Origin of the sequence: Paenibacillus sp. CF095 (assembly GCF_900101225.1) — a bacterium.
Lineage (GTDB): Bacteria > Bacillota > Bacilli > Paenibacillales > Paenibacillaceae > Paenibacillus.
Genome location: NZ_FMZN01000002.1, coordinates 57,672 through 115,342, shown reverse-complemented (window position 1 = coordinate 115,342; position 57,671 = coordinate 57,672). Strand labels below are relative to the sequence as shown.

At 46.3% G+C, this 57,671-nt stretch carries 44 protein-coding genes and 1 pseudogene (2 of these 45 cut by a window edge); 10 read left to right on the top strand and 35 right to left on the bottom strand.

From position 1 onward, the window contains the following. Window positions 1-346 carry the 3' portion of a helix-turn-helix domain-containing protein gene (locus BLS69_RS19850; RefSeq protein ID WP_091035351.1) on the top strand. The gene continues 2 nt to the left of window position 1, outside the view, so the window shows 346 of its 348 coding nt (coding positions 3-348); only part of the start codon is in view: it crosses the left edge, with 1 base visible at window position 1; its stop codon occupies window positions 344-346. Window positions 347-420: 74 nt separating this feature from the next. Here BLS69_RS19850 and BLS69_RS19845 read toward each other — a convergent pair whose 3' ends face one another. The 5 genes from BLS69_RS19845 to BLS69_RS19825 form a co-directional block, all read right to left on the bottom strand. Next, entirely contained in the window at window positions 421-2,115 is a 1,695-nt protein-coding gene (locus tag BLS69_RS19845) for a histidine kinase N-terminal 7TM domain-containing diguanylate cyclase (protein WP_091035348.1), read from the bottom strand. Between the two features lie 335 nt (window positions 2,116-2,450). After that, window positions 2,451-3,221 (bottom strand): AAC(3) family N-acetyltransferase, encoded by a 771-nt coding sequence (locus BLS69_RS19840; protein ID WP_091035345.1) that lies wholly within the window; start codon window positions 3,219-3,221, stop codon window positions 2,451-2,453. A gap of 148 nt (window positions 3,222-3,369) precedes the next feature. After that, window positions 3,370-4,788 carry an L-arabinose isomerase gene (gene araA, locus BLS69_RS19835; protein ID WP_091035342.1) on the bottom strand — a complete coding sequence of 473 codons (1,419 nt, stop codon included), beginning with the start codon at window positions 4,786-4,788 and terminating at the stop codon, window positions 3,370-3,372. A gap of 271 nt (window positions 4,789-5,059) precedes the next feature. Continuing rightward, window positions 5,060-5,755, bottom strand: coding sequence for an L-ribulose-5-phosphate 4-epimerase (locus tag BLS69_RS19830; RefSeq protein WP_047840995.1), 696 nt, complete (start codon window positions 5,753-5,755; stop codon window positions 5,060-5,062). A gap of 175 nt (window positions 5,756-5,930) precedes the next feature. Beyond that, window positions 5,931-7,556: a xylulokinase gene (locus BLS69_RS19825; protein WP_091035340.1), complete on the bottom strand. Its 1,626-nt coding sequence runs from the start codon at window positions 7,554-7,556 to the stop codon at window positions 5,931-5,933. Between the two features lie 440 nt (window positions 7,557-7,996). Here BLS69_RS19825 and BLS69_RS19820 point away from each other — a divergent pair, with 440 nt between their 5' ends. Further along, window positions 7,997-9,088: a GntR family transcriptional regulator gene (locus BLS69_RS19820; RefSeq protein ID WP_091036490.1), complete on the top strand. Its 1,092-nt coding sequence runs from the start codon at window positions 7,997-7,999 to the stop codon at window positions 9,086-9,088. A gap of 163 nt (window positions 9,089-9,251) precedes the next feature. Here BLS69_RS19820 and BLS69_RS19815 read toward each other — a convergent pair whose 3' ends face one another. The 6 genes from BLS69_RS19815 to BLS69_RS19790 form a co-directional block, all read right to left on the bottom strand. Beyond that, the gene (locus BLS69_RS19815) at window positions 9,252-10,013 is read right to left on the bottom strand and encodes a leucine-rich repeat domain-containing protein (RefSeq protein WP_091035337.1); all 762 of its coding nucleotides are present in this window, start codon (window positions 10,011-10,013) and stop codon (window positions 9,252-9,254) included. Window positions 10,014-10,039: 26 nt separating this feature from the next. After that, on the bottom strand, window positions 10,040-11,983 hold the full coding sequence (locus tag BLS69_RS19810; protein ID WP_091035334.1) for a DUF6242 domain-containing protein: 1,944 nt from the start codon (window positions 11,981-11,983) through the stop codon (window positions 10,040-10,042). A gap of 368 nt (window positions 11,984-12,351) precedes the next feature. Next, window positions 12,352-13,491 carry a 5-methyltetrahydropteroyltriglutamate--homocysteine S-methyltransferase gene (locus BLS69_RS19805; protein ID WP_091035332.1) on the bottom strand — a complete coding sequence of 380 codons (1,140 nt, stop codon included), beginning with the start codon at window positions 13,489-13,491 and terminating at the stop codon, window positions 12,352-12,354. A 192-nt stretch (window positions 13,492-13,683) separates the two neighbouring features. Next, window positions 13,684-15,537, bottom strand: coding sequence for a hypothetical protein (locus BLS69_RS19800; protein WP_091035329.1), 1,854 nt, complete (start codon window positions 15,535-15,537; stop codon window positions 13,684-13,686). Window positions 15,538-15,548: 11 nt separating this feature from the next. Beyond that, window positions 15,549-17,840, bottom strand: coding sequence for a glycosyltransferase family 2 protein (locus tag BLS69_RS19795; protein WP_176872883.1), 2,292 nt, complete (start codon window positions 17,838-17,840; stop codon window positions 15,549-15,551). Next, the gene (locus BLS69_RS19790; protein WP_091035324.1) at window positions 17,840-18,934 is read right to left on the bottom strand and encodes a bifunctional glycosyltransferase family 2/GtrA family protein; all 1,095 of its coding nucleotides are present in this window, start codon (window positions 18,932-18,934) and stop codon (window positions 17,840-17,842) included. Before BLS69_RS19790 ends, BLS69_RS19795 begins: the two co-directional genes overlap by 1 nt. Before the next feature lie 455 nt (window positions 18,935-19,389). Between BLS69_RS19790 and BLS69_RS19785 the strand changes: the two genes are divergently transcribed. Then, window positions 19,390-20,112 carry a YheC/YheD family protein gene (locus tag BLS69_RS19785; RefSeq protein WP_091035321.1) on the top strand — a complete coding sequence of 241 codons (723 nt, stop codon included), beginning with the start codon at window positions 19,390-19,392 and terminating at the stop codon, window positions 20,110-20,112. Window positions 20,113-20,196: 84 nt separating this feature from the next. Here the strand turns inward: BLS69_RS19785 and BLS69_RS19780 are convergent, their stop codons facing one another. The 7 genes from BLS69_RS19780 to BLS69_RS19750 form a co-directional block, all read right to left on the bottom strand. Next, complete coding sequence (locus tag BLS69_RS19780) at window positions 20,197-20,538, bottom strand: hypothetical protein (RefSeq protein ID WP_047841001.1); 342 nt, start codon at window positions 20,536-20,538, stop codon at window positions 20,197-20,199. A 255-nt stretch (window positions 20,539-20,793) separates the two neighbouring features. Further along, entirely contained in the window at window positions 20,794-21,354 is a 561-nt protein-coding gene (locus BLS69_RS19775; RefSeq protein WP_091035318.1) for a DUF4303 domain-containing protein, read from the bottom strand. Between the two features lie 28 nt (window positions 21,355-21,382). Continuing rightward, window positions 21,383-21,661 (bottom strand): hypothetical protein, encoded by a 279-nt coding sequence (locus BLS69_RS19770; protein ID WP_091035315.1) that lies wholly within the window; start codon window positions 21,659-21,661, stop codon window positions 21,383-21,385. A gap of 12 nt (window positions 21,662-21,673) precedes the next feature. Then, window positions 21,674-22,291 carry a hypothetical protein gene (locus BLS69_RS19765; protein WP_091035313.1) on the bottom strand — a complete coding sequence of 206 codons (618 nt, stop codon included), beginning with the start codon at window positions 22,289-22,291 and terminating at the stop codon, window positions 21,674-21,676. Window positions 22,292-22,695: 404 nt separating this feature from the next. Then, on the bottom strand, window positions 22,696-23,241 hold the full coding sequence (locus tag BLS69_RS19760; RefSeq protein ID WP_091035311.1) for a 50S ribosomal protein L25: 546 nt from the start codon (window positions 23,239-23,241) through the stop codon (window positions 22,696-22,698). A 365-nt stretch (window positions 23,242-23,606) separates the two neighbouring features. Continuing rightward, window positions 23,607-25,730, bottom strand: a complete 2,124-nt coding sequence (locus BLS69_RS19755) for a 5'-nucleotidase C-terminal domain-containing protein (RefSeq protein ID WP_091035307.1) — start codon at window positions 25,728-25,730, stop codon at window positions 23,607-23,609. Window positions 25,731-26,091: 361 nt separating this feature from the next. Then, window positions 26,092-28,467: an Ig-like domain-containing protein gene (locus BLS69_RS19750; protein ID WP_091035304.1), complete on the bottom strand. Its 2,376-nt coding sequence runs from the start codon at window positions 28,465-28,467 to the stop codon at window positions 26,092-26,094. 481 nt (window positions 28,468-28,948) lie between these two features. On the opposite strand from BLS69_RS19750, the gene BLS69_RS19745 reads away from it, so the two are divergent. Continuing rightward, a complete protein-coding gene (locus BLS69_RS19745) occupies window positions 28,949-29,575 on the top strand; it encodes a hypothetical protein (RefSeq protein ID WP_091035301.1) in 627 nt (208 codons plus the stop codon). Between the two features lie 213 nt (window positions 29,576-29,788). Here BLS69_RS19745 and BLS69_RS19740 read toward each other — a convergent pair whose 3' ends face one another. Then, complete coding sequence (locus BLS69_RS19740; RefSeq protein ID WP_091035298.1) at window positions 29,789-36,079, bottom strand: Ig-like domain-containing protein; 6,291 nt, start codon at window positions 36,077-36,079, stop codon at window positions 29,789-29,791. A 406-nt stretch (window positions 36,080-36,485) separates the two neighbouring features. On the opposite strand from BLS69_RS19740, the gene BLS69_RS19735 reads away from it, so the two are divergent. Further along, on the top strand, window positions 36,486-37,451 hold the full coding sequence (locus BLS69_RS19735) for a YndJ family transporter (protein WP_091035296.1): 966 nt from the start codon (window positions 36,486-36,488) through the stop codon (window positions 37,449-37,451). 91 nt (window positions 37,452-37,542) lie between these two features. Then, window positions 37,543-37,995 carry a HEAT repeat domain-containing protein gene (locus BLS69_RS19730; RefSeq protein WP_091035293.1) on the top strand — a complete coding sequence of 151 codons (453 nt, stop codon included), beginning with the start codon at window positions 37,543-37,545 and terminating at the stop codon, window positions 37,993-37,995. A 160-nt stretch (window positions 37,996-38,155) separates the two neighbouring features. On the opposite strand, the gene BLS69_RS19725 is transcribed toward BLS69_RS19730, so the two are convergent. After that, window positions 38,156-39,646: an aldehyde dehydrogenase family protein gene (locus tag BLS69_RS19725; protein ID WP_091035290.1), complete on the bottom strand. Its 1,491-nt coding sequence runs from the start codon at window positions 39,644-39,646 to the stop codon at window positions 38,156-38,158. Between the two features lie 28 nt (window positions 39,647-39,674). After that, on the bottom strand, window positions 39,675-40,760 hold the full coding sequence (locus BLS69_RS19720; protein ID WP_091035287.1) for a 5-methyltetrahydropteroyltriglutamate--homocysteine S-methyltransferase: 1,086 nt from the start codon (window positions 40,758-40,760) through the stop codon (window positions 39,675-39,677). Window positions 40,761-41,034: 274 nt separating this feature from the next. On the opposite strand from BLS69_RS19720, the gene BLS69_RS19715 reads away from it, so the two are divergent. After that, on the top strand, window positions 41,035-42,984 hold the full coding sequence (locus tag BLS69_RS19715) for a DUF1565 domain-containing protein (RefSeq protein WP_091035284.1): 1,950 nt from the start codon (window positions 41,035-41,037) through the stop codon (window positions 42,982-42,984). A gap of 37 nt (window positions 42,985-43,021) precedes the next feature. Here the strand turns inward: BLS69_RS19715 and BLS69_RS32635 are convergent. Then, a pseudogene (locus BLS69_RS32635) lies at window positions 43,022-43,210 on the bottom strand (NADPH-dependent FMN reductase); the annotation flags it as partial. A 242-nt stretch (window positions 43,211-43,452) separates the two neighbouring features. On the opposite strand from BLS69_RS32635, the gene BLS69_RS32630 reads away from it, so the two are divergent. Next, window positions 43,453-43,719, top strand: coding sequence for a CPBP family intramembrane glutamic endopeptidase (locus BLS69_RS32630; protein ID WP_256332363.1), 267 nt, complete (start codon window positions 43,453-43,455; stop codon window positions 43,717-43,719). Window positions 43,720-43,734: 15 nt separating this feature from the next. Further along, window positions 43,735-43,911 carry a hypothetical protein gene (locus BLS69_RS32625; protein ID WP_240768217.1) on the top strand — a complete coding sequence of 59 codons (177 nt, stop codon included), beginning with the start codon at window positions 43,735-43,737 and terminating at the stop codon, window positions 43,909-43,911. 129 nt (window positions 43,912-44,040) lie between these two features. Here BLS69_RS32625 and BLS69_RS19700 read toward each other — a convergent pair whose 3' ends face one another. From BLS69_RS19700 to BLS69_RS19670, 7 genes are all read right to left on the bottom strand, one after another. Continuing rightward, a complete protein-coding gene (locus BLS69_RS19700) occupies window positions 44,041-44,667 on the bottom strand; it encodes a DUF2306 domain-containing protein (protein ID WP_091035280.1) in 627 nt (208 codons plus the stop codon). A 195-nt stretch (window positions 44,668-44,862) separates the two neighbouring features. Beyond that, a complete protein-coding gene (locus BLS69_RS19695; protein WP_091035278.1) occupies window positions 44,863-45,822 on the bottom strand; it encodes an SDR family oxidoreductase in 960 nt (319 codons plus the stop codon). Window positions 45,823-46,003: 181 nt separating this feature from the next. Then, the gene (locus tag BLS69_RS19690) at window positions 46,004-47,020 is read right to left on the bottom strand and encodes an AraC family transcriptional regulator (RefSeq protein ID WP_256332362.1); all 1,017 of its coding nucleotides are present in this window, start codon (window positions 47,018-47,020) and stop codon (window positions 46,004-46,006) included. 142 nt (window positions 47,021-47,162) lie between these two features. Further along, on the bottom strand, window positions 47,163-47,642 hold the full coding sequence (gene rlmH, locus BLS69_RS19685; RefSeq protein ID WP_017691463.1) for a 23S rRNA (pseudouridine(1915)-N(3))-methyltransferase RlmH: 480 nt from the start codon (window positions 47,640-47,642) through the stop codon (window positions 47,163-47,165). 501 nt (window positions 47,643-48,143) lie between these two features. After that, window positions 48,144-48,311, bottom strand: a complete 168-nt coding sequence (locus BLS69_RS19680) for a CxxH/CxxC protein (RefSeq protein ID WP_017691462.1) — start codon at window positions 48,309-48,311, stop codon at window positions 48,144-48,146. 339 nt (window positions 48,312-48,650) lie between these two features. Beyond that, window positions 48,651-49,172 (bottom strand): hypothetical protein, encoded by a 522-nt coding sequence (locus BLS69_RS32620; protein ID WP_256332361.1) that lies wholly within the window; start codon window positions 49,170-49,172, stop codon window positions 48,651-48,653. Between the two features lie 299 nt (window positions 49,173-49,471). Continuing rightward, window positions 49,472-50,749 (bottom strand): S1C family serine protease, encoded by a 1,278-nt coding sequence (locus BLS69_RS19670; protein WP_091035276.1) that lies wholly within the window; start codon window positions 50,747-50,749, stop codon window positions 49,472-49,474. A gap of 762 nt (window positions 50,750-51,511) precedes the next feature. On the opposite strand from BLS69_RS19670, the gene BLS69_RS19665 reads away from it, so the two are divergent. Continuing rightward, window positions 51,512-51,724 carry a hypothetical protein gene (locus BLS69_RS19665; protein WP_036611899.1) on the top strand — a complete coding sequence of 71 codons (213 nt, stop codon included), beginning with the start codon at window positions 51,512-51,514 and terminating at the stop codon, window positions 51,722-51,724. Here BLS69_RS19665 and BLS69_RS19660 read toward each other — a convergent pair. The 6 genes from BLS69_RS19660 to BLS69_RS19635 form a co-directional block, all read right to left on the bottom strand. Next, on the bottom strand, window positions 51,693-52,499 hold the full coding sequence (locus BLS69_RS19660) for an MBL fold metallo-hydrolase (protein ID WP_091035273.1): 807 nt from the start codon (window positions 52,497-52,499) through the stop codon (window positions 51,693-51,695). The two genes, BLS69_RS19665 and BLS69_RS19660, sit on opposite strands and share 32 nt — an antisense overlap. Before the next feature lie 6 nt (window positions 52,500-52,505). Further along, on the bottom strand, window positions 52,506-53,249 hold the full coding sequence (gene yycI / locus BLS69_RS19655) for a two-component system regulatory protein YycI (protein WP_091035270.1): 744 nt from the start codon (window positions 53,247-53,249) through the stop codon (window positions 52,506-52,508). Window positions 53,250-53,533: 284 nt separating this feature from the next. Beyond that, a complete protein-coding gene (locus BLS69_RS19650; RefSeq protein ID WP_091035267.1) occupies window positions 53,534-54,814 on the bottom strand; it encodes a YycH family regulatory protein in 1,281 nt (426 codons plus the stop codon). After that, window positions 54,798-56,648, bottom strand: coding sequence for a cell wall metabolism sensor histidine kinase WalK (walK, locus tag BLS69_RS19645; protein ID WP_036671863.1), 1,851 nt, complete (start codon window positions 56,646-56,648; stop codon window positions 54,798-54,800). Before walK ends, BLS69_RS19650 begins: the two co-directional genes overlap by 17 nt. Further along, window positions 56,648-57,370 carry a response regulator YycF gene (yycF, locus tag BLS69_RS19640; protein ID WP_074092884.1) on the bottom strand — a complete coding sequence of 241 codons (723 nt, stop codon included), beginning with the start codon at window positions 57,368-57,370 and terminating at the stop codon, window positions 56,648-56,650. Before yycF ends, walK begins: the two co-directional genes overlap by 1 nt. 247 nt (window positions 57,371-57,617) lie before the next feature. Then, window positions 57,618-57,671, bottom strand: partial view of a peptidoglycan DD-metalloendopeptidase family protein gene (locus BLS69_RS19635; RefSeq protein ID WP_091035266.1) — the end only. Its footprint extends 1,479 nt past the window's final position; 54 of the gene's 1,533 nt are visible here — the last part of the coding sequence; its start codon lies off the right edge, out of view; it ends in the stop codon at window positions 57,618-57,620.

Sequence of the window (57,671 nt, the reverse complement as noted above, 5' to 3'; positions counted from 1 at the left end):
GAGTTTACCAGAGGACGTAGGAAATCGAATACGTGAGTTAAGGAAGGCAAAAGGCTGGACTCAGGAACAACTGGCGGAAGCAGCAGGTCTTCATTACAGCTATATTGGTGGGGTTGAACGGGGAGATCGTAACATTTCTTTGGAGACTCTTGAGAAAATAATGAATGGATTGCAGGTCACTGCTGAAGAAATCTTTAAATTTAAAGAAGACTCTGAGTACAAAAGAGCCTTGGATGAACATATAACTCTAATAAGCGGCAAAAGTACAAATATAATCGTATCATTGACCAAAATTAGCAAAGAAGTTTTAAATGCTATCGAAAAAACACATAAAAATTCCGATTAAATATATCTGGATCAACATCATGCACTAACACCAAAAGAGTGGAGTACACCCCCACTCTTTTCTTTCTTCCCTTTTCAAACAACTCCACGCTCAAACTCCGCAAACTCCACTCTGTTCCGTCCATTCTGCTTCGCCTGATACAGTGCCTTATCCACCGCAGCGAATAGCTGCGTCAAATACCCCTCCGGATTGTCCGGTACATGCACAACTTCAAAATCCTCAAAGGATAGAATCCCAATACTAATCGTAATGGACACCTGCATAATCTCGTGATCCACCATGATGTGGTTGGACTCCACAGCTGTTCTTACGCGCTCTGCGATTTGGTTCGCCAAGTCATGCTCCGTATGCGGAAGGTAGATCATGAACTCTTCCCCGCCATAACGCGTCAGGATATCGGTGCTGCGAATCGATTGTTTGACAGCTTCCGCCGTGCGAACGAGCACTTCATCCCCGATGACATGCCCATAGCGATCATTGATCGCTTTGAAGTAGTCGATATCAAGCAGCAGGAGTGAGAATGGTGTTTTGTATTGAATATTGGTAATGACCTCGTGGTTAAGATGTTGGGTCAGATAACGGCGGTTGTAACAGTTGGTTAAACTGTCCGTCAGCGCGAGTTCCTCCAGTTTGCGATTGGCCTCGGATAACTCCTGACGTATCAAGTCCAGCGCCTGATTGCGCTCCTGAAGCGTTACGTTCTGGCGATTCATCTCTTTTACATAGAAACGCTCCTGCGAGACATCCTGGAACGTGAGAATATGACCGATCGGCACAAGAGCCGAATCCACAATCGGAGAAGATTGCAAGATATAATGCCGAATGTTGTTATCCCGCTCCACGATCACTTCAATCTGAGAGAGGGTATTTTCTTTTTTCTTATAATGATTCACGAACTCCCGACAGCTGCCCACAACATGAACAGACTCCAGAAAGGCTTCCATATCAAAAGAATCCCCCACATGCAGATCCATAAAGGATCGAGAGGCTTTGTTCGCTTCAACAATGACTTCATTCTCATCCAGTACCAGGATGCCATATGGAATGGTATTGATTACGTCCTCATGCGCGATGGAGACCAGATCGAACACATTGTATCTTTTGATCACATAGACAAAGAAAAGGTCCGACAGAAAGATCCCCAGTGAAGTCATGCCAGGAATGATCGGCAACCAGCGGGCTAGAACGACATTTAGAATCGCATCAATCGTTGCAAACACAGCCAAGACAAAGATACCCCATAGGGTAATCCTCACCTGTTTTTTGATCATGGCAGACGTCTGCGATGAATACACCGCCCGGAACAGAACGACGAGGGACGCCAAGAAATAGCTCACCAGAATAACCATCACAACCCAGAACCAAGGCCCGTAAGCCCGCTCGATGTACCCACCCTCCAGTGGGATGACGAACTCATTCCATGGGTTTGCGACTACACCTATAGCCCCGATCACCGCTGGGACAAATAGCAGGAACGTTCCTTTTGCAATCAACCGCTCCGCGTAACCGGTAATAAAGATTGTCAGTAGAAGCCACCCGCTCCCAAGCAGGGAGACCGCGACGAAAGATAACGTCACATAGAACAATTGCAGACCGGAATCGTCCGTGAGCGTACTCGCAAATTGGCAGAAAGGCCAGAGCATCATCAACCCGTGAAACAAAAAGTACACCTTATGTAAGTTCGTAATTCTAACCGTAGCAAACACATATACACCTACACCGAACAATAGGACAAATAAAAAGAGATCATACCATACTAATGGGTTCACGAATCTTCTCCTTCTTAGATGCTACAATGACAACGTGGTTGTTCATGATTCTATGTGATACTTATATATAACTTCAATAAACACCTATACAATTCTGCTACGCCATACTTATTGGTTAATTTAACCATATCTTATCACACCACCATAAGGGTGAGTAGCCCATACACTGGAAGTCCGACCAACCTCTGATCGAAATGCTGATCTATTTCTGATTATTTGTGAATGCTTTTGAAGGTTTGGAGTGCAAAACAGGAGAGTACATCATCTGCTCGGGAGGTATTAGACATCATCAAGTGATCGATATTGAGCCATCCGTCTACCGGACGGCCCTTGTATCATTCGTTTACTGCATCCAGAGGGAGGTTGTCCGTGAATAGATCGGGGTTATCCTTCAGCATTTCCGTAATTACCTCTGCTGTCTTAGTCGCATCACACACTCTAACAACCGCATCACCGAGCTTTCCTTTACGCATCGCACCTTCGCGAACCAATACCTCGTCTACTTTCCAGAAATGCTCTGACCATGGCAACCCACAATGCCTGCGGGATGGTACTGAAATCTGGCTTCCATCTGGTAAAACCGTATAAAGCATCTCATGCTCGTCCGTCATTCTGCCAGGGATGTCCACCCACTCTTCGACCCCATGGATAAATGTATTCCGCTTCAAGTCAACGCCTACTAACAAGATCGTCGCTTTTCGATCGAGCAGTTTCCCCCATGCTGAACCTCTCGCACACGGTGTATCGAAGAGATGATCATCCTTCGTAAATGCCTCTGCATCCCTTCCGAGTGCTGCTACCGAGTGCGTAGGGTGCCACGAACGAACCACGCCCGGACGTTTACGGAAAAGCTCAGGCAGAATGCCTACGCAGCATACAGAAGTTTCCACGTGGAACACTGGGTTATCCGCATTAATGGTAGACCACGTATGCGTGGGAAGCACCAACAATCCCTCTTTCATATAGTCGCTAAAGGCATCCAACACCGTATCTGCTCCACCTTCAACCTCGCCAATACTTTTCATTGAAGAGTGAATGAGCAATGTGCCTTGCCTATCCATACCAAGCTGCTCAAGTTGCTGCATCAAGCTTTCTTTTGTATACATGTCTTTCCTCCTTCATTTCTTATCCCTTTTCGATGAAAAAGCAAATCCTTGCTCAGCTTCTCAGCATAACAAACAAAGGGCCGAGGGTTAACCCCCGGCCACAGAGAAAGAATTTGTATGAGTTCAGGCAGTAGCTACCACTCAACTTTTACTTAATAATAACGTACTCCAGATTCACCAGCTTCGCATACGTCACGATCTGATCTGTCGTCAGGTTTAAGGATACAACCGTATGGTGACCACCACCATTTTCGATCCATGCTTTTACCCCGTCCTGGAAGTTTGGCTTCACGCTCCACAGAACACGTGCTACCGGCAGGTTAGGCGCTGGAACAGTTGGCTCAAATGCAGATACTTCATTGATCAACAGTTTGTAGTGGGTACCGAAGTCTGCCATGGATACCACGACACCTTCGCCTGCTTTGCCATCGAATACGAGACGTGCCGGATCTTCACGATCGCCAATACCCAGTGGGGACACGATGATTCTCGGTTTGGTGCTGGCCAGTGTCGGATCTACTTCAAGCATGTGAGATTGCAGGATCGCTTCCTGTCCAGCGGCCATCTCGTATGTGTAATCTTCCATGAAGCCTGTGTTCTCGTTATGGGCCATGATTTTCAGCAAGCGATCCAGCGCAGCTGTTTTCCAGTCACCCTCACCGGCAAATCCGTACCCTTGACCCATCAGGCGTTGCACGGCCAGACCCGGAAGTTGTTTCATTCCATGCAGATCTTCGAAGTTTGTAGTGAAGGCACTGTAACCACCTTCGTCCAGGAAACGTTTAATGGCAATTTCATAACTCGCTTGCACACGTACGCTGGCTTCCCAAGCTTCCTTGCTGTTCGTGCCGTAATCAAATTCATACAGGTCTCCATACTGAGCGATCAGATCATCGACTTCCTGCTCTGTTACAGCGTTCACGTATTGCACGAGGTCGCCGATGCCAAAGTAATCAACCGTCCATCCAAATTGGATCTGTGCTTCCACTTTATCCCCTTCGGTTACGCCCACGTTACGCATGTTATCACCGAAACGAGCAACTTTGATGTTAAAGCTTTCATTATAAGCTACCGCTACGTCCATCCAGTCAGCGACCTGCTGTTGCACTTCTGGGCGCTCCCAGTAACCAACAACAATTTTATTTTGTTTTCTCAGACGGGCATTAATGAAACCATATTCGCGGTCACCGTGTGCCGCTTGGTTTAAGTTCATGAAGTCCATATCGATGGTTGCCCACGGAATGCTTTCATTAAATTGCGTCGCCAAGTGAAGCAAAGGTTTTTGCAGCAATTTTGTACCACGAATCCACATTTTCGCTGGGGAAAATGTATGCATCCATGTGATGACGCCCGCTACTTCGTCGCGATAATTCACTTCTTTCATCGTGCTTGTGATTTTGTCTGCGCTTACCGCCAGATCCTGCAATACGAGCGGGTACGGCAGTACGCCACTTGCATTAAGGGCATCCGTGATTTTCTGTGCGTTGGCTTTTACTTCACCCAGTGCTTCTTCTCCGTACAAGTGCTGTGAACCGACCACAAACCAGAATTCTTTTGCTGCTGACATATAATCATCCTCATTTCATTATTTTATAGTTGAACTAATGGGTTTACACTTACCACTCCGATTGCAGTACCATCTTTCGATCGCTGGTTATCCCCGGATTTCTTTGATCAATTTTAATAAGGATGATATCCGGTTATAAAGGCGAGCGCTTCGCTTCTACAGATTGGTACTGCACTCTCCGTTATCGTGTAAAAAGTGTAGTTGAACATGTCATTCCCAAACTAAACCACTTGTAAGCCAGAACATGCTTCCAATCACTGTTATAACCTAATTACTTCTGTCCGTAATACGCGTCTTTTCCGTGTTTTCGCAGATAGTGTTTATCCAGAATGCCTTGTGGCAGTTCCTTCGCGAAGTTATTTAACTGCCGCGCGTACAGGTTCATTTTGCATACTTCCTCCAGCACGACACTGTTCACCACCGCAGACTTGGCATCTTTCCCCCACGTAAACGGCGCATGCCCATGGAGCAATACTGCCGGAACAGCCATAACATCAATCCCACGCTGTTCAAACGTTTCAATAATGACGCGTCCTGTCTCCGCTTCGTATCCACGATCAACCTCGTCCTGGTTCAAGAACCGTGCACAAGGCACTGCTCCATAGAACGTGTCTGCATGTGTTGTTCCCATAACAGGTACGTCCAGTCCGGCTTGCGCCCAGATGGTCGCCCATGTGGAGTGTGTGTGCACGATGCCACCAATCTCCGAGTAATGCTTATATAGTACGGCATGTGTTGCAGTGTCCGAGGAAGGTCGCATCTCACCCTCCACCACGTTACCGTCCAGATCGACCACAACCATATCGCTTGCTTTCATCACATCGTAGCTAACGCCACTTGGTTTGATCACGAACAGACCGCTTTCCCGATCAATTGCACTGACGTTACCCCAAGTGAATTTTACAAGTCCGTGCTTTGGCAGTTCCAGATTCGCCTGGAATACCTCTTCTTTCAGTTGTTCTAACATGTTATTCCCTCCCGTTCTCTAATAGTGCGTGTTCAAAAAGTCGGTTTTCAGTACCGAGAAGATGGGATGAAGCTAGAAATGGAGTAGCGGAGCGTAGATAGAGCTACGTGAGCAACGGACATTTCGGCTGAATTCCATATTCGATGTTGATGATGCCACTAGGCATCCTTCGTAATCAAAAGCGGTCTTTTTGAACATCCTCTACCAGATGATCTACAGCTGATTGCTCAATTGTGAGTCCACTCCGATACCGTTCGATAAATGCTTCAAACCCTTGCACATCCGATGCATCCGGCGCCACTTCGACTCCCTCCACATCGTTAAAGACCTTCTGCTCCAGGAACACATCCAGGCTCTCCTCTTGATCTTTGTTGATCATGTACGAAGCCAGAAGTGCCATGCCCCATGCGCCGCCTTCACCAGCGGTAGACATCACCGACACCGGCACGTTCATCGCAGCTGCTACAATCCGTTGTCCAACGACAGGGGTCTTGAACAGGCCGCCGTGAGCCAAAATACTGTCAATGGCTACATTCTCTTCCTCCGTCAAAATGTCCATGCCCAGCTTGAGTGCGCCGAAGGCACTGAACAGATGTGTCCGCATGAAGTTTGCCAGATTGAAGTTGCTTTCCGGGGAGCGGACGAACAAGGGACGGCCTTTCTCAAGTCCCGTAATGTTCTCACCTGAGTAGTAACCGTAGCTGAGCAAGCCACCACCATCTGGGTCTGCCTCCAAAGCCTTGTTAAACAACACACTAAACAACTTGGCGTTATCCACTTCATATCCCATCGCTTGAGAGAATTCGCGGAACAATCCCACCCATGCGTTGATATCACTGGAACAGTTGTTGGCATGCACCATCCCTACTGGGCTACCATCCGGCGTGGTGACCATATCAATCTCGGGATACACTTTGGATAATTCCTTCTCCAGTACAATCATCGCAAATACGGATGTGCCCACGGAGATGTTCCCCGTACGTTTTCTCACGCTATTCGTTGCCACCATACCTGTTCCGGCATCGCCTTCTGGCGGACAGAGCGGAATGCCTGCTTGCAGATCTTGCGAAGGGTCGAGCAACTTGGCTCCCGCTTCCGTCAATACACCTGCATTCTCACCAGCGAGATATACCTTGGGCAGAAGGTCCTCGACTTTCCACGGATAACCTTTGCCTGCGATCTGTTCGTCGAACTGTTGGATCATGAATGGGTGATAGTTATGTGTAGACTCGTCAATTGGGAAAATGCCTGATGCATCGCCGATCCCAATCGCCTTATTGCCCGTCAGCAACCAGTGGATGTATCCAGCCAAAGTTGTCAGGTGATCGATCTGTGGCACATGTGCCTCTTCGTTCAAAATGGCTTGGTACAAGTGGGCGATGCTCCAGCGTTCCGGAATATTGAATTGCAGAAGTTCCGTTAGCTCCCTTGCAGCTGCTCCCGTCGTAGCATTACGCCACGTGCGGAACGGTACCAGCAGTTCACCCGCGCTATCCAACGCGATATATCCGTGCATCATGGCCGAGAATCCGATGGAACCGACCGTTCGCAGCGTAATTCCGTATTTCTGTTCTACATCTTGCTTCATCTCACGATAAGCCGTTTGCAGACCTGTGATGATATCCTCCTGGTTGTACGTCCAATATCCATCTTTCAGGAGGTTCTCCCATTCATAACTGCCTGACGCGATGGTCTCAAAACGCTCGTCAATCAACACCGCCTTAATCCGCGTTGATCCAAATTCAATTCCGAGCGAAGTAGCGCCCTTGGTAATGGCTTCTTTCAAGTCCAGTTGACTCATAATCACGTGTATCCCCTCTCCGGTCGCGATTTCACATCCCTAAGGATGCATATATAAGGTGAAGCTTTTACTTTGGCGATAGCTAATAATGAATATTGTTTAAAAGGTGGTTCAAAAAGTCTGTGTTTTCAAAGAATGCGCTTTCCTTTTCTGACAGCCTTAGTATATTTTTTGTACGTACATTTGTCAATAATATATAATAGTTATACTTACAAAGGACACATAATGTACTCTATTTGACTATCCAAAGGTCTTATATGGCTATAAAATGGCTATGCTGTAAGGTACACCTCTATGTGAAAAGGCTGAATATGTACGGTTTATTTTGAAAAATGTTCGGTTTTATTTTCATCCCATCTGAATCATGCTAAAATATGTACGTACAACTATTTGAACAACAACATTGATATAGATGAGTAACGATGAAAGAAGTGGACTACATGAAGCCAAAATACCAGGTCATCATTGATGATATAAAGAGTCATATCCTCTCGGGGACATATAGCATAGGCGAACAGATCCCTACGGAGTCGGCATTACAGGACAGCTACAACGTGAGTCGCCAGACGGTACGGAAGGCTATTTTGGAGTTATCGAACGAAGGGTTTTTACGAAGCGAAAAAGGGTCGGGAACTTACGTCAGCAATCAGTATCGATCACGATCAGGCGGTCATACTTCGAAGAAAACGATCGGTGTGATCACGACATACATCTCGGATTACATCTTTCCGTCCATTATCCGCGGCATTGAGAGTCGTCTGAATGAGGACAACTACTCGTTACTGCTGGCTAGTACCAATAATGATGTAGCACAGGAGAAAAAAGCCCTAGAAATGATGCTCTCCTACGGTGTGGATGGCCTGATCGTCGAACCGACCAAAAGTAATCTCTACAATCCCAATATTGCGTACTACCTTTCGTTCAAGGAGCAGGATGTACCGTTTACGATGATTAATGCCTTTTATGAAGAGCTAGAGGTTCCATTCTTCTGTCTGGATGATGTGCAATCCAGTTATCTTGCCACACGTGAGTTGATCGCCAAAGGCCACACCCAGATCGGCATTATTGCGAAAATGGATGATTTGCAAGGCAAGTACCGGATGAAGGGGTACATCAAAGCACTCGGTGAAGCGAAGTTACGGTTCCATCCTGAGCAAGTGCTTTCCTTTGATACCGCATCGAAGCAAGAACTTTCCTCCAATGTAGCAGCGTATCTGGAGGAAAACAGGGATTCGCTCACCGCGATCGTCTGTTATAACGACGAGGTGGGACTAGAGGTCGTGCACGCCTGTAGACAACTCGGCATCTCGATCCCGGATGAGTTATCCATCATTGGACAGGACAATTCGTACATCGCCAAGAATGCCAACATAAGGCTAACAACACTAACCCATCCCCAAGAGCAAATGGGCCGTGATGCTGCCGACTGGGTGATCAAGAATCTGCAAGGCAAAAAGGATCTGCCCACAAACACCTACTATCAGCCGGTACTGGTTGAGGGAGAGACGGTGAAGGAGATCGAAGTGGAATAATATTGTTGTGGGACGGGTGGTAAGTTGTTACCGAGCGTTTCTGTCCAACATACTTAAAGAAGGCCGCGAGAATATCTGCGGCCTTCTTTGTTCTTGTTCAATATAATGAGGGATTAACTTCTTCTTACATATACATATACATATACATCTTCTCTAATCGAAACTACTTCGACTGATCCGCTTCTTCGCTTACCAGACTTACAACGACGCCTTTCTTCTCCAATTTTTTCATAACCTGCTCTGCACGCTCATTCAACGGATTATTAGCCAAATATACCTCTGTTAGATGTGGGATGGTTTCGAGCACTGAAATATCCTCAATGAGGTTATCTTCTACATATAGATACTCCAAGGTTGGATGGTTCTTTAAAGGTGTCAGATCTTGAATTTTATTATCATTCATAATAACCCATTCCAACTTTAACTTCTGAAGAGGACTTAGATCAGACACCTGATTCCCACTGGCGAGTAGACTGGTTAGCTTACGCATATTTTTTAATGGAGCCAGGCTTTTGATTTTGTTATCGTCCATAACCAGATTTTGCAGATTAGTCAGACCTATAAGTGGCGAGATATCTGCAATCTGATTGCCTTCAACAGCTAAGAACGTCAATTTCTTTAACTTGTTAAGTGGTTTAATATTTTTTATATTTTGGTCAGGCAAGAATAAATCCGTCATATTAACGGCATGTTCAAGACCTTGCAGGTTAGAAATCTTACTTTTTGTTTCCATAGCATATATGGATTTTAATTTTTTCAAATCAGCAGCCTTTAGTTCCTTCTTAGCCGACATCTTCAAATCTGTCCGAATAACTTTGGCCAGGACCGGGTCTTTGATAAGCGATGCAGCCGAGATAATAGTGGTCGGTAATAGTACAAAAACCAAACATAAAACGATCATACTTTTGATGAATTGATTACGCATATAGATTCTCCCTTTAAGCATCTTAATTAGTGGCTCCGTTTCAAGGAGTTGAGGTCAGCCGTAACGATTTTACCTGTATTTCCAAAGACGTACACTTTCCCTTTAAACTCCACCGCATCGTACCAATCGTCTACCGTCAAGACATCCTGCTTGGTCCATTTCTCAGCGTCATCGGAAAGGAAGATGGAACCTTCACTGCCAACAGCAATGAAGAGATTGCCCACGTATGAGATGCCAAAGAATCCAGTGTTCATTCCACGAGCATATAATTCGTCACGGAACTCTGTCCTCGCCCATTTCTTACCGTCCTCTGAAGTCAAAATAACCGCACTCTGTGCATTCCCATAGTAACTGGCAGTGGTCACGACAAATTTTCCGTCACCCCATACCACATCGAAATTATGCCCAGGAAACCGTGCCGGGATTTCGTTCCACTTCAGACCATCCTCGGAGACGAGCAAAAGCCCTTTTTCTCCAACGGCTACCAATGTTGTGCCGTTTGATGCCATCGCATTGATTTTTTTCTTTACATTAGTGTTTAGGGTCCTCCACGTCTTCCTATCCTTGGAAGAAAGAATCGTGCCGGCCTCGCCTGCCACGTAATACGTATTTTTAGCATACAGCACGCTCGTAAGTGATTGAGTTGTCGGTGATTTAATGACCGTCCACTTTACCCCATCAACAGAGGACATCATCTTCCCGTTATCTCCTACCGCAAAAAAGTCCTTCCCTGACCATACAACTCCCCGAAGTGGATACGCTTGATCCACATAAGAAGATTGCCATTTGCCAGCCGTGTTCATCTTTGCAGAACCCTGCGAGCTGACGGAAAGGAAGTTAAGCTGGCTACGATACCCACCCACCAGCACCAGCCTATCCTTGCTTACTGCTGCTTCATATACGTTACTTGGAAGCACAAAAGGATATCGCTTTGTCAGCTTCCATTTGCGCCCATCCGCAGATGTTTGAATACCAGCATCCGTAATCGTTATATACTGTTTGCCGTTGTGAATGGTAAAAAACGGGTTCTGCTTAGGGCTAGTTGCAAACCCAGCATCGCTCCAGCTCTTACCATCCTTGGATGTCCAGTTGACCTCCTTCAAGACATGATTGGCTTTATTCACATATTCAAAACCAAAAATATAAAACCTGTCCTTTGCCCAGTACACCTTGGACCAAAAGGCTTTGGACGATACGTATGTCCATTTCAGTCCATCCTTCGAGGTCATGATCGTTGCATCCCCTACAGCAACAAAAGCTCCACCGCCATAGGTCATATCCCAAACTTGCTCATAATTGGGCTGATTGGTCTTCACCTTTTTCCAGGTGATTCCGTCTTTGGATACCGCTACGACTCCGCCTTCATAACCTTGAGCCACGAAGGTATTATTGCCCCATGCTACGGCTGTAAAATTGGTGGAGATCCCTGTTTTTCGCTCGGTCCACGTTAATCCGTCCTCTGAAGAGAAAATCTTTCCTTCATATGTTGTTCCACCAACTGCAATATATCGTTTCCCGTTCCATATGGCGTCTTTTAAAAATCTTATATGTATTGAATTATTTAACTTCTCCCATGACAGACCATCAGTGGATGTCCATACGGTTACGATATCTGCTTCCTCACGAAAACCCATGAATTCTGACTTTCCACGAATAATCAAACTAAAATCTACTGGATTCCCGGTATAGATTGTCTTCCATGTAACTCCGTCCTTAGAGGTTTTCACATAGCCTCCAGCAGCTGGCATCATATAAATCCCTCCACCATAGGCAATGGAATGGGAAAATCCACTATTTAACTCATCCAACGAAGACCAATTAAGGTTCAACTGACTTTTTACTACAGCATCCTCAATGTTCGCAACTTCACCCTCTGCCTGGGCAGGATGTACAGAAATTAGGGAAAACAGCAGAATCGTAGTTAACAGCAGAGGTATTACTTTTAGTGAAAAAACTAGTGTGCGACTCATAGTTATCTCCTTACATTATTTAATACTAGAAATATACCATGATCTGGAACGAAATACATTGATATTATCCTCATCCTAATTTAATAGAACCCCTCCTGCTCTCATCCTATAACTGTTCCGTTAAGAATGGATAATGGACTACTTCACCAAGGAATGTAACCCTAATATAATATGGGCTGATCCGTTATTCTCATATCTCCCCCTTGCTTTACTCTCTTGGCTGTTATGGGCTCTGATCAAATATCCACTCAAAAGTGAGGACTTACACCAAAAAGCCATACGGATGATGGTCCGTACGGCTTTTTAGCGATTTTTTCTTATACATAAACACATGAGTGAATGATGAATGACGCTGCAAATGTTACTTCCTACTTCCAGAGCTCTTCAGCAATTTCCTTAATGAAGGAAAGCTTGCGCCATTGTTGTTCCTCGGTCAGATGGTTGCCTTCTTCCGTGGAAGCGAAGCCGCATTGCGGGCTCAGGCAGATTCGATCCAGATCAACATATTGTGTAGCTTCCTCAATCCGTTTCAGGATATCTTCCTTGTTCTCCAACTCTCCGAATTTGGAAGAGAAGAGGCCAAGTACAACCTGCTGATTGTCCTTCAGGAAACGAAGTGGCTTGAAGTCACCAGCCCGTTCCGTATCAAACTCCAGATAGAATCCAGAGTAGTTATCGATGCTCAGAAGTGTCTGCGCAATCGGCTCGTAACCGCCACCGACTCCTGCAAATGTCGAAACATAATTACCGCGGCAGACATGAGTGGTTACCACGAGGTCTTCCGGCAGGCCAGATACCACATCTTCGTTCAGTTTTGCAAGTTCGTTTGCGTACTCTTCCACATTAACGCCAATCTGCTCCATCACTGTGATGAACTGTTGGTCACACAGTGCACCCCACGTGCAATCATCAATCTGGATGCTGCGGCAGCCGGCTTCATAAAAGGCCAAGATGGATGCTTTGTACGCCCCGGCAATGTCCGAGAGAAGCTCTTGGCGGTTCGGATAGATGGCCTGTGTGCTTTCCTTATTATCTGCCCGGTCCAATTCGAATAGGAACTGTGCAGCTGCTGGGATGGACTGACGGGCAACAACGTCTTTCCCAGCGGCTTCTTTCAAGAAGGCATAATGCGCTACAAATGGATGACTGCTATAACTGATTTTGCCACTCAGACGAGCTGTTTCCGGTCTGGATGTCGCTCCGTTGAATCGGTAGCCTTCCTCAATGATCGTCCGCTCTACACCATCCAGTCCCCAGAAGAAGTCCAGATGCCACCAAGAGCGGCGGAATTCGCCGTCCGTTACAGCCTGAAGTCCAACCTCTTTTTGCTTCTGTACAAGTTTCACAATCTCGGCATTCTCCACTTCATTCAACTGTTCCGTGGTAATTTCGCCGTTCTGGTATTTTAATCGGGCATCCTTCAACGCACTTGGGCGCAGGAAACTGCCCACAATATCATATCGAAATGGAGTGACTGTTCGTTGTTTAGGTTCTGTTTGTACGCTCATAGTTTAATCTCCCCGTTTATCATTATAGAACTAAATATAACATATCCGATCGGAATAGCTGTTCTACGAAAGAGTTATAGCCCGCTATAGGTATTAGCTATAGCGGGCTATATTTAAGGGGACTCTATATACAATCATGTATTTAATCTTACCTGACCGGATGTCCGGAACAGGGTTTCAACATCTATGATCTCAAGTCAACGTAAGAACGATCTGATCCCCGGAACGGGTGATTTTGTAGATACCCTCCTGCATGTCGATGCCATAATGCTTTTTCAGCAACCACTTGGCGTTGAGATCGGTCTCGACGACCACTAGATAATCGTAGCCGCTCAGAAGGTTGTCCATATTATCCTCATAGAACAACACGATTCCGTCCACATGAGGAGCATACAAGAAATACTTCCCTACATATTGCATGTAATAGTTCGTGACCTGTTGGTCCCTGTCTGAGGCGTAGAAGAGATATCTATTATTATCCTCCTGCCCACCTGGGTACCACCGATCACCGGTAACCGCATGAATCTTGTAAGGGAGCGTTGTATCATAGCTTTGGGCGATAGACACGATACCGTTGTATTCGGACAAAAGGATGGTGGCGGCAACAGCCATACAGCCGATAATGCCTTTTTGATAATGACCTTTCGTCTCGACCGTCTTAAAGGATTGATAATCAGGCACTTCACCGATCCGATAGTGAAATGAACGCTCCAGGTCGATTGCAGCGCACAACACCAGCCCACCGGCGAACAGCACCACGATACTCGATGCATAACGCTCAAAGCCCGCCAGGACAATGGCTTCATCCAGTGGCATGGAGAAGAGATACAGCGCCAGAATACCCGCATAGTACAGTAACAGAACAACGTCCAAAGCAATTAATGCTTTCCACAAGTTCCACTTCTTCTTGAGCACAACGATGGCAAATACAGATGCTGCAATCGCGATAAGCTGGAAAATAACAATGCCGATCACTGGCCGTGTCGTCAGATCCGTACTGGCCTTCAGGAAAGTCCACAGAATCTCCTGCATCTGCTCCGGCGTTTTGCCGGCCTGAATCCCCGAAGTAGCCACATCGAACTTGTTATCAATCCCTTGGAACACCGTTGCCATTCGCCAGCTCCATCCGAAGTAGGGAATTAGCACACCGCAGATCGTGCCCACGACAGCGAGTGCTGTTTTCCAATCGAACTTTTGCTTATGTTTTAGCCATGTATACACCAGGAAAATCAGGCCGATCGCGGCGAAAATAATACCTGTGCTTTTGATAATGGTCAGCAATCCCGCAAGCGGAAGAACAACAATACATGCTTTTTTGATCTCATTACGATATTGGTAGATCACCGCCAGGATCGCAAGCGCGTAGATTGGAAGCAAGAAATCCACGAGTAGATTCGTGATCCGAATCGTCAGATTGAAAAAAGAAAGTGTAGATAACCCGAGTCCGAGAAAAGCGTACAGAAGAAAGCGTTTCTTCTCCGAAACAATGCCAAACATGGCATAAAAACAGGAAAAGATAAGCAATCCCTGTGCCAAGAGCATTACGGACTGGGAGTGCCCCATGAAGCGACAGACATAATAAATAAATGACGAAGTCCCCAGCGGATAGTTTTTAAAATCAATCAGGTTGGAGTCTGGCGTCGGAAAGGCGTCTGTACTCAGCATCTGCTTTAATACGATAGCCCAATGCGAGAAATTATCGTAATGTGTTAATTGGTTCTGAAAGAGCACCAGCAAGAAAACAAAAGTCCCTGCCAGGAATGAAAATTGGAATATAGAAAAAGACATACGTAATGATGCCCCTCGGCGCAGCCTGAGAAACAACATTCCCCCATACAAAAGCAAACCTGCAATCAGGATGACAAGGCTACCCGTAAAGAGCTGCCCTGCCAAACCACTCAGAAAAACAATGCAGGCAATCGAGGAAAACACGAATACAGGGATGAACTCCCAACGCAGTGAAAGTGCCTTCCGTACAAACTGCATATAACCAAGAAAGGAGAATATCAATAAAACTCCCATCACAAAATGAAGCACAATGAGCATCTTTATCTCTCCTAACCCTCTCTGGTGGCACGATCGGAATGTGGCTGAATCAGATCCGTCAGCAATTGGTCGATCAAGCCCTTCTCCACAATATCATCGATATTCTCCACCGAGAGAAGCACTTCGCGCTCACGGGCTGTCGTTTTTCCCGTATGTTGCAAAATGACTTCAATATTACTCTTTGTATAAAAAGTAACGACCGCTCCTGCCGCAATATCACCATGAAATCCCGTCGCAGAGAAGAAACGATAATTGAAGCTGCGCAGCGTACAGCTAGCATGATTGGTGAAATGAACCGGAAGCTGAAGGGAAAGCCGCGGCATTTTTCGCTGATCCGATCTGGGTTGAACAATCCGTTTTTTCACATTGCGAAGCATATCGTCATAAGCCGTATCCCACAGATTCATCTGCTCTGGCAATGAGTGTTTACGGTCGTAGATGATTTGCATGTATTGGCGGTTATCATTCTCATCGACCGGCTGAACCGTTGCAGAATAACGCCAGCCCTCCCCATCCTGTTTCACATAAACGATGACTGCATCGAGGTTCGCCTCATATCGCTCGGTTTTGACGACCAGAGAGATGATCTTCTGCTCAGCCAAATAAATGGGATAAGGGACATAAAAGGCAATCCCTTGTTCGGATACATCCACCGTCTTGGCCTGATATCGCAGATTGTTGGCTTGGTCATGAATCGTGACATCTTCCTGCGCCCGAATCCGTTCTGTCTCCCGATACGCACGGCGGCCAATCATGAAGAACAGGGCGTAACACAGCGCAATCATGTTATGAATCAGCCAGAAAATAATGATACTGCTGAAGAACAGCGCAATGCCGTACTTGCCATTGACATACCGAATCACGGCTGCAATGGATAGCAACAGCAAGAAGATATGCGGAAGTGCATATAACAGAGCAGACATCCATTGTCGACCGCTTGCTCTGCTTTTGTTGGTGACCTTGAATTTTTTCTCACGAATACCCAGCGTCTCCAGGAGAACCGGCCAGATCAGATAAGGCATAAATATGGTATCGATAACCTGACTCCAGCGCTGATTCCGAATATTGCTGGACAGATATCGCATGGATACACTATAGAAGAAATAAGATGGAAGCCAGAATATTAAGATCTGCCAGAAGGTTGTGTTCACAATCTGGAAGTCGAATAACGCAAATAAAATAGGTGCCAAAATGAAAATCAACCGGTTAAAGAAGGACCACCAGTATAAGAAACTGCTTAAGTAGGTCACTCTCGTCCAGAAAGGAAGCTTCCCAGATAAGGGTGCACGCGTATTCTGCAGGCTCTGAATGATACCCCTTGCCCAGCGAATCCGCTGCTTAATCATGCTCTTCACTGTTGTTGTTGTCTGCCCGGCAGCTTGAACCTCTTGAGTCGCATAAGTAATATAACCTTCCTGCTGCAAGCGGATGCTTGTCTCGAAGTCCTCGGTGATCGTATTGAGCGGAAAACCTCCTATGTCTTCCATACCCTGCCGAGAAATGATCGTATTACTTCCTGTATAGGCTACCGCATTGGAGGCATTACGCAGGATGTTCACTTCTCTGGAGAAGAAATCCTGTTCATTCGGAATGCCTTGCTCTGCATACAGGTTAAACTGGAATAGATCCGGATTGTAGAAGCTCTGCGGGGTCTGTACCAGCCCAAGCTTGAACTTAGGGTCCATCTCATCCTCTCGGCGAGGACGCCATACCTCATTCTCCTTAATAAACGTGGAGAGCATGAAATAGGGTACCGTTTTCATCAAAAAGGTGTGTTGTGGAATCATATCCGCATCAAACGTTGCAATAAGCGGCGAAGAGCTTTTGCTCAGTGCATTGTTCAGATTACCAGACTTGGCATCCTTGTTTCCGGGAAACCCCAGATATCCCACGCCAAACTGTCTGGCAAGCTCCTCTACCTCTGGTCTTGCTCCATCGTCACAGAGATAGATATGAACCTTCTGCTTGTCCGGGTAATCCATGAACGTACAGGCATTAACGGTTTTATATAACAGATCAACAGGCTCATTATGCGTAGCAATAAATACATCCACATCCGGATAGTACTCCGGCGGAACGATTGGAAAGTCGAGCTGTGTACGTTCTTTTTGCATCTTTTGAAAGAATAATTCAAAGGTTGTCAGTACGGTGACCGTTTCAGCCACAATCAGCAGCATACCGAAAATGACGTTCAGTACGCCTTCACCCCATGGCAACGTAAAGAATGTACGCCATACCAAATAAATCGACATCAGGATCATCGTGATGACAAAAAAGATATTCTGCCTTTTTTCGTTTTGCACTACAGCTGCTTCCTCCTTGCTGCAAATACCCATCTTCGCTGCAATTGGAAACTGAGCAGGAACAGCAAGGCATCACAGACGAATTTCGCCAATTTCTCATCTACGAAGAGAACGGTATGGAATATATATACACCGGTACTGGAAAGCAAGATCACCACTCCGCATAACGTCAGATAGCGCCATAGACTTCCCTGGCTATCCTCCTTGCGAAATACAAAATGTCTGTTCAGTACATAGTTGACTACAATGGAAATCACTCTCGCAATCACGGTTGCAAGCAGAATTCTTAAATAGTGCTGCTCACCCAACACGGGCCGCAACGCGTCTATTAAAAACCAGGCAATGCCCAAATCCACAACAGAACTGGCCACCGATGATGAGATGAACCGCAGGAAATTGGAGAACAACACCCCCATGACCCGAGCACTATCCTGGATCGCTTTAAAATGAGTGCCCGCATTGCCATTCTCATAAATGACTTGGATTGGCATGGTATGAATCGGTATGCCAGACTGAATGCACGAGATGAGCATCTGCAGCTCATATTCAAATCGAGTGCCGCGAACATCCTGCATAAACGCAAGTAACCCTGGACCGAAGGCACGAAGCCCAGTCTGGGTATCTGACAGTTTTTTACCATACAGCATGGCAAAAATAAAAGAGGTCATCCGATTACCTAACAGGGACTTTGGGGGTATATTCCCCTCGCTGAAGTTCCTTACCCCGAGCACCAAAGAGTCCGGATGAATCCTTGCTTCTTGGGCTATGCGGTATACATCCTCAGCTGCGTGTTGTCCGTCTGAATCAGCGGTTACGACGAAGGAAGATGCGTCGAATTGCTTCCCAATATACTCAAATCCGGTCTTGAGTGCCGCACCCTTCCCCTGATTTTCCACATGTGTCAACAGAGCACAACCGTTCTCACGAAGCTCCTCGAAAATCGACTTGTAGGCATCACCAGATCCGTCGTCCACAATAACAATATTAGTAAATCCATACTCTCGCAATTGCCTTACATAGGCTGGAAGTCTCTCATCCGGTTCAAGCGATGGAATGAGGATGATCGTTTCGCCGTTTTGTCTACCTATAATCATCCTGATAAGCCTCAATTCGACATATTTTCACAGATTCTTTTTTGAATATTGTGAGTATAACATCGAAAAGGCATACAGTAAACGAATAACTTGTATATATATTGGTAAAAAAGTTGCACTCTTTTATAAGCTAGTTTATAGGCGAAAAATACTAGTTGAGGGTTAGTCTAGCACTACTCGAACAATTGCACATTTGGCTCTCGTTTCAGTACATGTACCAGCACGGCATGCCGTTATCCATGGTGGTGATAGAAGTGAGCCTGCGTATCCAGAAGCCACTCGAAGCGTGAATGAACACCTCCCCAGAATGCAGTCATTTCTCGCAAAAGTTCATCTTCTGTCTCCATCGACCGATTGGACATGCATCGACTTACAAATCTGGACGAATGGCCACTTATGCGGATCACGAATTTGAATTAGAATTACCGTAGACGATTGAAAAAGGCTGTGATTCCATGTTATTCGAAAGAGACAAATGGTTGCAGTATGGCATTCTGCGCGATGAGCCCTCTCTCGCTGAACGTTTGCCAGAAACACAGTTGCTTGAGAAGCATACGCTAACGAAGATGCTTCTTCAATATCCCAGCGTTGTACTGAAACCTCGTAATGGCAGTTACGGAAGGGGTATCCTGTTCATTAAACGAAGCGGTGCAAATGCTTATCGTATTCAAAATGAAAATAACACAGTCACCATGAGAGACAACGAGCAGTTACTCGAATGGTTCGAACAAACAATCAAAAGTGATGAATATATTGTCCAAAAGCGTCTGCAGCTTGCTCAAATTAAACACAGGCCGTTCGACATTCGGATCATGGTTCAGCGCAAAAAGAGTTCCTCGTCCACTTGGAACGTGACAGGTTCCTATGCTAAAGTCGCAGCACAAGGATACCAAGTCACCAATGTGAATAACCGCCCCATTCCGGTTCTTAAAGCACTGAGACTAGCTCGAATTGGAGATCGGCGCTTACTTGTCAGAGCGGAACAAGTTGCACGATTAGCTGCCAAACGATTGGGAGAGCATTACCCTATGCTTAGACAAGTCGGGTTCGATATAGCCATCGACAAGAAACGGCGAATTTGGATTATCGAAGGCAATTATCAACCAGCCTTACGGCCTTTCCGACTTTTGAAAGATTCCTCGATGCACCGCAGAATATTATGGTACAAAGAACATTAAAGCAAAAGAAGACGACCAGCCTTTTACTCATGGCCAGTCGTCTCTTCCTGTTTAGTACCTGTTCTTGATATTAACCCTCTTCGGTTATTTCCGGCATTTTCTAATCGCACTTGTAACACGTGTCACTCGGAACTGATTTACCCCTACCTGTATAATGGCGAACTGGCTGTACGAAGTACCAGAAGAGGTATACGGTTCAGCCTCAATATTTCCACTTGGTGTTCTAACCGTCGCGGTGATTCTAGTTACCAGGCACACACCACGGTCGGAAGATCTCCAAGTCTCGTCACGCTGAACACTATATCTATCGTTGCTACAAAAGATGGATGCATACTCCACTACTCCACTCGCATTAAACGAAGTCGAGTTATAGATCTGAACAGGGTCATAACCACCTCTAGGTGCTCCAGGTCTTCTATTTCCCATTCTCAAAACCTCCTTTTTTATTGATAATCTATTAAATGCAATTAAATAGTTTTGGTGAGGTATAAATGTGGACAAGGTAGAAAAAGTGTGTTTGTCCGAGGGTCGCAGACACAAAAAAGAACCACCCTTTACTGTACAAAGGTGGTTCGAAAATTATAGTCCTATTATCATAATCATCTTATTCAGCCAATTGAGTCGAAACGGTACATAATATAATGTAAATAGACGGTCAAAACTCCCCAAATGCAGATGCTTCTATTCTGCCGCCTCCGCCAACCATGCTTGCATCGCCGGAGATTCCGCCCGATTCAAACGTAAGGCAATTTCGGTATTGATCTTATCCGGCGGCATGACTTCAACAAGGACACATACGGACTCTCGCCGTTGATTTAAGGCAAATATGCCTTCATCATCGAGCATTTTCATCGCCAGCTCCATGGCGTTCAGCCTCACATCCAACTCGCGATCCCAATCATCATACTCCAGTTCCGCAATGAAAGGACGCTCGTTATATCGTTGTTTGACACCGTCAAAGTGATCATCCCCAAAACAACAATAGGGCGAATCCGCATACGACCATTTGATGAGATCCGCAATCGTGGATACCGGCGTATCACTTTCTTCTGCTTGCCTAGCCGATTCCAACGCCAAAGCTTCCCACGACCAGGCAGAGATGCTTGGCGCATGTCCCTCGCCAGTAGTGTATAACGTACAATAATAGTAACATTCACCATTTTCAAAAAGGGTGCAAAAGGACGTTCTGGCGGCAGCGGCGATCTCTATGGCCAGTGTCTCTATTTCTTGCATTGGCTTCATGATTGGAGTTCCCCTTTCCATTCGTTGATCATTTGCCCCTTCGATATGAATTGGCTATTTGGACTAGATACCAAACACCCGCACCTACAAGGGCAGCAAACACCAGATTGATGCAGCCGAACACGATGAGTGACTTTGCTTGGCCTGGACCGATCCGGAAAGCGGTAGCTAGCTGGAAGACAGCCGGTAGCAAAAATGCCAGCCAGGAGATGGTTATAAGCTTTTCTGTTCTGAAACTCCACCATACTGCTGAACATGAGGCAGCAAGCAGTACCCAGGTACAGATAAGCTTTAGGGCGAACATCATTTCGTCCCCCTCCTATTTGCCATGAATCACAAGTCCATATTTACTGAATATCCACGATTGGCTCAATTCGTGCATTGCATCATGGCTTATACGCACAGAGGGCTTTTGCTCCTTCATCGCATCTGCATCAAGGGCTGAGAAGCGAAGGGGTTTGGTCATTTTTTTGATAGAGTCTCTTATTTCATCGAAAAACGCATAGGTTAGCGGCTTATGGTTCCGGATATCCTCATATATATAGTACTTTCCTTTTTCATCTTCCACATTAACTTGAAAACCTTTCGGAAATGAAAGCAAGATACACGGAAGCTCATCCTCTGCCCATTCTCCGTGATATGGAAAAGAAACCCCTTCATTTCTCACAAAAAATCCTGAACTTTCTTGATCCGATGCAATCGAAATAGAGTAAACAAAGAAGGGATGGATGTCATCTCTCTTTTCTCCTGCCACAAAATACTGATAGAACGTCTGATACCCCTCGTACACCTGTCTATAATCATGTTCTGTTCGGGTAGCATTGGTACGATAGAATTGCGCTTGCCGATGCTCCAAAAGCTGCAAAAGGCTTTTAAACTCTTCAGGAGTGATGAAGAATCTCAGTTTATAGAATCCGCTATTCTTTAATTTGTCCATTTCTTTTCGCTCACCGCCCTGTTTAGAAATGTTATGCCAATGACCTTAGCGGTTCAGGTTTACTCACCGCTCTTCCTCATCTCTATCTCTATATTGAGCGTTAGTTCATCCGCATCCATTCTTATATATCAACTATATATGTATCTTATTTCCATTATAGTGATTACCTTTCCTGAGTCTACCTACTTTACACCTGAATTTTGCGAATCAACTTTGAAAGGGTAGCCAAATATCAGAATAAATGCGTCTGCACGTGAGCAAAAGACATACGTGGGGTGAATTTTAGACTACCCGCTCTGTGAGGATGGGGCACGCCAACATATCGTGATCAGCACAAATTAGCCGTACGGATGATCACCCGTACGGCTAATTTTGACTTATTCAGCTTTGCGAATTCGGAATTGTTAAGGTTTAACTACAGAGAGAAGAGACTCATTCCCCTCAGAGATCACCGTTACATCTGGAGCAAACGTTGCATCACTTACATGTAACGTTTCTCCAAGTTCCATAGCACTAATGTCAAATTCAATCGACGTTGGCAAGTGTCTCGGCAATGCCTCCACTTCAATAGAAGATAATTGAACTTGCACGACTCCGCCCTGTTTTGTGCCAATCGGTGTGCCGTTGAACTTGACAGGAATTTTAGTGCGCATGATCTCATTGGTCTGCACCTGTTGAAAATCCACATGAATCAAGTCTCGTGTAACCGAATCCCGTTGAAGATCTTCCAATAATACGGTCAATGAGCCTTTCTCTTCAAACTGTAGTTCAATAAAACCAGATGCCCCTTGCTTTAACCATTTTTGAAATTCTATTGTTGGAATATGAATCATCTCATTCTCCGTATTTCTGCCAAACACAATACCTGGCAAACGCCCGGATTTACGTAGATCCTTAAGTCGAGAAGAATTTAATGGAATGCGGGTCTCCGCTTGAAAACGAGTAGTCATGCTATGTTCGCTCCTCTTTATTAAATGATATTTTCACATTTTTCATACTCATCCAACCATCCCCTGTTGGGGCTAAAGAGAGAAACATAGCATCACCACCTCCATATACGATCCAATTGATTTTAAAATACATTTAATGTAAGCTCCCATAATATACATGAAGGCACTCTACTCCGAAGAGTAGAATGCCTATGGGATGCCTCCACCCTATCATAGAAACATCTTTTTGTCGATCAACCCGAAGTAATCGAACAGATGAGTAAAGGTATTGCTGGTGAAGAACCGCTGTTAGTATTTATAGCAGAAGGGGCTCTTCCTTTGTCAGGAAGAGCCCCTATTAATATAAAGTTTGAATAAGTTCTACATTATGAAGCTTTTGCTGCAACAGCTTTTTCAATTAATGCTTTTGCATCGTTAGTAGTAAGACCTTGTTTAGGTTGAAGCGATTTTTTATCTGTTCCAGCAAAAATACCTTTGTCAATCAGTTTTGCCATAGGTTTAATTGCATAGGCAGACACCGATTTACCATCTTCGAAACTAGCAATAATCGTAGCAGCTTCTTTATCGGTAGCTTGATCTTTTACCAATTTAGCAAGAATAGTAGCTGCTTCTTCACGCGTGATATCCCGATCAGGATAGAAGTTTCCACCATACCCTTGAATGAATCCAGCATGCGTAGCTTCAGCAATCGCGTCTGCATATGCAGCATTAGCTGCAACATCCTTGAATGCAGGTGCTGTAGCTACTTCGTTAAGTTTCAACATGTCGACCAGAGCACTTACAAATTCAGCACGAGAAATGACTTCTGTTGTTACAGGTGTTTCTGTTGGCTCAGTAGATGCAGCCAGGTTTGTGATACGTCCTTCATTTTTAGCTTCAATGCTACCGCCTTTATACGTATCTACGATGTATTGGTAGAATACATCCAGATCGATAGGACCTGCCAGGGATGATTTAGCATCCAGCAGCACTTTATAGTTATCTCCACCTGCAGCCATAAAGTTGTTAACTACAGCAGTATATGTTTTTGCAGGATCAATAGGTGTACCATCTTCAAGACTAAGACCAGTAACACGTTCTGCGACCGGCTTATTGAAATCTGCAGTGTATTTCAAACCAGAGATTTGAAGTGTTTTGGTATTAGGTGTACCGTCAGCGTTGGTACCCCATTGTTGTTGCAACAAAGTTTTAATTTGTTCGCCAGTCAGTTCCAGCTTCACTAGAGTGTTACCGAACGGTTGGATTTTGGCAAGATCAGCAAAGGTTACATCGCCTTGTGGCAGATCCGCACGAATACCGCCTGGATTCATAAATGCAAAGTCAGCAGCACTTGCCTTATCCCCAAAGTCTGCTTCACGCATTGAATCTGCAATGAGGTTGCCTAGAGGGGCTTCGTTATTATAAGCATCTGTACGAGTGACGGAACCATCCGTTGTACCTACTGGCTTCGTCAGCTCAGGATGCTTGTCCAATGATTTTTTAATAATAGCTAAAGATTCAGGGTCTTCTTTTACACCCTCTTGGAAAGTCGTTGTAACAGTCGCTGATTTTTCAGTTACATCCCCGGTGGCAGGATCAATCATCAGCTTGATATCTTCAAACGCCGTACCATAGGAATAAGCTTGCACGATCAACTTTCCATTCACTTCACCGTTAGCCAAAGCATGGTTGTCACCTGCAACGATAACGTCAACAGGGGAATCCGCCGGTAAAGCTTTTGCCAGATCAGCTGCTTCTCCAGTGGTTACGCCTTCTTTGGTTGTTGCTGGATCATGTGCCAAAACAATGATCGTTTCTACGCCTTGGTCTTGCAATTCTTTAGCATATTTATTAACGGCTTCCACTTCTTCTTCTGCGCTTAAGAAACGTAGGCCAGCTGTCCCAGATGGAGATACTTTGGCAGGTGTGGATTTCGTCACTAGTCCGATAAATCCAATTTTGACTCCGCCCACTTCTTTAATCACATACGGCTTAATCAATGTTTTTCCTGTGGCAGTTTCAATCACGTTTGCATTGACGTAATCAAATTTTGCACCGGCATGCGTTACTTTTCCTTCTTTTGGATCAAGGCCACCAAAGATTTGTGCTTTCAAAGCAGCGACACCTTGGTCAAATTCATGATTCCCTAAGGACCCTACATCAAAGCCCATCATATTCATCCATTCCATGGTAGGCTCGTCACGATCCAAAGATGAGGCTGGAGCAGATGCACCAACAGAGTCTCCATTATGGAAGAGTAGGGAGTGTTCATATTTGGCTTGCGCTTCTTTGAGGTAGGTTGCTAGAATTGGAGCCGTTCCTGCCTTCTTATCACCCACCATTGATGTGGTATCTAACTGACCGTGGAAATCATTGATTCCAATCAAGTGTACTTCTACATCGTTACCTGCGGCAGAGACAGAACCCGCTGCGCCCAATAGTTGCGTGAGTAATAGTGCAGCAGTAGCTACACGCAGTGTACTTTTGCCCAAAACTTTTTTCCAAAACATGAATGAAAAAACCCCTCTCCAATTTTAGATCCTGAGATATTTTACCATAGTTCAATTCATAAAAATCATTAAATATATAAAATTTATGTAAAAAGTTGAGAGATTGATAGAACAGCAACATGACATGTTACATTTCAGCCAAAACTTCACTATTAGTGCTCTGACACGCAGCTCAATTCTTCTTACGCTATCACCTACTGGGTACGTTCAGCATAGTACACTGGCTAAAAAAAGACACCCTGCAGGGTGCCTTTTTTCCTTCATATTAATAATTCACAGCAGTCAGTCTCAAGGGTACCTCTACCCCCCAAATCTACTTTTCTGTTCTATAAAGGTAGAGATATTTCTCCTCCGTTAACCACTATTCCACTTTGGTTTTATCTAACATGTTCATTAATATAACAACAGCCTCTGCTCTGGTGGTTTGTGCTTTAGGTTTGAAATCGTTGTTACCCATGCCTTCTACAAGACCAAGTTCCTTCAGAGCGGCCACAGAGGTTTTTGCCCAAACAGGAATAGATTTGTCATCTGCAAAAGACGTTGTAGCATTGCCTGTAGTAGATACCTTGAGTGCATTAGCAACCATCACTACCATCTCGGCACGTGTGATATTGGCGTTCGGCCGGAACGTGTCGTCTGGATAACCGCTAATAATGCCTTCTTGCACGGCTTGCGAGACTGCCATTTTGGCCCAAGTTCCGATCTCGGTTTTATCTGAGAATACCAGTTCCACTTCTGTTTTTTGTAAATTCAACGCACCCATCAGCATGACTGAGAACTCGGCACGTGTGACGTTCTTCCTCGGATTGAACGTTCCATCCGGATAACCGGTAATCATACCGCTGCTTAAAGCTTGTTTAATTCTTGCTTCTGCCCAGTGTCCCGAGATATCGCTAAAACCAGGTTCCGTGGTGGGTTCAACTGGATTATTCAAGACCGGCTTTCCGCTGGTTTTATCTACAACAAGGACAGCATACTTCGTAAAGTGATTGACCTCGACTATGATTTGGTTCCCTTTTATAATACCGCCATCCACTTTCTCCCATGCCTTATTCACTTCATCATAATAAAATACAGCTGCCGAATGGTGACTCTCAAGACCTGATGAATCAAATGTAAATGTCATTTTTACCGGCTTGAGAAAGTTCTCTGTGAAATTCTTCAGAAGCTCAAATACCGGGCTGGCCAGAATCTCTTTATTTCTTAGCAGAGTTTCGGTATCAGATACTTTATCAATCGATAAAGTCAGTTCTTGAGGGGATCCCCCTGCTGGAATTGAGATTTGAATCTCCTTGCCCAAGCTAACCAACCCTGATTTGCCCACCGGAACGGTTATTTTACCCGTTGTTGAAGTGACTGTATTGTCTATCGGAGCCGTTGGTGCAGAAGGAGTACTCGGACTTGTTGTTTGTACGGGCTGTACAGTGAAAACTGAATACGGATTGGACTCCGTTATACCCTGTCCTGCATTACCAGCACCGTTGGACACTCCATTATTCTGAAGGGTGATGACATTGACCGATTTGCTCACGTTAGCTTGAGGTGTTAACGTAGCTGTCCACGTCACGCCCCCATCGGATGAATGAACAGCACTCAGGGTACCGTTCGCAACCGTCAGATCCGCATTATCAAAACCCGACACAGCCTCAGAGAATGTGATCGTTACCGCTGATGTTTTGCCACTGGTCAGCGTTGTATCGGCTACAACAATCGTTGCCGTTGGTTGGGCGGTATAAACCGTATAATTATTCGAATCCGTCGTACCCGTTCCGGCATTGCCTGCAATATCACTGATGCCTGTATTATCAAGCGTAATGATATTCGTTCCATCCGTGGTGCCAACAGCCGGCGTCAATATCGCGGTCCATGTAATGCCTCCATCGGAAGAGCTAACGGCACTCAGCGTACCGTTTGCAACGGTCAGGTCGTCATTGGTAAAGCCTGTAACTGCTTCGGAAAACGTAAAGGTAACCTGCGATGTCTTCCCGGCAGTCAGTGCAGCATCGGCTACGAAAATCATTGCTGTGGGCCTTACTGTATCGATTGCGAAGTTATTTGAGTCTGTTGTTCCTATGCCTTCAATGCCGCCTTGATTCTCCACACCCGTATTATCGAGTGTAATCTTGTTGGTTCCAGCAGTCATGCCGACAGGCGGGGTTAGTTCTGCTGTATAGCTAATATTATCATTGGTGGCTAGATTTTGAATTGTTCCATTCGTCACCGCAAGGTCTGCGACGGTAAAACCTGTCACGGCCTCAGAGAGTGTGATCGTTACCTGTGATGTCTTACCAATGGTCAGTGTTGTATCGGCTACAACAATCGTTGCCTTTGGCCGGGCGGTATAGACCTCATAATTGTTCGAAGTGGTCGTTCCTATACCTACACTACGGTCCTGATTCATCACACCCCCATTGTCGAGAGTAATGACGTTGGTTGCATCTGTAGTGTCGGGTTTAGGTGTGAGAGTTGCGGTCCACGTAATGCCTCCATCAGAAGAGACAGGTGCAGTCAGTGTGCCGTTCGGAACGGTTAAGTCGCCATAATCCAACCCTTGTACCGCTTCCGAGAACGTAAAGGTTACCTTTGATGTACTGCCAATTCTCAGCAGCGTATTATCCATTGTGATTGTTGACGTTGGAGCCGCAGCATACACCTTATCCGATGGTTTTAAGTACAACAGTCCTGTAATGAGAGACAAGACCAGAATGAAGCTCCCTATCCTTTTGCCAAAATTCATATGACCCTCCTCGTATCTTTCCTCTGGATGAAAAAATCATCTGAAACCCTTCTGAAATACCTCAAATTCAATCTAATCAATCATTCGACACATTCGTCCAAATTCCTATATCCACAAATAAAAATAAATCGTTTGCCACAGCAGAACTACTAACTGCAAGTCGAGAGTGAGACTAGTTAAAAGTATTCATTTATGCCTTCCACTATCGAACAGATAGAAGTTAATAGAAAATTATGTATTTTATCTTTTTAGTTGATATAATGGTATAAAAAGTAATATTCGTTTTTTTCGTCAAATGTATGGGCAGTTATAATAGCAACCTTCCGTGGCCCTCAACCCCCTCAACTCTAGTTAACACATATCCATTTACATACGATGTATTCAAGCAACTTACTGCCTATTAAAGGAGGTGACCCCGGAGAGCATTATATATCGATTTTCCCTGTAACTACCACTTACAAAGAACATAGGAGCGTGTCCAATGAACAGACAACTTTTCCCCAGATCTTTTCGAATTCTTATGGCTTGCTTGTTGATTCTTGCATTTGCCGTACCAGCGACGGCTTCTGCCGGCTATCTTGGTGATAAGCTCACGATCGGTCAAAGCATGGCGAAGGGTGACTATCTCACCTCCCAAGATGGTAGATTTTCAGCCATTTGGCAGAATGACGGGAACTTTGTTATCTATCAAAACGGTTCTTCTCTTTGGAGTAGCGGTACCAGTAACAGTGGGGCTCTTTCGTTCAACTTTGAATCACAGTACGGGAAACCTGTCATCTATAAATATGGCATGAAATATCAAGACGTTTACCAATATGGTTATCGTTATGGTTTCAACCCGGCTACAGGTAAATTCGAATATTACACCGGTTGGGGATGGGATAAAGTTTTGATGATTGATACTTCTGTACAGGTAGCTGCTTGGTCTCCCAATACCACCTCATGGATTCCAGGTCATCACGGGAGCAGCTTACCGGCTAACACAACAGGTGATACACTGGTCATGCAAAGTGATGGGAATTTGGTTCTCTATAACACAACCCTGACCAATAGCAATTATCCGAATAGTTGGATTCCTGTCTGGGCTTCGAATACGGGCGGGCGTTAAAAGGGAAACGAACTCGAATGTACAGAAAGACAAAAAAGAGTCGCATGATTTGCGGCTCTTTTTTGTGTCTAACGTTTTTGGGTCCACTCACCAATATGTATGTACATAACCAGATAGCAAAAAAATCTGAGGAATCTAATGAGATCCCTCAGATTAGTTTAAGATAGCGTGCACTTACTTATTACTAAGTTTGAGTGTATTCACGATGCAAAATTACCACAGATCTTCCGGGATATACTTGATCATCGTTTCCGAGCCATCTTCATTGATTTTATACGTATGGGTTCTTGTGGCTTCCTCGACATGTCCATATGACCATTTGTCCAAACGGTTGTCAGGATATGAAGGTTCTGCTCCAGTCAGAGGACCTCTATACAGCATCCCATTAATCATCTTAACGGCTTCCTCTCGGGTAATCTGACTTCCAGGTTGGAAAGAAGCATCCTTATACCCTGATACGATACCGAAACGGAAAACTTCATCGATAGACTGCTCCGCCCAGTTCCCCTCAATATCTGTAAACGAGCTGATTCTCAAAGTATGGTCCATCTTGAGCTCTTTGGCAACGCCGAGATAACGAGCAATGGCTGTCGCCAGCTCTGCTCTTGTAATGGGCTGATCCGGTCTGAATGTAAGATCTGCATAGCCTTTGAATATCCCTTTATTTGCAACTGCTTCGATATAATCGGCACCCCAGTAATCCGTAGCGACATCGCTGTACAGCTTGATGTGTCGAACCTCATCTTGCAAATGAAGTGTCCGGGCAAAAATAGCTGCAATCTCTGCACGAGTGATGAGCTTTTCAGGTTTCACATTACCGTCTGGGTACCCCATAATATATCGATCATGTTTGTGCTCATAACGGTTAGAGTACAACATCACTTTAATCAAGGACGTATCGTCTTGCGTATTCACAAGCGTAAGCTTATGATCTGAGCCAACAACAGCCGTAACAGAAGCATAGTTCTCGCCTTCGGTCATTTCGTTAACCTTTAGTTTAAACGTCAATTGACCACGTGTGTCTCCTGCCAGCTTACCAACATTCCATTTTATTTCTTGGCCCGTAACGACGCCGCCGTTTGCATCAACTAAACTCATTCCCGCCGGGATAGTAGCTTTAACATACAAGCCATCAGCCTCAGTCAACGTTTTATTGGCGTAAATCACGGTGAAGGTTAGAATATCGTCTTCTCTGCCCTTCATTTTGTCCACAAGGATAGCTGTGGCAAGATCAATGGGCTTGGTCGTTATGGTCTTCGGTGGTGCAGGCTCAGTCGTTGTGACTGGTGGCCCTACAGGATCAGTCGTTACAACTGGAGAGCCCCCTCCGTTGGATGACGGCAGTGGCGTCATGCTAAAGTCGTACAGCACGATCTCCGTACCTACATGAATTAGCGGCTGGTTCGTATCGACAACTCTGCTGTCGAAATTCTTATATCCTGCCTTGGTCGCGGTTAAGTAGTAGTCCGTATGCGGAAATACCATGAACGCATACTGCCCAGTCGCATCACTCGTCTGCGGGTTCGCGTTATCCGCTGGCGGGAAGCTGCTCACAGGTGGCAAGTTGACAACCGTTCCGTTGCTGTAATGAAGTGTAACGATTGCACCGGATATTGGATGACCCGTCACGGAATCGGTAATTGTACCGTAGGGGTCAATGAGCACCTCACTAATGCTGATTTGTCCGTCTGAACTGATTTCAATATCAGCATGACCAACAACAACAGGTTGTGTTCCACCGCCCGGGAGCGGAATGTTATAGATGACATCGGCAGTGTAGATGCCCTTAAGTACACTGTCGATATTGAATATTCCATTGGAATCAATTTGGCCTGTATGAGTCCCATTGCCGTCATTGATCAACACCGTGTAACCGCCGCCCACAGTTCCGTTGAGTGCCAGGGAGCCACCCTGCGATGTTTCCACCAAGACAACACCAGAGACTGTTTTATTCCCCTCAAAGGATCGACCATCCACACTAGCATTTACTGGAACACTCTGATTAAACGTGACGGATTTTTTCTGTCCACCAATCTCTACTTGCTTTGTAATGGATACATCGTATGTCACATTACCCTGCGGTATAGCTAGGGTGTATGCCCCATCGCCCGCTGTAACTGCAACAGCATGAAAATCAGTAATACCATCACCATCAAAATCTTTGCTCACTTTAATCAAAGCGCCTGCTACGGGGTGACCCGCTTGGTCTGTGACAATACCCGTAATAACACCAGGGGTGATCGTAATATGAATCGTATCACTCACATAGAGATCTCTGGGGCTGTCAGCAACCGTTGCCGTTAATGGTATAGATGCAGATTCCGTACCGCCAAGTATAGCCGCCGTGAAGGTTGTAGTTGCGATTCCGTGTGCGTCCGTCAAGACGCTTATCGTATTCAAGTCCCCAGCAAAATGGCCGTATGTTGTATCCGGCACTTTAAATACAACTTGGACCCCTGCCTGAGGATGACCCTCTTTATCAGTCACCACCGCCTTAAAGACAGATGTTGACGTGCCGTTACCAAGTATGGACGATGGGTTGGCCGTCAACGTCATTTCAAACTCGACAAGCTCAAAGTCCTGGATGACAACTCCATTCGTATTAACGTTGACCGTGGATACTGAGATTTCTCGATGAGCCAAGCTGTACTTATCACTAATCACTTCTAGAATATATTTATTGATCACGACATTTTCAAAATTATATTTACCATTTGAACCTGTCGTGAACCGCTCCTTTTCCTTACCTGCAAGGTCACGTAAAATGACTGTCGCCCCGGATACCGGGTCTCCGGTTTTCTTATCCGTCACCGTTCCAACAATGCTCGGGTTGGTAATTGTGATCGTCACCGTAGCTATGTTGGACTGACCTGTTCCGTCAGAAGCTTGATACGTGAACGTCACACTTCCTGATGCTTCCTCTTTTGCCTCAAACGTGAATGAGCCATCCGAGTTGGCCGTCAGTGTACCCTTGCTTGCGTCGCTAACTGAACTAATATTCACTACTGTGAGCGTATCATTCCCTGCGCTAGTGTCGTTGAGTAAAATTCCTTTTTCCGCCGGGACAGTAAGTTTACCCCCTCTTGCAACCTGATAGCTGTCATTCTCGGCAACTGGCACCGCTCTGAATTTTGCATAATAGTCTCCGGCTGTCTGAACAGTAAAGGTGTATGACGCATCCGTGCTTACTGGAATGCCTGTGCCTTCTTCGTTCTCATACCATCCCACGAATGAATAGCCCAGACTTGGGTTAGCCGCAATTGTTGCCGATTCGCCAAGCCCATAAGCATCGTCACCATTAGTCGTGCCCCCGACATTTCCAATGACATGTGTATTGATTGGCAACGTAATTGTGATCGTCACCGTAGCTACACTCGAATAAACGGTTCCGTCAAAGGCTTGATAGGTAAACGTAACATTACCGGACGCATTCTCCTCCGCAATGAACGTGAACGATCCGTCAGGGCTCACATTCAGCATGCCCATGCTTGGATCACTGATTGAGCTGACATTCATCGCCGTAAGCGGATGATTCTCATCATCGGTATCGTTCTTGAGTATACCTGCCTCAACTGGAACAGTGAGCGTATCTCCACTCTTAATGCGATAGGTGTCATTCTCCGCAATAGGCTCATGCGTAGAAACTGGTAGAGTAATCGCAATCGTCACCGTAGCTACGTTTGACTGGGCGATGCCATTGTCTGCTTGGTAAGTAAACGTAACGTTACCGGACGCTTCCTCATCTGCCACGAATGTGAATGATCCGTCAGGACTTACATTCAGAGTGCCCTTGCTCGGGTCGCTGACAGAGCTGATAGCCCCCGCCGTAAGTGGACGTCCCTCCGCATCCGTATCGTTCATCAAGATGCCCTCTAGTGCCGAAACGGTGAGCGTATCTCCTCTTAAGACACTATACGTGTCATTCTCCGCGACTGGCAGCATAACATATTTAGCATAATAGCCTACATCCGTCTGAACGGTAAACGTATATGCTGCACTTGTACTTACTGGAGTACCTGTACCTGCTTGGTTGTCATACCATCCCACGAATGCATATCCTTGATCTGCGCTTGCCTTAATTGTTGCTGAGTCACCAATATTGTAGGTATTATCCCCTTCAGTCGTGCCTCCAATGGCTTCGATGACATGCGTGGTGACCACAGCTGTTGTCACATCCGTTACATTGGTAGTTACTGTATTAGAGCCAAGATTAATCCCCGAAATTACAGCATTGTCGCTGATCACAGTTTGCGGTGTACCTGGTGCCGTTTTCGTGAAGCTCAGCACCTTACTACTATTCGCGGGTACATCAATTCCCGTTTGTGTTTGGCCCTCACTGGTGACACTAAGACCTGTTTTTGTCGTATTCGTATAGTTATAGATTGTAACTGTGTAGTCTATAGATCCGTTGGTCTGAACCGTTGTGGGACCTGTCTTGTCAATCCCCATCTTCAGATCAAGCTTACCGTTGTTTCCAAGTTTCATCGTCGCTCTTCCATTATTCAGTGACTCTTCGGTTACATAAGTTGCACCAATTCCATCTGTTTTGGAGATCGTCTGCTTACTCGTTAAAGCAAGATAGTAAGGGCTGTCCGTAGGCGGGAAGAAATAAGCCGCTGTTTTGGCCCCATCCATGGCATTACCTGAATTCAAGTAGCGAGATATGTTTCCTACATTATTGGGAGATACCTGAAAAGTAGGTTTTACTTTATAGTTGAGTGCAAATGAACCGTCTGTTGGTGCACTATATTCTCCCGACTTTGGGCTTGTCCGGTTCTTGAAGCGATAAATATGCCGTTGCATATCTTCTGCGTCGATATACCAAGTGAGACTGGTAACACCTGCGACTGTCTTAATGACGGCTTTACTTCCGTATCCAGCAAATTGATACGCTGTACCGCCATTTATCGTCGTATTTGCATCCACCGTTGCGACAGCGTCACCGATTTTCAACGTGGACAGATCAACATTAAAGTCCTCGCTGATTTCGTCTGCAACAACAATTGCACTTGCTATATCGGCTGTCTCTGAGCCAAGATCGGTAGTCTCCGGTATATTGAGAAGCGGAAGTATGGTCGTAGTAGCTTCTACATCATTGGCCAACCCAGCAAAAGCTGAACTGACAATGTCATAGGTTGGAGCGAATGTGTAATAATTACTGTAAACAAAAGAATCTGCGTAGTTAAAACCATTTGGCCCCTGAGCAGCATACGTTTTCAGCTTGTCATAGGTATTCTTTGCCGTACCATAGTTATAACTACTGTCTTCCTTATTATCGTTGACTCTTTTCGGGTCAAGACCTGCCCATGCGTAGACTGGCTGGCTACCACTATATGGTCCATTAATTGCCGTTGTGGAACCCAGTCCCACTGTATACACTTTGGCTTTAGTGGATTCTCCTCCATTGTATGCAGTGTACTGATTATCTAAAAGACCCTTCATATATGCGCCCGTGAGTATAGTCAACGCAGCAATTTCCGGATCACCTGTATTGGCCAGACTGGTGCCGGCAGTAGCTGGTACGTATTTGGTACCATCAGTGCCACTCTGATTGTAGTTTGCAATCGTTGTAGCTTCGGTTACTGCATTTTGAAAATCCGTTTCAAACGATTTGCCTTTGGGCGAAGTATACCATGCCTTCTTGGCATGAATTGCCGCCCCATCTGATAGAAGGAACAAGTAAGGCTGGCGCTTAGGTCCCGTGCCCTTAGTTCCCACACTGCTCATCGTCTTGGAGACGCCATACATGATACCGTCCTGCGTTGGCGTACCTGCCCCTAGCGAGACTGGCGACTTCGTTCCAACGGCCGTACCATCCTTGACTAGATTGCTGTTCAATGTGATGTTTTGGTTCGATGTTGCATATTTCAAATAATCTTCCGTTCCATGTCCTGAACTAAATACGTAGTGTCCTAGTTCCATAAACGTGCCGAGGTGGTTGGAGCTAGCCGATCCTCCAAACCAATAAACCGCAACGCGGTTATTGGGATTGGCATCCATGACTGTGCGGATTGCATCGTTGGCTGCCTTGGCCATCGCTTCCACACGATAGTACACACCAGGTCCACCTGCTGTTTCTGCTATTTCTCTCCCATTTAGATTTCCCATAGACGAACTCATGTCCAAAATAAAGGTTACGTCCGCCGCAGGACCGTCAGCATTGCCGCTCCCTCCGACACCTGGATTGGTCGAATTTGCGGTCATATATTCTTGTGCTAACGCTGACAATTTGACATTAAAACTGCCATCACCCTCTGCCGTAACGCTCTTGTCAGTCCAAATACGTCCGTCTGATGCCGCTGTGCCAAAACCGCTAGGTGGCGCATCCGTCACCGGGTCGGCAGTTAACTTGACTTGGTACTGGTCGTAGTTCGTCTCCGCCATAGTCGGAGCGATTGCCGCATTGGCCACTGAGCCGTCTAAAGGAGTAAGACCACTAAGCCCAAATATTAGACAGACCGTGAGCGCAATTGAAATAAATTTTCTAAAGCCATCGTTGTTCATATCTAGTGCCTCCGTACAAAATTGAAATATAATGATCCCTAATACAGCAAACTTCTTGTGTTTCTTCGTCTATAACCTACACTGTTCAAAAAGAACTATAGCAACATTTATTACCTTCTTCCCGTCTCCAGATTTGTTGCGAATTTTAGTATAATCATTAACTCTAAACAAAAACTGAACAAGAATGTGATGACAGTTGCCCTTGCCTGGTTGAATCACAAAAAATGCATTAATTTTATTGGGATTTGAAGAATGAAGTCTTGTTATTGAGGGGATTTATTCTTATATATCTACATATAACTGTGTTAATCTACTAGAAGGAGAATTGCCGTTATATACTAATTAAACGCGACATAACTGAATGCAGGCAGATCTTACGATAGACGTAGGTTAGAAAGGAAGCCCCATGAATAGTTCCTTGAAGCAACTCATGAAATCACCCGCATTTCCCGGTGGTATCATAACCATTCTGATATTTTATCTGGATTACTTTCCATTCGAACTTGTTGAAAAATTTCTACTGTTTGCGGCTTTCGTTATTGTGCCTCTTGTGATTTTACTTTTGGATCATGACGCGAAGAATACATATCAACGATTGATGTATGCCGCTATGAAGTGGCTTCAATTTCCCGCTGCGCTTCTTACTCTAGCTTCGGTAATGAGTAGTAAAATGTGGGGGTTAGAAAGTACGGCAATGCCAGGAATTCTGTCCCTTGGGTGGCTACTGTTCACACTGCTGCTTGGCATCTATGGCTTGACCACTATTGTGATCGCTAAAGGAAAAGCAGCGGAAATAGCAATTGGTGCGGGGCTCGTTTATTTTTTCATCGGGGGCATTTGGTTTACCTTATATCAATATCATTTGAACCTCTTTCAAGCTAATCCTGCAACGCACGCGTTAAGCTCGGTTCACTTTCATTTCTCATCTGCAATCGTTCCAATTTTCATTGGTGAACTGGGACGCATCATGACGAAGAAAAGCTGGTATCCCTGGGTTGTTGCCGTCGATATCATCGGACCCATCTTGATTGCTATTGGTATGATTTTCTCCAAGCCGATTGAATACATTGGTGTCGGTTTGTTCGCCTGCAATATTGTGGTTTACACAGCTTATCTCCTTGCTTACTTGAGGAAAAATGCTTTGGATATTAAGGCAGCCTTCTTCTTAGGCCTTTCTTGTCTAGCCTTTTACACGGTGGTTGTCATTTCCATCTTCTATCCGTTACTGAAAAATATGTACTCATTAACCATACGCGATTTTATTCCCATTTATGGATCTCTGCATGCGTTTGGTTTTGTCTTATGTGGACTAATTGGTTGGGTGTTCATGGTAGACTTCGTTAAGGAAAAGGCTAACCAATCGGCTTCATAGGAGTAGTTTAGTCAGGTTCGTGCTATAATAGTGATCACATAAATAACATTCATCATTCTGCCGAGATGGCGATGATTAAGGAGATTGAATTTTGACGAACAACCATGAAGTTGGAGCAGTGAACGAACTACCGGAGAACTTTGAAGAGCTCAAACGAGCGGCTAACCGTACGTCAAGCTGGAGAGACAGACTGAATGCGGTGAACGAATTGGGAAACTGGGATACAGCCCCTACCATTAAGTTACTTCAGCATGTTTTGAAAAATGATCAAGTGTTCCAGGTGCGTGAAGCTGCATATCACAAGCTGAAACAGTTGGATGAAGATGTACAAATGCCTGCCAAAAACAAAGGCGAGCTGTTTAAAGGTACTAACAAAATTTTGCTGCGGATCAAAAAAAGCCTTCCTGAAGGTCACACATTTGAGGAATTTAAGGAAAAACTGCAAAAGACACGTCTGGATCTCTATGATACTTACGAGGGCGACAAAGATGCTGAGTTCGACGCCTGGCTCCATGGAATTTGGGAGACACTAGGTAGAAGATAGCCGCCATTCACCGTATAATAGCTGAATAAAAAGCCACTCCAAAAAATGGAGTGGCTTCTTTATTTCTTATTATTTTGATTGTCACCAGAGTAAAGTTAGAACCTACATTTAATTTCACATGTACATGCCCTGTACGATGCGAAGTTATGTGATATAAAATTTATTCAGGTATATAAGGAAGATCCAGTGTCTTCGGAACGTTGATGACATGTTTTTCTGTATACGTGCGGATCCCTTCGGCGCCGTATTCACGGCCAATACCAGATTGCTTAAAGCCACCGAAAGGGAACCGAACGTCAAGACCCTGAACAGCAGCTGTATTGATCATGGTCGTTCCAGCTTCGAGTTGACGTGCGACGGAGATGGCATCCTCTTCTTTCCCCCACACAGAACTCGTCAATCCATATATGCTTTCATTGTGTAGATGAATAACCTGCTCTTCATCGTCAAATGGAAGAATCGGAACCGTAGGACCAAACTGTTCCTCCACTACAATCGGATCATGAACATCGCAACCTAAGACAAGCGTAGGTTGTAGGTAGTAACCTTGGTCAAACAGCTTCTGATCCAGAATTTGCCCAAGAGGGATGACCTTAGCCCCGCGCTTTTGCGCATCTTCAACCAAACCAAGCACGTAATTCTTCTGCTTCAGGTTATTAACCGGGCCTACCGTCGTATTTGAATCAAATGGATCACCAATTCGAATCCAGCGATTTGCCGCTTCTATATATTTTTCCACAAACTCATCATAAATAGAACGGTGTACATATACACGTTTGGCGATCATACAGATCTGTCCTGTTGTCAAAAAATTAGAAATGACAATCCGGCGCATGGCTCGCTCATCATGAACATCAAAGCTTTCCAAGAAGATAGCCGCATCATTACCACCAAGCTCAAGCGTCATATCTTTAATCGTTTCCGAAGCTGCTTTGATAATATGCTTAGCGGTCGCGGTGCCACCTGTGAAGGCGATCTTTGTGACATGAGGATTACTAGTCAGTTCAACGCCCACATCCGCATCACCATGAACGACATTAATTACACCAGCCGGGAACTCACTCGCAATAATCTCTGCCACCTTCGCTGCCGCCAGTGGTGCAAATGGGCTTGGTTTAAGCACAATCGTGTTGCCTGCAAGTAAGGCAGGAGCAATCTTAATGGTAGATAAAGCAATGGGATAGTTCCATGGACTAATCGCTGCCACCACACCAATTGGATCATAGGAAAGAATCGTTTTACCATTCTCATGCTCTTTGATCTCTTCCTGTAGAGTCGATTTAGCTTCATTACAAGCAAATTCCATCCACATTAACGAAACATAAATTTCACCGTGTGCATCATACAGGGGCTTGCCATGCTCTCTGGACAGCAAATGAACAATTTCATTCTCAGCTGCTCTAATCTTCTCGATCGCCTTGCGCATCATAATAATGCGTTCATCAATGGAGGTCTGCTTCCATGTTTTAAAAGCCCCTGCCGCTGCTTCAATCGCTTCAACCGCTTGTTCTTTCGTAGTGACAGGGAAATAGCCTACGATCTCAGCGGGGTTTGTCGGATTCTCTTTTGCTAACTGCGAAAGGGATTTTACATTCTGACCATTAATGAATGCTTCAACGATAATTGTCTCTTGGTCTGCTTCGATTGTCATTTTGAATCCCCTCCGTTATTCTAATGGGCTAATTCCAAACTTCTTCTGCAATTTCCTTCACATAACGAAGTTTACGCCATTGTTGTTCTTCCGTTAAAATATTGCCTTCTTCCGTGGAAGAAAAGCCGCATTGTGGGCTCAAACAAAGTTGCTCAAGTGGTACATAGGTTGCCGCCTCTGCAATCCGAGCTTTAATCTGTTCTTTATCCTCTAACTCGCCTGTTTTCGAAGTAAGTAAACCAAGCACGATTTTCAAATCTTTTCGATTCACATATTGTAAAGGCTCGAAGCCACCTGAGCGCTCATCATCAAATTCCAAGAATAATCCATCTACGTTTAAGCCACCAAAGATAACTTCAGAAGCGTACTCGTAACCACCCGTTGAGAAATAGTTCGATTTATAGTTACCACGACAAATATGCATCGTCACAACTAAATCTGCCGGTTTATGAGCCAATGTTTCGTTAATCATTCGCTGCATCGTTTTCAACTCTTCCGCCGGTTCCAGACCTTTGGCGCGCAGCTTATCATGACCAGCTTCTGAGAATAGGTCTGCCCAAGCTGTATCATCTAATTGCAGGTATCGACATCCCGCATCATAGAAAGCTTGAATGGCTTTTTGATACGCCGCAATCGTATCCTGAAGGAATTGCTCCCGGTCCGTATAGATATTGGCGCCATTTTCCAAACGGTATAGAAGCATGTTGGGGCTTGGAATGGTCTGTTTCGCCACTGCGTCACCTGCATGCTTTTTCAAAAACTCAAAATCCTCAACAAAGGGATGACTCGAGAAATCAACTTTACCCACAACACGAATCCCGCCCTTGCGCGTTTGCATATTATGGAATTTCGGTCCATCAATTTCCTCATACAACTCTACGCCATCCAAGCCACCCAGAAAATCAAAATGCCACCAGCTTCTGCGGAATTCACCATCCGTAACTGCCAATACGCCATTTTCCTTTTGCTTTTCAATAATTCGAATAATCTCTTTATCTTCTACAGCTCTTAATTCTTCATATGTGATGTTGCCTGACTTATATTGTTCACGTGCCTGACTTAAGTTTGCAGGGCGTAGAAAGCTGCCTACATGATCATTACGAAATGGTATCATAAGTATTTCTCCTTCTAACTTTTTATTCTAATGAGTATAGCATGGTCAAAAGGGATGCCTGTTATATGAAAATAGCATGGCTAGTCATAGCTTTTAACAATAGCTAAAGTCTCAAAAAGCAAAAAAACCACAACCTCATAGGGTACTAGACGTGGTTTACCTCATATCAATATCAATTTAGCCTGACACCCGCCTTCCTATCTCTCCCATTACATTTATTTTCTAGTATAATAACGGGATACAACAAACATTTTAAAATAGAAGGAGAGTTGTTATGGAATATCATGTATCCAAACATGGGAATGATCAAGGAAAAGGAACAGCAGATCAACCCCTTCGTACCATATCACGCGCTGCGGCTCATGCCATGGCTGGTGATACCGTTATTGTTCATGCGGGAGTATACAGGGAATGGGTTAACCCGGCGAATGGAGGAACAGCGGAGCATCGAATCGTATATCGATCCGCAGGAGACGGGGAAGTTGTGATTACAGGAGCTGAGCGGATTACCAACTGGAAGTCTGAAGGAGACCATGTTTGGAGCACAGAAGTGCTCAACTCTATCTTTTCCGTTCGTAATCCCTTTGAGGTGGAGCTCACTGGAGACTGGTTGTTTGACGGGCCTTTCCCGGTTCATCTCGGCGATGTCTATCTGGATGGCAAATCATTATATGAGTGCAATAGTGTTGAAAGCGTTCACAAACCTGAAGTTTGGCCCGAAGCCAAGTATCCCAAGGATTCATTGTTAAAATGGTATGCCGAGGTTGGTTCTACAACAACCAAAATCTGGGCCAACTTTGGTGGAAAAGATCCTTGTAAGGAAAATGTAGAAATTAATGTACGTCCTTATTGCTTCTGGCCTGAGAAGCCGGGACTCAATTATATCACCGTAAGCGGTTTTACTCTTCGTCAGGCCTCCCCCCAATGGGCGCCACCTACAGACTACCAGGAAGGTTTGATTGGACCTCACTGGAGCAAGGGCTGGATTATTGAAAACAATATCATCAGTGAATCCAAATGCGTTGGTATTAGCCTGGGTACCGAAATCGGCACAGGGCACACCAAGTCTTTGGAGAAGCATAGTAAAGGTGGTACTCAACGCGAGCAGGAGGTTATTTTACGAGCATTACGCTCCGGCTGGCATAAAGATAACATCGGCAGCCACATTTATCAGAACCGTATATATAATACTCACCACAAACGACTCAGACATGGTGCCGAAGTAGCAGGGATCAAACTGCATGCTGCACTAGATACTCAAATTAACGAAAATATCATCTATAGCTGTTATCGTGCGCTTTGGTTGGACTGGCAGGCACAGGGCACTCGCATCAGCCGTAATGTATTTTTTGACAATCTTTCGGAAGACCTCTTCGTTGAGGTTTGCCATGGTCCGTATATGGTCGATCATAATCTATTTCTCTCTCCGATGAATTTCAGAAATATGGCCCAGGGCGGGGCTTTTGCTCATAATTTATTTGCAGGCCGATTTGTCGTTCGTTCCGAAATTACCCGTATTACGCCATATCACTTCCCGCACGAGACGGCCATGGCTGGATACTCCAATATCACTGGGGGCGATGACAGGTACTACAACAATATCTTCTTGGGTGATAACGATGCGAATAAAGAACCTGTTCCTATTACCTTCTTTGAGCATCTTCCCCTTAAACCAAGGGATGAAGTTGGAGAGGACGGGAAGACGGTCATGGATGGTGTTCCGGACAACTCCATTTGTTATCTGCATGCTGTGGGACTTGGAGGCTACGATCAACATCCTGATGTGAAAGATAAGAAATGGTGGGAATACACCAAAGAGGAGCTTCTTGAGCTTGGCGATGCGGCGAAGGATTTCTTTATAGGCAATGCCGTTCTTCCGGTGGCTATGGGTGGCAATGCATTTCTTAACGATGCGGTTCCAAGTCGTCACGAATCGGATGCGAAGATTGTTGCACAGAAGGGAATCAATGTTGAGATTGATCCTGCGCAAGGTAAGGTGCACATTCAGATACATGATCCCGAATTGCTTCGGGGAACCACTGCAATGTTAGTTACCACGGACCTGCTTGGAAAGACTTATCACGCCAACATGAAGTTTGAGGAGCCGGACAGCAGTCCATATCATTTTAACTCTGATTTCTTCGGAACAAAGAGACCGGATGCAGATGTTACACCTGGTCCCTTTGAATTAACCGAACAGGGTACTCTTGATTTTGAAATTTAGTTTATTATTGAGGGTCCAGTCATGATTTTAGGTGAAACTTTTCATGAACTATGCCAATATATACTTCATTTCCCGGCAAAGGTGGCGAGGAAATACCCGAAGAAAACAGAATATCACGAAGATGGCCTTGAGCTTTGACCGAACCCAGCAGCCCCATGGAAGATCCTACGATCCATGAGGGTTTCCCGATCATAACTCGATTCACTCGGGATAACCAATTGACCGAGCGAGTAGAAGGGGTCGGTTCCTTATTCTTAACACTCCTGTTGAGCTTAGCAGCCATCCTATTTTATAAGCTTATTATGAAATACGTGGCATGGCGGCCCATTCCAGAGCTATCCGGGCAGCATGCAGGGGTGGAAGCTGTCCGGGGCATAATCACGGGAGCCATATTCTACACTTATTATTGTTCTGCTCGGCGGCTACTCCTTCCAATGGGCTGCTGCTGCAGATCCGGTTTCTATTCTCATGACGTCCATTGAAACTGCGCTGAGCGCAGCCATCATCGAGGAACTGGTGTTTCGTGGATTGATGCTTCAATCTATACAGAAATTATGGGTCAGCTGGATTGCACTTGCGGTAACCTCGCTCACCTTCGGAGCCTTCCATCTTGGCAATCCAGGAGCAACACTATGGAGCGCACTTGCCATCACCCTGGAAGCAGGGGTTCTGCTCGGAGCTGCATTCTTGTGGCGGCGTAATATGTGGTTCGCCATGGGGCTGCATTTTGCTTAGAATGCACTTGAAGGTGTGCTTGGCATTCCTGTGTCCGGACTCCCTGCGGCCGGGTTGTTTACGGTGAAGGCTGACAGCGCAGCATGGCTTACGGGGGGAGATTTTGACCTGGAGGGCTCTATTGTTACGGTGATCCTGGGAATTGTGATTGCCATTCCGATGCTGATCGGTGCTGCACAGAAACGGCCATGATTTGTTTCCCGCTATTTGGATGGAAAGTTGGAGCTTGAAAAGATTGTCCAGCTCATGAACTGATTCGATTAATTCTCATTGTACAGAAGGAGCGCATTTAGCGTTCCTTCTGTAGCTGGCAGTTGTGAATCATTGCCGCGGCCGCAACCTCATTCTGGAAATCACGGCTTCTATGACGAGCAGATTAGGAATCCAACAAACCCAAGCGACAACCCGAAACCCCGCCTCGAAATCGCCAAGCAGAAGATTCAGCGGCGCTAACCAGATTCGAAGCGTAACAGCTGCAAGAGTAAGCGCATAACTGCGAAGCATCCATGCTTTATGAGCTTGGATGTCTTTCGCCATAATTTTTCTCGTTGCAATAAGCGTCGTCGCAACCCACAATACATCGAGCGACATGAACCCAAGCCCGGCAATCCAACCTCCCGTGGCAAAAAGGGATAAATACACACTCACGATCCCACTAACTGTAATCGAAAGAACATATCCATACCCCAATAGGCGATGCCAACGTTTCCTATCATTCGTTGGCTTCATAAATAGTTGAAAGGGTCCTATGATCAAGGCAAATATCGCGGTAACAATATGGATGTATAGTACATATATCCATGGTTTGAGTTCAAAATTCGGCTTTTGCAATTTGAAAGAGACAAGTCCTGCATCACTAGCTTTAAGCACGCCATACTGAACAATTGCGTATCCGGCAATCGAAAATGCAAGAATGAAAACGAGTGCCCGAATCATCTTATTTCCCATTAGAATTATCCTCCTCCGTTGATGCACCGTGAAGCTGTTGTCCCTTTAAACCCTATAGTGGCTATAGAGTCAATACCGATCTTCTCGATTAAGGCATCGGCCAGAAAGGGACATACAAATTCAACGCTTGTCGTGGTCAAGTTTCCTGCCGTACTTTTGGTGCAAACGGATCTTCGCTTCCTCCCAGCTTTACAGTTAGAAATAATACCCCTTCCGAATATCATCTAAAAGGGTAGGATGTACTGGTTTCCATCCTAAACGCTCCTGCGTCAACGCACTGGACGCCGGATTATCCGTTTTCGTGAAGGGTGCAAGCCATCCGAAATGTTTACCTGCTTCTTCAACCCCAATACCTTGGACCGGCAAGTTCAAATGGAGGCCCAAAGCCGTGGCGATCTCTTGAAATGGAATGCCCTCTTCGCTCACTGCATGAAACCGGGACCCTGCCGGAGCTTGTTCTAAGGCGAGTCTAAAAAGGCGCGCCGCATCCAGTAGATGCACGGATGGCCAACGGTTGTTACCGGAGCCTGTATAGGCGGAGAACCCCTTCTTGCGAGCGATGTTCACCAGATTTGGGAACAAGCCCGTCTTATCGCCTTCACCGTGTACGATCGGTGGGAGGCGTACAATCGAGGAACGTATCCCACGATTCGCCAAGTCTAGGGTGGTATGTTCTGAAATGATGCGTAATCCACCTTGCGATTGAGGATCCCCAGCGCTGGCCTCCGTTCCGAGACGACCGGGAGTAAGCGTCATCGTAGGCATCGCGACGACAAGCGCCCGGTCACCGGCGGGTAAGGAGGTGCCAAGTGTCTCGATGGCTCGCCTATCGGTCTCAATTGCAGCCTTCATAAATCGCATCACTACATGACGAGGAGTCCCGCCGAATAAAACCCTAAGCCGAGTTGGAAGGCCCGCATGCGAGAACTTGTGGAAGAAGGCCAAATGAATGACCCCGTCTACTGCAGCAGCCACTTTGCGCAAGCCTGCTAAATCCTCAATCGAACCGACTTGAATCTGGGCACCCAGTGCCGTAAGCCGTTTGCTGGCTTTTTCAGAACGGGCAAGACCAACCACTTGATGACCGGCATCCAGCAGTTCGCGAACGACCGCCCCTCCGATGAAGCCTGTCGCCCCTGTAACCAATACACGCATTTTCAGAAATCCCCTTTCCTATCGATAGGATGTTTACTCTTAGTATAGGGGATTGACTACTGCGGTCTTTGCCTTTTCCGTCGGAGTTTTTGCCTGATTCAACAGATTCCGCCGCTTAAAAAGGAAAAATCCGCTAGGCTCTATGCCCGCGGAAATTTGAAAAGCCGTTTACATGTGCGTTTCACTTCAACTTTTGCTGGTCCTGACGCCACCTTGTGATATCTCTAGTTGGAGGACACCCAAAAAATCGGCTGTAATCGCGGCTAAATTGGGAATCGCTCAAATAGCCTACACGCCGGCTCGCCGTAGTTGCGTCAATGGAGCTGGATAACATTAGACGCCTCGCCTCTTGCAGGCGCAGCACCTTTTGATATTGCAGAGGGCTCATCGCAGTAGCCGATCTGAAATACTCGCGAAACGACGATTCGCTCATATGGACCAGCTCCGCCAAATCCGCTACTTTCAACGGCTGAGAAAAGTTATTTTGGAGCCAATCAATCGCTTTTGCAACCTGCTGCATGCCCGATTCCGCCAGAACAGTCTCGGCAACATAAACACCGATTGGGCTACGGAGGATGCGGATATAAATCTCGTCTTTCACCAATGGAGCCAGCATTTGAGCATCATCGGGAGAGGACAGGCAAGCCATCAATCTTGCAGCGGCGTTCATCATGGCCAAGTCTGCTTCTATGACGTAGCACGCACTGCGATTGCGAACCTCCGGTAAACCATTAGGAAATACCATCGGCAGCAACGAAGCAATCCTTTGCGGATCGAGGTATAGACCTATCCCCAAGAACGGTATTTGGGGGCTGGCCTGCATGATTTTCATCGCAACAGGCAAGGCAACGGGGGCAATATACATTCGCGAAGCACTATACTCATAAGCATCCTTGCCTACGGTAATTCGCTTATTTCCTTGCGCTGCAATGCAGATTACCGGTGAGAACATAGTGTGAACATCATCCGCCGCTTCTACTTGCGAATATCGGTTCACATACAGACCATGGATTGGTGAAGCATAGGTCCCATCCTGCGAAGTATGCGTGTAAATCAAACTTGCCAACCGAGCTGCTTCACTATCTAGCGCTGAATTGGCATCATCTAATACAGATACATCCTCATATTTATAGTAATTGTCCATGTTCACAAGCAACTTCTTCCCCCTCAGATGTAACGGGATGATAGGCATGTTCATGATACCACAGGCGCATCCAGAAAGCTTAAGCATTAAAGTTAAATTAGCATGGATATCTCAAGTCTACCCTTCTGCAAGTCCGAGGGGATTCCCTGCTAGCACGAAGCGGACAGCATTTCTCGCTATCGCCTCCCAATGTGCTTTACTTATGATACGGTTCCCCCCGATTTATCTTCACCGCGCGATAAATCTGCTCCACCAATACCAGCCGCATAAGCTGATGCGGCAGGGTCATGCGCCCGAAGCTCAAGCGCTGCTTCGCACGGCGCAACACCTCATCGGAGAGCCCGTGGCTTCCTCCGATGACAAACACGACATGGCTCGTCCCATACGTGCCGAGCTTGTCGATCTCCAATGCCAGCTCTTCGGAACTCCAGAGCTGGCCATCCAATGCGAGCGCGACAACATGCGCCTCGCTCTTCACATGTGCGAGGATGCGTTCGCCCTCGCGCTCTTTTACCGCCCGAACCTCAGCTTCGCTCAGGGTATCGGGCGCCTTTTCGTCTGCGACCTCGATCATCTGAAACTTGATGTACGGGGCGAGCCGCTTGGCATATTCCTGAATGCCCAGCGTGAGATATTTTTCCTTCAATTTGCCTACGCCAATAATCTGAATAAACATGAAAATCCATTCCTCCTAAATTGTCTTGCGAGATATTCTATAAGTAAGATGCTTCAGCGCATCGTTCGTTCCAACCGTAGTACACCTGCACTACACATTTCTCCAAATTCTAACGAACTCCACACACCTTATTCAGCCCCATTGCGGCTACTTTAAAATCTAACGAATCTGAAACACGCTATCCCAGTTAAAACAAGCGTTCCCCACCTCTTACGAGGTCTTTTCAGTAATATAGCGTGTCTACGATTCGTTAGATTTCAACCAGGCGGTATTTGCCACGAATAAGATTCCTCAGGTTCGTTAGAGCTACTCCACCTTCATCCCCCACAACCCTCGCCAACGCCACGCTGCCTAACAACCACCACCAATTCCCCCACAAAGACAAAAAGAGCGCTAATCACGCTCTCCTTGGCTTCTTGCTGCGATGTTCATACCGGATGGAAAGTCAGCCCGAAGCGCCACCTTAAGTCACGCCTCCAGCCGTCTAAGTCCTACAGTACGCTAAACGACGAGGAATTCCGCGTGCTGCTCGCACTCGGCGCACTTCGCAGGCGGGTCCCAATCGGCAAATTCCGTCTCCTTCAGATCAACGATATCTGGAGCGTCCTCATACTCATCGACAAACATGTCGATGGCAATGTCCACGTGTTCTTTGCATACAACGTACATCCGTTAAGCATCCTTTCTGTAACCAGCTATGTTCCCGATTCACAACCGCTTATCCCATTACAGGATAGCCACTTCTCAGTTCTATCACACCTGCCACCGAAAAGAAACCCCTAGCCCCAATTTATCGTGCCCAACCTCCACCAAACCTCTCCATTCGCCGTAAAAGAACACAAAAAGCATCCTTCCCGATACCTTTACGGTACTACGAAAAGAATGCTCCTGTAACATTAACAATCACTTCACATAGCGAATGAATCTTGCTCCTGCGCCTAAATTACGAATACAGAGTTACTTATTGCCCTGTTCCATTCCATGAATTGTCTCTAATCCACACTCGTTTTAATTCAATCCCGACTGCGCCTTCGTCAACAGCTTCCCGCCTTGAAAAGCAATAACCGCATTGGCACCATTGCCGGCTGTGCCTTTATAGTTGTAAACCACCATATTCTCCGCTTCACTCAGCGCTTCACCTTCGCCGCCAAGGATCTCGATGACATCTTCAACCGACATGCCAACCTCAAGCTTCTCATACTGGGCAAACGTAATCAGGACCCCATCGCCTTTCCCGGCCGATCCATTGTTTCCCGATGCTACAGGTGTTTGACCACCAGCCCCACCTGCAATCACATTTGTACTCAGTTCATTCAACTTGGTCTCCAGTGCTGCGATCTTTTGCTCCTGCTCAACGCTCTTGGCTCCCTGCTCCACCAGTTTCTTCTCAAGCCCTGCAATCTTCTCTTGCAGAGCACTTGTATCCACCGATGCTCCTGTTGTAGCTACCTCAGATCCACAGGCGGACAGCACAAACAGTGACAGCGCCAAGCTCGTTCCCCCAAGCATCTTTTTCTTCAAATGTTTCATTATAAATACCCCTTCCATTCTGAAATAAAAATGTGATAGACAAACAGATGTTATTGCATCAGCGACCGTCTCCAACATATTGACAACAGTTTACCACAGCCCTAGTCTGATGTATCTGCTCCTTTGGCTCCGGGTCTAACTGATCATGAGAATATAAAATGGTTGATCTACTCATTTACTGTCGAACGAGCACGTCCACCCATAACAACTAAAAAAGAGTGGTCAGTTAATCTGATCACTCTTCTAGCATTCCCTATTTCAATCCACGCAACAGTATAGGCTCGCTCGTTGAACTTCCCTTACTCCGGCTTATCAGTCAGCTTCACCGATACTTTCTCCACTTTGCCATCCCGGTAGAAGGTCACTTCAATCGTATCCCCAATCTTCTTCTGATCGTACAGATACTTCCGCAGATCCAGCGTGGAGGTAATTTTTTGCCCATCAAATTCCGTAATGACATCATTCAGCTTCATGCCCGCATCAGATGCCGGACCGGATGCTTCCAGCACAACCACACCGCTGTCCACGTGAGATGGCAGCTTCAGATCCTTACGCTGCTCGTCATCCAGTGGTGCATATGGGTTGCTCAGATCGACCGTGTACACGCCCAGGTATGGACGAGATACTTTGCCGTTCAGTAGCAGGGAATCTACCGTTTTCATCACTTCGTTCATCGGAATGGCAAAGCCGAGACCTTCAACGCCCGTATCCGAGATCTTCATCGTGTTGATGCCGACCACTTTGCCGTTCAGATCGACCAAAGCACCCCCGCTATTACCTTCATTAATCGCCGCATCCGTCTGGATCACGTTTTGCTCCCAGTCGTACACCCCGTCCTGATTAATCGATACAGGTAGAATACGATCCGTGTAACTGACAATACCGGATGTCAGCGTACCGCCCAGACCGAGCGGGTTCCCGATCGCCAGCACCGTTTGACCGCGCTGAAGTTTGCTGGAATCACCGATCTCCGCGACTGCACCCAGCCCTTTATCTTCTGCGGATAGTACAGCAATGTCGCTCACACGGTCCTTACCGACCAGCTTCGCTTTGTGTGTCTCCCCGTCTACGGTCACAATCTCCAGATCACTCGCACCCTCCACGACGTGGTGGTTGGTCATGATATAGGCCTTGCCATCTTCCTTCTTGAAAATGACCCCTGAGCCCAGCGCCGAATCTTCCATCGACAGACTGCTACCCGTTTTATGGTTCACAATGCTCACCACGGAAGGACGAACGTGTGCTGCTGCCTGAATAATCCGATCGTATGGATCAGCTGCCTGCGCTGTCTGTGCACCGCCTCCACCACCGTTACCCGTAGCATTAGCCAGCGGTAACGAAGCGGGCTGGGTGATGAAGCTAAACAGCATGACGGTCACGATGGAGCTGATCACCGAGCTAATCACAGCTACCTTCACTGTGGAACTGATTCCCGTACGCGATCTGCGCGGATTGCTCCAGCGGTCACGTCCACGTGCTCTGCCTCCAGGGCGGATGATCTGAAGTTTGCCTTTCTGTTCAGGTTCGGCGCGTCTTGATACTTTGGTTGAATAAAAATCGTCTCCAAACAATCCCATCGTGATCCTCTCCCCTTCGTTGTCACGCATCAAGACCCTGACTGCCGCCTAAGTTGTCGCATGGTTCAACGATGGTGTTCTTACGCTACCCCACTCCAGCCACAGCCGAGCTTCCGATCGCTGTTACTCACAAATTTTTTTTGTTTCTTTTTCCTAGGTAAAATTTGTTCATAGCATATGCTTCCGAAGTAGCTTTCTTTCAGAAAGCTTTCAGGCGATCGCTTCGCTTCTCCAGCCTCGTTCTGTGTCTTTCGTTACGTGCGTACCGTAAATAACCTCTCGTTTTCCCATGCTTTTTTGCATTTTTATAAAATGGTCTTGCATATCGCCGCATCCCGGCATCAAATCAAGATACAGCGTCTATGTACAACAGAACGGACACGCCATTCTGTCAGTGACTCTATCAAACATGCTCTCGCATTCTATGACATGCCATTTCACACGCAAAACAGCCAAAATCACAATGCTCCTCATATACTAAACACGTCAAATCACAAAAAGTTGCATATTTACGAAAATTAAAGCAAATTTCCGCTATAACGCGCTTAACAATAAAGGTCCATAGTATCTATCACCACAAAATCCGGTCCGCTAAGCGCCATTTCGGCAAATATGAAGAACTTTTTCACCCCTGCATAGTCACAGGTTCAGCATACACGTCTCATCACACAAATGTTAGCGGCAAAAAGAGGAATGTTTCCCATCAAGCCTGACTACAATAATAGTAAAAGACAATTCGAAGCTTCATAGAGGAGGATATATATGGATCGCACACGTACACTCACAGCCATGGATGAAGTTCATATGGCGGCCAAGCTGGCCGATCTCAAAGAAGAACACTATCGCAACACGCTTGCACTCAGTACCATCATCGAACTGCTTATTGATAAAGGCATCCTAACCCGCGAGGAAGTCGAGCGCAAAGCCGCCGAACTCGACAGCTTTATGGCTCACCCACCCTATCCCATGGCGTAGGACGGTCGTAATACGTATCACAGAGTTTGAACTCATGATCCCGATAAAAACATCCACGGCTCTCCATCGCGTCGCGCACCGACATTTTCGCCAAGTCCATCATATTATGATCTCGGCTAAGATGTGCCAGATACGTGCGCTTGATGCGTCCGTTCATCAGTTCACTAAGCGCTGCCCCTGCTGCTTCGTTCGACAAATGCCCAATGTCACTCAAAATCCGGCGCTTGGTGTTCCACGGATAACGCCCCATACGCAGCAATTCGACATCATGATTCGCCTCCAGCACCAGTACGTCAGAATCTGCGATCGCATCGCGAACCTTGTCGCTCATGTACCCGAGATCCGTTGCAACAGACAGCTTCTCCGTACCATCATCGAACGTATAACCTACCGGCTCAGCCGCATCATGCGAGATCCCGAAGGATTCCACGCGCAGTGAACCAAAATCATGCTTTTCACCTGTCTCAAATACCCTCCGGTTTTCCTCTGGAATCGCCCCAACCGACTTCTCCAGTGCCGCCCACGTATTCAGATTCGCGTAGATTGGTAAATTATATTTCCGAGACATCGCGCCTAGTCCTTTAATGTGATCGGAATGTTCATGTGTAACCAGAATCCCGTCCAGTTCTGCCCCAGAAATCTCCCTTTCCTGAAACAGTGCATCCAATCGCTTCGCACTAAGACCCGCGTCAATCATGAGTGAGGTACCCCCATGCTGTATGACTGTGGCATTACCTGTCGAACCGCTGGATAACACGGTAAAATATATCCCCATAACGCATTACTCCCCTGGTTTGTCTGTCTTGGGACTGAATACATCCCCACTGATGCCCTGCACGTACAACACTTCGCCACTTTCCAGCACGAACCGCCATGCCGGCATCGCTACCTGTATATCTGAATTGAACAACTGGCCGTAATAGCCCAGCTGAATATCTTTGACAATTGCATCATTTGGCAAAAAGTTCTCGATCAGTGTTCCCAGCGCCTTCGACGCCGGAAGCACCTGCTGATCGCTCTCCTCTGCGGTTGTAATCCGCACTGGAGTTTGACGGTAACCCGTTATTTTCTGGTCGCTGTAGAATAGCTCCAGACTCACATTGAAGAGCGGCCATTTGCCATCCACCAGTGGGTGAAGCACAAAAGCCCCATCCTCGGCCATCAGCTGATCCAGCCGGTACTTCCCGATCTGTGGAATCTCACGCTCTAATGCATCTTCCAGCTCGCTCTGCGAGAAGATTAACTTGCTATCTACAGACTGTTCCAGTTCCATATCAACGCCAGCCTTGTCCTCTTCAATGAACTCATAGGACAACTTTGGCAGCTTCGGCGTTTCATTCGGAATCGGAGCCAGCACCTGAATGCCTTTCTCTTCCATCGCCTGCTGTGTATTATCTGCCAGTGAGGTGAAGTCCAGATTGGCTCCGGCCGTCTCTCGCGCATCCATCCAGATCTGGTATCCCAGCACCAGATTGAGCAGCAGAAAGGCATAGATCAACACATTTTTCGCCCGTCCCCAATCCAAAACATTCACCTCCCTCAGTTAACTGGCTAAAACACTTTCAAACACTCTTGGAAAATTGATCTCTATCCACGTTAACCTGCTCGCTAACGAACTCCACACGCCTTATTTGCTCCATTTTCCGCAAGTTTGTAATCTAACGAATCTGAGAGAAGTTATTTCTATTATTTGTAGGCATTCCATCGGTTTTCACTCGTCTTCTGCCGGGATAACGTCGCTGAGGTTCGTTAGATTTTGCGTTTTAGGCTAATTCGGCATTTAAGGCGTGTCAGATTCGTTAGCCGTTATCAAGATACGGTAGTCTCCTCACCATTTCCAAAGCGGATCACCCATACCGGAATCAGCTTTAGTCCGTCCTCAATCGAAGAAGGACGATAAGCCGGGTACACGTCCACGACCTGGCGATTCTCACCTGCCACCTTTTTAATAAGAGCCTTCAGCTTGTCTCCACCAGGTAGTTTGACCGATTTCTTCGTCTCTGCGCCTTCGTTCAGGTATTCCAGCGATCGTTCATAGCTGGATACCGTCTCCTGCTGCATCTCCATGGTGATCGTGCCAAAGCGGAACTGCATGGAATCCATAATCGGATAGCTGCCATAATACTGTTGGAATTCAAGCCGCGTCTTACTGTCGGCGGTCTCCAGCATCATGCGCGACCGGCCTTTCCAGCCACCATGCTGATTCACAAAATCAACCGCAGACAGCGCATCCTTCGCGGGGTCAATCTGTCCCGCAGGCGGTGCGGCTGGGTCGGTGTAACTGATCCAGCGTTGTTCCTGTTTTACCTGCAGGCTACGTTTACTATCCGTGTAGATCTCCGATCCATCTTTTTCCCGGATATTCCGGGTCATACTTGGATCGAAGAACAGACTACGCTGCATCTGCTCAACCGTGAACTGACCTGTTGGCACATCCGCCTCAATCGTCTCCAGAGCTTCCGCCGGGATATAATACCCGCCATCCATCAAGGTATATGGCGTCCAGTTCGTACCAAAGTCAACATGCTGCTGCACGTCTTGTACTGTAAGGTCTGCCTGCGTTGCTTCGTATACCACGTCTCCCTTGGCGCTGAAGAACAGCGCGTGGGCCTTCGTTTCATTTTTGGACGTATAGATCGAGATTCGGTTAATGGTCTCGCCTTGGAATAAGGAATCCGTCCCGAGCCTCATCACCCGCTGTAACAATGCTACGGGAATACCTTCTTTGAACGATAGCTCAAACCCAGGGTTCTCCTTGCGGATCTGATCCCAGTTCACTGATTGCACACTACGGCGCTGAAAATCATCGAAAGCCCGCCCCTGTAACCTTGAATAGATCAACTGATAGAACGTATTACCAGGGTAAAACACCGTATGTTTATCCTCACCCAGATGAATAATCATCTGATCGGGGAAGATCAATTCTTCAATATTGCGTTCCTGACCCATATTCTCCGTCTTCACATAGTTCGTCTCTGACGTCACAATAGAATCCCCGCCTCCGGGCAAACGGTAGATCAGAAAATAACTCTGAACGAGACTGGCTACAACAAGGGCAGCAAGCACCAAGGATTTAATCCGTTCCTTCACGGTGCTCACCCCCTTTCTCACGCATCGGCAACGTGAACGTTACTGTCGTGCCCACGTCTACCTCAGACTCCAGAGAGATGCTGCCATCATGTGCCTTCACAATTTCCCGGGCAATGGACAGTCCTAGCCCTGTGCCTCCCATACTGCGGGAACGAGCTTTGTCCACCCGATAAAACCGCTCAAAAATGCGATCCAGATCACGCTGTGGGATACCCATTCCGGTATCCGATACCGAGATGGCAAGTGCATGTTCATCACTGCGTCTAGCAGCAATCGTAATGGTTCCACCTTCCAATGTATATTTCAGCGCATTGGACACGACATTATCCAGCACCTGATCAATCTGATCGCGATCCAGCGGGACAGCCGGAATATCATTCTCCACAGATAATACAGGCTGAATATCCTTCTGATGCATCTGGAACGAGAATCGATCCGTCACTTCCTCCAGCATTTCCAGGATGTCTGTTGGCTGTTTCCGTAGCAAAGCCTCTTTGGAATCAAGCCGCGATAAATGCAGCAGATCCGTAACCAGTCGTATCATTCGCTCCGTCTCGTTCTGAATAACACCCACGAAACGACCGGCAAGCTGCGGATCTTCCAGTGCACCGTCATCCAGTGCTTCCGCGTAACTCTTGATCGTGGTCAGTGGTGTGCGCAGTTCATGGGATACATTGGCTACGAATTCACGCCGGGATGCCTCAAGTTCTTCCTGCTCGGTAACATCCTGAAGTACGGCAATCGTTCCCGTGATCCCCCGTTCACGCCGATGAACCGGTGTAAATGTCATTCGAATGACCACAGGTTCTTCTTGTCCTGCCGGTGCAATCTGCAGCAGCGTTGAACCTGTGAAACCACTCGCGAGAGCTTCCGCATCCTCCGGATCAATGCCGAGTAATATGGCAAAGTGTCTTCCTTCAATATCCGCAGGATGCATACCCAGAATGCTGCTGGCACGACGGTTTACGAGAATAACTTTACCGTACTCATCCGTAGCCACCACACCATCACTCATATTCGTCAGAATGGAGGTCAACTTCTCCTTCTCCTCTTCATTCAGTGAAAGTGCATCCCGAAGCCGGCTGGTCATATAGTTAAAAGCCCGACTGAGCTGACCAATCTCATCCGTGCCAAATACAGGTGTCTGCTGATCAAAGTTACCTTCTGCGACCGCTGTCGCTCTCCGAGTCACTTCCTTAATCGGCTGCGTAATCGTATGGGACAGGATCACGCCAAGCACCGCCGTTAACACCAAGGCAATCAGAATGCCGGAAATAAAGATTTTGTTGATTCCCTCCATCGTGGAATACAGCTCGTTCATGGACGCCGCGATGTAGACCGCGCCAATGATCTTGCCGCCAGACAGCACCGGCTTGGCGACGACCTTTTTGCGAACATTATCCTCGTCCACGATATATTCCTCATTGTCCCGAATGCCTTGAAGCGCACGGCTGACAACGGTCTGGGTATTTTTGCGCCCGACATAGTCGGAATGTGAACTTAGCGAGGTCGTCAGTACTTTGCCGCTGGCATCCAGCACCTGAATCTCGGCACCGTTAATGTTGAACAGGTTGTTCACAAGCACACGCAGATTTTCCGTCTTGTCCTCGCCTGCCTCTGCTTCTCCACCTGCCATCGTCTCCCCCACGAGAACCGATAACATCTCAGCACGCGCCTGCAAGTCTTCCGTAAAGTTGCTCGTCAGCGAGTTCTTCATCGCGCTCACAAAATAAACCCCGATCAATTGCATCGCAATCAGAATCAGCAGTACATAGATAATAATCAATTTCGCCTGAATCGTTCGGAAGAACGAGAATCGCGCGAATCGGCCCATTATATCCCCACGCTTTTGGCACTGCGCACGAGATAACCGAGCCCGCGGCGTGTCAGAATCGTTTCCGGTTTGCTTGGATTCTCCTCAATCTTCTCACGCAGACGACGAATCGTAACATCCACGGTACGTACATCGCCGAAATATTCATATCCCCACACCGCTTGCAGCAGATGTTCCCGTGTCATAACCTTGCCGGAATGCTTCGCCATATAATAGAGAAGTTCGTACTCACGGTGGGTCAGATCGAGCGGTTCCCCGCCTTTGTAAGCCGTATACATGTCCATATCAAAAGCCAGATCAAACAGCCGCATGACCTGCTTTTCCTCATCTTCCGGCGCTTCGGCCGTTATCGCAAGCTTTTGCCGTCTGCGCATCTGTGCCTTCACCCGTGCAAGCAACTCACGCGTACTGAACGGCTTTGTCACGTAATCATCCGCACCCAATTCCAGTCCAAGCACCTTGTCGATCTCGCCATCTTTGGCGGTAAGCATGATGATCGGCATCTCCAGATGAGCGCGCACCTCACGACAGACATCCATACCGTCCTTGCCCGGGAGCATCAGATCCAGCAGCATCAGATCCGGTTTCTCGGATAACGCCAGTTCAACCGCACGAATGCCATCAAATGCGCAGATGACCTCGTACCCCTCTTTTTCCAAATTAAACTTCAGAATGTCCGCGATGGGCTGTTCATCGTCCACCACCAAAATCTTCCCCTGCATCGGCTAAGTTCACCCCTATATCCTGCTTAATCCGCGTTAGCGTTTATATCTCTCTTCTATGTTTAGCTTGTACCAAGCCTGCTTGATTTGTTTCTCTAGTTTGTTGTTTATACTCTATAGTTTAACATACCTGAAGCACCGTCACATCCCGATCAGGGGCTTGGAAGGTCTTTCATCTGAAAATTTTTTACAGCAGCAAAAAACAAGGCCAGCATTATAGCCAACCTTGCTCTACTTAAGCTCTATATTAGTTCAGATACGTTAACGGATTTTCTACCGTTCCATTCTTAATAATCTCAAA

What these genes read in the sequence shown, in the direction of transcription:
- BLS69_RS19840 (WP_091035345.1), bottom strand. Translation starts at nt 3,221, where the DNA reads ATGTATACAAAAGAAAGCTTGATGCAGCAACTTGAGCAGCTTGGTATG.
- araA (WP_091035342.1), bottom strand. Translation starts at nt 4,788, where the DNA reads ATGTCAGCAGCAAAAGAATTCTGGTTTGTGGTCGGTTCACAGCACTTG.
- BLS69_RS19830 (WP_047840995.1), bottom strand. Translation starts at nt 5,755, where the DNA reads ATGTTAGAACAACTGAAAGAAGAGGTATTCCAGGCGAATCTGGAACTG.
- BLS69_RS19825 (WP_091035340.1), bottom strand. Translation starts at nt 7,556, where the DNA reads ATGAGTCAACTGGACTTGAAAGAAGCCATTACCAAGGGCGCTACTTCG.
- BLS69_RS19820 (WP_091036490.1), top strand. Translation starts at nt 7,997, where the DNA reads ATGAAGCCAAAATACCAGGTCATCATTGATGATATAAAGAGTCATATC.
- BLS69_RS19815 (WP_091035337.1), bottom strand. Translation starts at nt 10,013, where the DNA reads ATGCGTAATCAATTCATCAAAAGTATGATCGTTTTATGTTTGGTTTTT.
- BLS69_RS19810 (WP_091035334.1), bottom strand. Translation starts at nt 11,983, where the DNA reads ATGAGTCGCACACTAGTTTTTTCACTAAAAGTAATACCTCTGCTGTTA.
- BLS69_RS19805 (WP_091035332.1), bottom strand. Translation starts at nt 13,491, where the DNA reads ATGAGCGTACAAACAGAACCTAAACAACGAACAGTCACTCCATTTCGA.
- BLS69_RS19800 (WP_091035329.1), bottom strand. Translation starts at nt 15,537, where the DNA reads ATGCTCATTGTGCTTCATTTTGTGATGGGAGTTTTATTGATATTCTCC.
- BLS69_RS19790 (WP_091035324.1), bottom strand. Translation starts at nt 18,934, where the DNA reads ATGATTATAGGTAGACAAAACGGCGAAACGATCATCCTCATTCCATCG.
- BLS69_RS19785 (WP_091035321.1), top strand. Translation starts at nt 19,390, where the DNA reads ATGTTATTCGAAAGAGACAAATGGTTGCAGTATGGCATTCTGCGCGAT.
- BLS69_RS19780 (WP_047841001.1), bottom strand. Translation starts at nt 20,538, where the DNA reads ATGGGAAATAGAAGACCTGGAGCACCTAGAGGTGGTTATGACCCTGTT.
- BLS69_RS19775 (WP_091035318.1), bottom strand. Translation starts at nt 21,354, where the DNA reads ATGAAGCCAATGCAAGAAATAGAGACACTGGCCATAGAGATCGCCGCT.
- BLS69_RS19770 (WP_091035315.1), bottom strand. Translation starts at nt 21,661, where the DNA reads ATGATGTTCGCCCTAAAGCTTATCTGTACCTGGGTACTGCTTGCTGCC.
- BLS69_RS19765 (WP_091035313.1), bottom strand. Translation starts at nt 22,291, where the DNA reads ATGGACAAATTAAAGAATAGCGGATTCTATAAACTGAGATTCTTCATC.
- BLS69_RS19760 (WP_091035311.1), bottom strand. Translation starts at nt 23,241, where the DNA reads ATGACTACTCGTTTTCAAGCGGAGACCCGCATTCCATTAAATTCTTCT.
- BLS69_RS19755 (WP_091035307.1), bottom strand. Translation starts at nt 25,730, where the DNA reads ATGTTTTGGAAAAAAGTTTTGGGCAAAAGTACACTGCGTGTAGCTACT.
- BLS69_RS19750 (WP_091035304.1), bottom strand. Translation starts at nt 28,467, where the DNA reads ATGAATTTTGGCAAAAGGATAGGGAGCTTCATTCTGGTCTTGTCTCTC.
- BLS69_RS19745 (WP_091035301.1), top strand. Translation starts at nt 28,949, where the DNA reads ATGAACAGACAACTTTTCCCCAGATCTTTTCGAATTCTTATGGCTTGC.
- BLS69_RS19740 (WP_091035298.1), bottom strand. Translation starts at nt 36,079, where the DNA reads ATGAACAACGATGGCTTTAGAAAATTTATTTCAATTGCGCTCACGGTC.
- BLS69_RS19735 (WP_091035296.1), top strand. Translation starts at nt 36,486, where the DNA reads ATGAATAGTTCCTTGAAGCAACTCATGAAATCACCCGCATTTCCCGGT.
- BLS69_RS19725 (WP_091035290.1), bottom strand. Translation starts at nt 39,646, where the DNA reads ATGACAATCGAAGCAGACCAAGAGACAATTATCGTTGAAGCATTCATT.
- BLS69_RS19720 (WP_091035287.1), bottom strand. Translation starts at nt 40,760, where the DNA reads ATGATACCATTTCGTAATGATCATGTAGGCAGCTTTCTACGCCCTGCA.
- BLS69_RS19715 (WP_091035284.1), top strand. Translation starts at nt 41,035, where the DNA reads ATGGAATATCATGTATCCAAACATGGGAATGATCAAGGAAAAGGAACA.
- BLS69_RS32630 (WP_256332363.1), top strand. Translation starts at nt 43,453, where the DNA reads ATGACGTCCATTGAAACTGCGCTGAGCGCAGCCATCATCGAGGAACTG.
- BLS69_RS19700 (WP_091035280.1), bottom strand. Translation starts at nt 44,667, where the DNA reads ATGGGAAATAAGATGATTCGGGCACTCGTTTTCATTCTTGCATTTTCG.
- BLS69_RS19695 (WP_091035278.1), bottom strand. Translation starts at nt 45,822, where the DNA reads ATGCGTGTATTGGTTACAGGGGCGACAGGCTTCATCGGAGGGGCGGTC.
- BLS69_RS19690 (WP_256332362.1), bottom strand. Translation starts at nt 47,020, where the DNA reads ATGAACATGCCTATCATCCCGTTACATCTGAGGGGGAAGAAGTTGCTT.
- rlmH (WP_017691463.1), bottom strand. Translation starts at nt 47,642, where the DNA reads ATGTTTATTCAGATTATTGGCGTAGGCAAATTGAAGGAAAAATATCTC.
- BLS69_RS19680 (WP_017691462.1), bottom strand. Translation starts at nt 48,311, where the DNA reads ATGTACGTTGTATGCAAAGAACACGTGGACATTGCCATCGACATGTTT.
- BLS69_RS32620 (WP_256332361.1), bottom strand. Translation starts at nt 49,172, where the DNA reads ATGAAACATTTGAAGAAAAAGATGCTTGGGGGAACGAGCTTGGCGCTG.
- BLS69_RS19670 (WP_091035276.1), bottom strand. Translation starts at nt 50,749, where the DNA reads ATGGGATTGTTTGGAGACGATTTTTATTCAACCAAAGTATCAAGACGC.
- BLS69_RS19665 (WP_036611899.1), top strand. Translation starts at nt 51,512, where the DNA reads ATGGATCGCACACGTACACTCACAGCCATGGATGAAGTTCATATGGCG.
- BLS69_RS19660 (WP_091035273.1), bottom strand. Translation starts at nt 52,499, where the DNA reads ATGGGGATATATTTTACCGTGTTATCCAGCGGTTCGACAGGTAATGCC.
- walK (WP_036671863.1), bottom strand. Translation starts at nt 56,648, where the DNA reads ATGGGCCGATTCGCGCGATTCTCGTTCTTCCGAACGATTCAGGCGAAA.
- yycF (WP_074092884.1), bottom strand. Translation starts at nt 57,370, where the DNA reads ATGCAGGGGAAGATTTTGGTGGTGGACGATGAACAGCCCATCGCGGAC.